Source organism: Leptolyngbya subtilissima AS-A7 (assembly GCF_039962255.1).
GTDB lineage: Bacteria > Cyanobacteriota > Cyanobacteriia > Phormidesmidales > Phormidesmidaceae > Nodosilinea.
In genome coordinates this window covers 166,011-222,432 of the sequence record NZ_JAMPKY010000012.1, presented here as the reverse complement: position 1 = coordinate 222,432, position 56,422 = coordinate 166,011, and the positions used below count along the sequence as shown (strand labels likewise).

The window sequence follows — 56,422 nt, the reverse complement described above, 5'->3', positions numbered from 1 at the left end:
CCTGGCGATTTTTCGAGCTATTGACCAATGGCAGAACGGTGACCTGGACTAAATCTCGGTTTCTAAAACCGGGGAGACATCGGTCTACCGTCCCGCTGCTTAAGATACAAGGGAGAGGGAAAACTGGGCCAAAAAATATTTCACCAACAGCAGCGGCACCCGGGGGCATTTGCGCTCTAACCCGACCTGCTAAAACCAGAAATTGTTAAGCCTATAGGTGCGCACCGCTCGATCGCACCAGCCCAAGAAAACTATGACTGCACCAGTTGGGCAACGGCCCGAGCGATCGCATCGGGTTCGATGGGCTTAGACAGGTGCCGTTGAAAGCCGCTGTCCAACGCTTTTTGGGAGTCTTCTTCGCGCACGTAGGCGGTGAGGGCGATCGCCGGTACCTGCCCCCCTTGTTCGGGCGGCAAGGCGCGAATTTTTCGGAGCAGTTCATAGCCATCCATGCCGGGCATGCCAATGTCGCTGACCAAGACATGGGGTTGAAAGCTAGCTAGATTGCTCAGCACCTCGGCAGCAGACTCAAGACCGATCACCTCTGCCCCATATTCACCCAGCAGGAGCGTCAGCAAGGCCAGCCCGTCGGGGTTATCATCTACGGCGATGACCCGTACGCCAGTCAGATCAATCTGCCCCGGCAAAACAGCCATTTTCCGAGGGCTGGGGCGCTGGTTGAGCAGCGGCAAACTTACGGTAAACGTGGCCCCTTTGCCCTCGCCGGGGCTGTCGGCGCTAATGGTGCCGCCGTGGGCCTCAGCCAGGTAGCGCACGATCGCCAGACCCAAGCCCAGACCACCAAATTGACGGGTAATCGAGGCGTCTGCCTGGCGAAAGGATTCAAAAATATGGGGCAAAAATTCCGGCCGAATCCCCTGGCCGGTGTCGGTGACCTTGAGCTGGGCCCAGTGGTCTACCTGGGCTAGCTGAATGGTGATCTGGCCCCGTTCGGGGGTGAATTTAATCGCATTGGTCAGCAAGTTCCAAATGATCTGCTGAATGCGCGCTCCGTCGCCCTGAATGGGCCCAATCTCAGGCAAATCGGTCTGGATGCGAATAGATTTGGCATCCGCTGCGGCCTGCACGGTTTCGATCGCTGCTTCAACCACAAACGCCGGATCGACCGAGGCAGGTTCGATCTTGAGCTTACCGCGCAAAATTTTGGCAATGTCCAAGAGGTCGTCGATTAGCTGAGTCTGCAACTTGGCGTTGCGCTCAATCGTTTCGAGGGCGCGGGCCGTTTTCTCCGCATCGAGTTTTTTGGTTTGCAGCAGCTTGGCCCAGCCCAAAATTGGGTTGAGGGGTGACCTCAGCTCGTGGGACAAAATTGCCAAAAATTCGTCTTTAATGCGGTTGGCTCGTTCGGCGGCTTCGCGGGCGGCCTGCTCTCGGCAGAGCAGCTGTTCGCGGGCGACTTCGGCCTGCTTTTGCTGAGTGATGTCGAGAATGGTGCCGGTAAAGCGCAGGGGGTTGCCATCGCCATCAAAGTAGGTCTGCCCCTTGGCCCGCACCCACCGTTCTACCCGATCTTGCAGGCCAATCACCCGATATTCCACGTCGTAGTTGCCGCCAGTCTCCTGGGTGAGCGACTCAGCGATCACCTGTCGAATGCGATCGCGATCGTCAGGATGCAACCCTTCGTAAAATCGCTCAGGACTGCTGTCGGCCTCGGGGGGAAGGCCAAATATGGCTTTACAGCCCGTGTCCCAGTTCAGCTGATTGGTGAGTAGGTTCCAGTCCCAAATGCCCATGTTGGCCGACTCGATCGCCATGCGCAGGCAGTCTTCACTCTCCTGTAGGGCGGTGGTGGCCTGCTGACGTTCGGTGGCAATCTGGACTCTTTCACTGATGTCTACAGCGGCGCAGGTGACGCCGATAATGGCGTTTTGGTCATCGTGAATGGGGTCGATGGTTAGGTCGTAGTAGGAGGTTTGCCCGTTGGCAACCACCTTGACCTCTTCGCGCAGGCCGATGCCGGTGGTAATGACCTGGCGCTTGAGGTAGGTCAAGTGGGCCGCTGTCTCCGGCGATGCCAGATCTTCGTCGCGCTGGCCGATTACCTGGTCTTTGTCTAGATCGTGGGTGGGGTTATAAATCCAGGTGTAGCGCAGGTCAAGATCTTGGTTAAACAAGCTAATCGGCGCGCTCTTGAGGGCAACATTGAGCCGTTCGGTGGTCTGTTGCAGGGCTAGCTCGGCCTGCTTGCGATCGGTAATGTCGATGTCAATGCCCGTCATGTTAAGCGGAATGCCCATAGCGCTATAGAAAACCCGCCCCAAGCTCAAGATCCAGCACACCGTGCCATCGGACCTGATGACCCGTAACTCAACATTGTACTCGGCCTGTTTATGAACCGCGTCATGCAGCGCGCGTTCAACCCGAGGTAAATCGTCGGGGTGAACCATAGCCATGACGCTTTCGTAGCAGTCGTCGCGATCGCGATCGAGGTCAAATAGGCGTTTTACGTTGTCAGAAAACTGCACCACATCAAGCTGAATATCCCAGTCCCAGCTGCCCATGCGGGCGGCTGCCATGGCCAGATTTAGGTGTTCCTGGTGGCGCTGTAGGGCAATTTCGGTCTGTTTGAACTCAGTAATGTCTCGCCAGGCGATAATGCCGCCAGTAATTGTGCCCTCCTGGTTGTAAATTGGGCCAGCGTTGCACAGCAGCACCAGCCTTTGCCCAGCCGCGGTTTGCAGTAGCCATTCCTCGTTGGTAATGACCTCACCGTTTTGCACGGCGCGGGTGAGGGGCAGCGCTTCGGGGGTGGCGAGGCTGCCGTCGGTGGAAAAAACCTGCCATGCTTCTGGATGGGCGGCGGCGGGCAGGCCCTCCACTTCTTCTAAGGGGCGCCCAGTCAACTGTTGCCCGTAGCGGCTGACTTGGCGAACGCGCACATCGGGCGCATCGGCGATGGTAATGCCTTCGGGAATGTAGGCCATTAAGGCATCGAGGGTGCGTTGGCTGGCTTCAGCCTCCTGATTTTTTTGCTTTAGGGCAATTTCGACGCGCTTGCGATCGCTAATGTCGGCCAGCGCCCCGGGAAAGATTACGGCATTGCCCTCGCTGTCGTATTCGGCCTGTCCGCGCGCAATTACCCAACGCTCCTCACCTTGGGGATTGCAGATGCGAAACTCGGCGGCGCAGCTGTTGCCAGTGGCGATCGCCTGGTCAATAGCTGCCGCCACCCGTGCCCGGTCGTCGGGGTGAATGATGGTGATAAATTTCTCCAGGCGCACCCCGGCAGCAACGCGCTCGGGGTCAAGGCCAAACAGCTGGGCAAAGCTGCGGTTAGCCACCACCCGATTCTTGCGAATACTCCAGCACCAGGTGTAGACCGACCCGGCAGAGAGAGCCGCTTCCAGTTGAATCAGGACCTTGCGCAGCCGCAGTTCGGCCTGGTTGCGATCGCGCAGGGCCGCCTGCTGCTGGCTGATATCGACCGTGGAACCCACCACGCGCACCACCTGCCCCTGCTCATCGCGCACCAGGCAGCCCCGCTCCCAGACATCGACCCAGCGACCCTCCTCGTGGCGAATCCGGTAGTCTAATTCGTAGAGCTGGCTAGAGCTGGCGAAGAGCTCCACCATGCGGTGGCGCAGTCGTGGCCGATCGTCGGGATGAATGCGGTCTTCCCACCACCGCGATGTGGGTGGGGCCTCAGAGGCAGGCACCCCAACTAGATCGAACAGTTGCTCAGAGCGGTAGACGCGATCGTCCCCGTCTAGACTCACCTTGCTGACGTCAAACACCAGCCCATTCACCGCTTGAACAACGAGCTGAAAGCGCTCCTCTAGGTACTTCTGGTCATCGATGTCGATCATGGTGCCCACCCAGCCCGTGAGCTGTCCGTCGGGGTCGCGCGTGGGCACACCCCGGTTCATCACCCAGCGATAAACACCATCGTGGCGGCGCAGACGGTGCTCAATGGCAAAGGTCTGGCCTGCGATCATCGATTCGGTCCACGTGAGCAGGGTGGGGTCATAGTCGTGGGGTTGGCAGCCACCACCAGCCGACTCCACCGGTTCGGCTGCACTGCGGCCAGTGTACTCATACCAGCGCTGGTTCCAATAGTTGATGCTCCCGGTGCGATCGGCTATCCACACAATCTGCGGCAGGGCGGCGACCAGCTCTGCGTAGGGCGGCTGGGGGGTAGCAATTGTGGTTTCGAGCGAGGCGGTGCTGGGCTGATGGTTTAAGTTTGCTGAGACGCTAGGTTTGGCACTCTCTTCAGACATCGCCGATCGCAGCGCTAAACTTAGCGCCTCGGGAGTGAGCTGATCTCTCACCAAATAGTCGGCGGCTCCAGCCTTAAGAGTTGCCACAGCCGTTTTAAGATCGTTCTCGCCTACAACAACTATGGGCGCAGCTTCTCCCCACGACTGTTGCAGCTGCTTGAGCCGATCTCCGCTATCCCCATCTGAGGGGTAAAGGTCAAGCAAAATGCCATCGACCTGTAGCAGCTGGTCTTGGCTTGTCTGGCCATCACCAGAGGAGCCAACTACCTGGTAGGAGAAAGCTGCCTCGTGCTGCAGCATTTGCCTCAAGCGATCGGCCTGTCCAGGCGAGCTACTGACCAATAGAACTATTCGCTCTGGGGGTGTCATAACAAGACTGATGGTGCAAACCTTGAATTGGCCCCGTTGCAAAGAGCGATCGCCCATTGCAACCGCTAGCTGTTAGACAAGCGCAGCCCCCAAAAAAGCTGTAAACCCCAGAAATAGGGCAAATGGGTGCAAATTGCTGAAAGGATCTTATATTGTCTACTACGACACCAGGAATATGTCTAAGGGAATAAATACTTAGAGCAGTGCTATAGCGGCTGGTGGAGCGGGTCATTGTTGTGCTTGAGCGCCGCCCAGCAGCGGCAGAGCCCATAGCTAAAGCGTCTGCTGCCTCACTTGCTCGCAGTGGCGACTTCATTAATTGCAGCTTCTCTGTCCGAAACTGTGATCACCAGCACGTCGTTATACTGCACCTCAGGCCAAGTTAGGTTGTTAAGTGGCGATAAGCTCAACTCTGCTAAGCTGTGCTCGCTGACGTTAAAGTGCACCTGGTAGCCCAGGCTCTCAAAGCAACCTTTTAATGTCTGCATCAGCAGTGGATCACTTGGAGATGATTGAGCCTGCCAGATGGTTACACATTTCGCCTCTTTGGCCCAGTCTTTGGCAGATAAAAGGCTGTCTGTGCCGCGATAATGACGCATCACTGCGCCGCGGATGCGCTTTTTGCTGACCTTTTCACCTAGGGCGATCGACAACTTTTTCCAAAGCTTATAGCCCACCGATTTCTCAACGTATTCAGGGTTGATTGGGTAAATCTCTTCGTAGGTTTTTCCTTCCCAAGAGCCTAGAAATATGCGGCTTTCTAAATCGTTAAGGCGTCTTCCTTCAGTGTTGTAAAGAGCATCATCGACAAATATGAGCGCAGCCTGAGGTGTAATTTCTTCTAGATCGAGTGTCTTCAATTTATCTTGCATTACGAATGCCTCTTGAACTGCATGAAAAGGAATTCGCTCCTTCTTGGTTAGTAGAAAAGCGACGGAGGCTAGAATTTACGAATTATTCTAGGGCTGGCAAATAAGTTCAAAGCTGATCCAGATCACACTCAAGAGTGATAATACGGGTTTGTGAAATCATAAAAATCACACTCAGCCCCTATGTATTTGGCTAAACTTTATCTAAGCCTGGCAAAAACCCCGTTCGTTGTTGAGAAACTCTGAGTTTTTAAGAGGTTTGCAGCAGTCAGTTGGTTTTTATGACGGTTTCCTAAGGCAAGATTATTGCTGGAAATCTTCGCTCAAGTAATGAGTTTTTATGGTTGATTAAATTGCTTCAAGCAGGAACATTGTGGTTGTGTTCTCTCTCCCTAGGGTGCCAATTTGACTCGGTTAACTATGCATTGAATAAATGGAGGGAAATCATGTCTCAAAACCTTTTTAAGTCTGTAGAAAGCCGGCTTTGGGAAAGCTACAGTACCATGTTTGGCTGTACCGCGCTGAGCTATTGGCAATCTTTTACAACCCTGGCCAACGAGATTATCCCTTACCTGCAAGGCACTGATGCTCCCTATCACAACGCTGATCACACTCTGCAAGTGATGCTGGTGGGGCAGACGATTTTAGCAGGGCGCTATCTGCAACACCACGACCTAACTCCCCAAGACTGGCTCAACGCTATGGTCGCCCTGCTCTGCCATGACATTGGCTATGTAAAAGGTATTTGTCCTGGCGACAACGTGGCGATCAACCGCTTTGTCACCGGGCAGGGAGACGACTGGGTAGCGCTGTCATCTCGCTCAACGGATGCTAGTTTGACCCCCTACCACGTGAGCCGGGGCCAGAGGTTTGTCCGCCATCGGTTGGCAGATCAGTCCCTAGTCGATGTTGATGTCGTCGTAGATTGCATTGAACACACCCGGTTTCCTGTGCCGCCCGAGTCTAAATATCAAACCACCAACGATTTGCCGGGGCTATGCCGAGCCGCTGACCTGCTGGGGCAGCTGAGCGATTCAGATTACCTCAAGAAGCTCTCATCTCTATTTTGCGAATTTGCAGAAACAGGAACGAACACCGTGCTGGGATATGAATCTGTGGCCGACTTGCGGGCTAACTATCCTCACTTTTATTGGTATGTGGTGTATCCATTCATTCAGGCAGCACTGAGGTACTTAGCCGTGACGGCTCAAGGGCGCGAGGTGATTGCTCGCCTCTTTACCAACGTGTATCTGGTGGAGTTAGAGCAGTCGTTGTTGGAGACAGGCTCAGCAGGCTTAAAACCGCAGGCCGCTAGCCAAAAGGTTTTGCCCTTTTGCCTTACCGATAACCTCGGCTATGGCTTGTAGACCTGGGATCATTTTTCGATTAGCTAGCTTGGGCGTTGCAAAATCTGTCCACAGAACCATTCGCTCTGGTAGCAGTTCTGAGACAGTATTGACGACTTGATCAGGGCGATCGCAACTACATGGCTCAAACATGGCTTTGGATTGGAGTAGGTTCCATGGCGCTGGGCGCTGCATTCTTTGGCTTTGGTGCCCATAGCGCTAAGACCGAAGGCTGGAGAAAGCTGTATACCCTCAGCTTCTTTATCTGCTTGATTGCTAGTGCTTTGTATCTAGCTATGGCGCTGGGCCAGGGGCAGCTCATGCTCAACGATCGCCCCACGGTTTGGGTGCGCTACATTACCTGGTCACTATCTACGCCGCTGCTGCTGCTGATCTTTGCCTTTTTAGGCCACACTAGCCTGACGCTGACCGGCAGTTTGCTAGGAACCAACGCCTTTATGATTGCGACCGGGCTGGCGGGAGCCCTCTCCCCTGACCCCATTAACTACATTTGGTATGTCGTTAGTTGTGCAGCGTATTTAGCTGCCGTCTACCTTCTGTTGGTGCCCTTTAGGCACGAGGCCGAGCGCAATCGCCCCCGCACCAAGAAGGTTTTTGGCCAGCTAGTCGCTGTGCATTTAATTCTCTGGACGGCTTACCCAATCGTTTGGATTTTAGCCCCCACTGGTATTGACACCATTGGCCAGGATTTCGAAACCATGTTCTACACAATCTTAGATATCTCGTCTAAGGTTGGCTTTGGTCTGCTCTCGCTCAACACCTATAGCAAAATTGAGCATATTGGCGCTGCTACAAAAGATTTAGAACCCACGGCTTCGCTGCGATAAAGGGCGAGTTTAGTAATTAACTTCCTGCCGATACTTGGGATGGGTATCGGCAGGAAGTTAATTTGGCTGGCTCTAAAGAAATTGCTTCAAAGTAACGGTCGCATATTCAATTCACTGCATTTTTGCGAGGTATGGTTTGCAGAGCTAGGCGCGATCGCAGATCACAATCTTGCTAAGGGATGAGGTTAGCCAAACTGTGATCTGCTCCTAATGACAGTGCTGGGCTTTATGATAGTCACGTTAACATCTCTTTAGAAATGTCGCAGTTGTTATAGATCGGGCGATCGCAGCTAATCATGACAGGTCTTTGCCCTGCGACGGCTGTAATCATTACTTAACCATTATGACCGACCAAAATAACCGCTCTAACCAAGTTGGTAATCCTAAAGAGGCCGAACCAGGCCGTGGGGCTCCTGGCAATCAGTGGGCTGTGCAAACGGCTCAGTCGACTAACGTCAACCCCGCCGATGAAGTGATTCCATCCAATGTCGATGTGGAGAAAAATCGGCAGCAAATAGCAGACTACGCCGCCCAAGAAGAGGGAACTCTACCAACCTCCCATGGCTTCGTCATCGATGAGTCTGGCAGGATTGACAACTTTGCCGTTGAACCCCCCATGTACGTCGAAGAGTAGCGCTCAGTCTTCATAGGTAGCAATGCTACCAAATAGAACTTTTTATTCACTCAAAAGTCACTAAGGAGGCGCTATGCCAATTTCTATTCGAGACGATGTGGTGTTTATCATCCTCAGCAAAGTCAACGAATTTAATCAAGAAAATCAGCAGGGAGACATTGATTTTTCTTCTACCGATTTTACTGGTCTAGGATTGACTGAGTCCGATCTACTGGGACACCTAGATTATCTGAATCAGAGACAGTATATCAAAGCCGAATTTAGCGGCAATGCCTATGCCAATCAAGAAGACGTGCCTAGCGTAGTAGATTCAGACGAGGTAGGATTTCGTGTGGCCAACACTTATGGTGCCGCAGACGGTCCCCTGCCTCACCTGATTGAGTTTAAGCGAGCTACGCTGACTAAAAAGGGTCAGCGCATGCTAGAAGACATGGAGAAAAACCCTCCTAAAGATATGGACAAAGGCCCAGCGGTGCCATTGCTCAACGAGCACTCGCCTTTCTTAGAGAAGGTCAAGATTAAGGGCGGTCTGCCTGATATCTACGACGCTCGCGATATTACCGAGACCGTCTTTCGGGTAATGCGCGACGTAATGACCACCGCTGAAGCCGATCGCATAGCGGACGAGCTGCACAACGATGCACTACCCACTGACGAAAAAGCCTTGCAAATGGAGGTATCTGACCTCTGGAAAGACAGAAACCCCATTGTCGGTTTCTTGAGCCGTATTCGTCCGCCCCTCAAAGGGCCGGCTCCTCTGGGTATTGACTCTAAGCTGTTTTTGACGCGGGTGGATAACGAAGCCGGCGTGCCGAAGACGGTGAATGCGGAGATTGTGGTCTCTGCCGTATTCTCAGCCACTAAAGATGAGCTGTCCCAGGAGCGCATTCAGGCGGTTGCCGAGTGGCTGCCGGAAGGTAAAGTGCGCGAAATTTGGCAAGCGGCCTAGTGCCATGGTCGCAAGGTGTGCGATCGCTCAGCGTGAAGCACCACTTACGGCAAAAGCCCCCCTCAATAGGGCGATGCACTGTGGTTAAGACTAGCTAGCCATAATTAGCCTCCTGACACCGCCAGCGCCCATGCCCCTACTAAGGGGCTTTTTTTTGCCTACAGGTGAAGTCTAAGCAGCCCAAAACGCCAAGGACTCAATTCTATTGAGCATCTTTTTAACTTTTCGCTCTTCTGTTTTCGTTCTTTTGCTATAACTTGTTGCTCAAGCACCGCCCCCTTGCGGCACACACCACCCGCCTTTACCGGCTTCTTGGTCCGTTCGAGCCCATCCTGTAACCGATTTTGTAACCACGCCTCGCAGCGCTAAAGGGCTGGCTATGGTAATGGAGCAAAGCAAAACATTGTTGAGACTATGGCTCCCTTACCTCTTCGAACCAAAACCCTAATCGCGCTGCTGGCCCTCGGTACGATCGCAACTCAAGGCATGGCAGCGGCCTGTATCGACCCCAGTTCGGGGGTCAGCCAATTGCCAGAGCAGAGTGAACCTCGCCCTGCCCAGCCAGAGCCCCGCCCCGCCCTAGAGCCAGAGCCCCGTCCAGGCAACTGGGAAGCAGCGACAGTTGAGGACCTGGTTACCCGAGCGATGAGCCGTCGCATCTTGCGAACCGTCGCTGCCGAGGTCGATCGCCCCATCTCTAGCTTACGCATCGCCGCCGCCGAAACCGCTACTTGGGATGGCTGCATGGGCATTTATGAGCCCGACCAGTTTTGCACCATGATTGCCATTTCGGGTCTACGTCTCGTCGTCACCGATGGCGACCAAAGCTGGGTCTACCACGCCCGCCGAGATGGTCGGGAAATGGTGCAAAACCCTACGGCCATCAGCCGCAACGGTCTCATTCCCGACTTTATTCCCCCTGTGATGTCGGAGCCGGAAGCGGAACCCGAAGCCCACATCTTTCGCTCAGTCGAGTCGGGAAGCTTAACTGGTGCCCAATTTGAAACCGTGCTGCTCACCGACGGCCGACTTCTGCGGAAAGAGAACGGCAAGGTTATGTCAGAACGGCAGCTCTCGGCAGAGCAAGTAACAGCCTTTGAACAGGTTTTAGAAGACCAGCGTTTCCCTAACCTCAATCGCCTGCGATATATCACCGATGCGGCCTTTGCCGATTACCCCACGGTGCAGCTGTCGGCTATGCACTACCAAACCACCTATATTGACCTGGCCATCGACGATGCTCCACCCGCGCTTCAAGCCGTAGTGCAGGCCTGGAGCGAGCTTACAGCCGAGGTTCAGTAAACACCGGAGCTAAATCAGCAATCCTTGAGGGCGTAGCGTGCTGCATCCCCAAGGTTGCTGATGAAACACCGCACGCAACCAGGAGTCAGCGTCAATGCGATCGCTAGCGCTCTATTCCTCAATTCAGTGGGATTAGAGCGCAGGCGATTAACCTAAACATTCGTTTTATGATCGGGTGAGTTGGTCATTGAGTAGATATCTAGGAGCGTGACATGGGAACTTGGTCTGTAGATGCCTTTGGCAATGATGACGCCGCCGATTGGGTCATTGAGCTGACAAAATCTGACGATCTATCGCTGGTCGAAGCGGCTATCAACGGGGTGTTAGCTGAGAGCGATTATCTAGACGCGGCGGATGCGGCGATCGCATTAGCGGCAATTGAGGTGATTGCCCGACTCAACGGTAACTGGGGCGATCGCAATGCCTACACCGAACCGGTTGACGATTGGGTCGCGCAGGTCAATGTGCAGCCAGAGCCTGCACTACTGGCGCAGGCGCGGGCGGCCATTGATCGCATTTTGAGCGAAGACTCGGAGATGTTAGAACTGTGGCAAGATAGCGGCGATTACGAGGATTGGTTAGGGTCGGTAGAAAATCTGCGATCGCGCATTGGTGAATAAACGATTGATTCAGCTGTCGAAGTTGTCCAAAGATCTAGACACTAGCACTGATTATGCAGATATGGGTTGATGCCGACGCTTGCCCTAATGTGATTAAAGAGATCCTGTTTCGGGCTGCCAAACGAGTTGAGATCAAGACTATCCTAGTCGCCAATCAAGAACTACAAATTCCAGGGTCTTCCTACATTGAGTCTGTCCTGGTGCGATCGGGTTTAGATGTAGCAGATAGCTATATCGTGCAGCACCTACAGTCTGGCGATTTGGTGGTCACAGCCGATATTCCTCTAGCTGCTGAAGCTATTGAGAAAGGTGCCTATGCCCTCAATCCTCGAGGTGAATTCTACGATCGCGGCAATATTCGAGAGCGCTTGTCGATGCGAAATTTCCTAAACGAGCTGCGCAACGGTGGGGTAGAAACCGGCGGCCCTCCCCCGTTTAGTCAACGAGATACAGCCGCATTTGCCAATCAGCTCGACCGCTTTTTGACCAAACACAGAAAATAGGCATTGGCTGCCCAATTGCTATTGGTCTTTGTGAACTTCATCTTTTCTCAGTGAGGAACGGCTATGAAACCTGAGCAAAAGCGACTTTTGACGACCATAGCCGTCAGTCTTTTGATGGTTACTAGCGCGGCCTGTACGCCTAACCCCTCAACCCCTGAGAATGATGACCTAGAGTCCAACGCTGAACCGTTGCCCGCTGAGAGCGAGACAGCTGAACTAGAGGCTCAGGCCAACCTACAAACCTTTGATGAGACGGCCAATAGTATTCCGATCACAGCTCGATATCCCGATACCATGGAAGTCACTAGCAGCAGCAGTGATGAAGGACTCGGCGCATTTTTCGATTTCAAACCTCAAAACACTGCCTTAGATGAAGCCCGAGTGCAAGTCTTTTTGCCGGCAGGGGGCTCATCCTTAGATGACCTGATACCGTTTGTTACCGGACCCAATGGTTTACTTGAAATCAACGGTTGGACTCTGCGTGAGGGGCAATCGAATGCAGCACTCAACGCCTATCCCTGGGTTGAACGGGTGTTTGACTTCAGCACTGAGCAGCAGCAGGCCGGTCATGTCTTAGTCGGCGAAGCCGCTGGCCAAGCGGTGCAGGTAATCTTGCTGTACCCGACCGCAATGACAGATGCTTACTGGCCAGCGGCCAAAACCATTCTCGACAGCCTAGCTTTTGAGCCTAGCCTGCTACCCATAGAAGCCTCGTCAGAGGGCGAAGACCCAGCCACTGTGTGCGACCCTACAAAAGAACCGTGCTAGAAAATCGCCATGGACTCGACACTACGATTGCTGAGAAAACAGCATAAAACCCATTAAATCTCGTTTTGACCCAGAATAAAGCGGTTGCTTCAACCACACGAACTTGATGGATCGCCTACATACCAAACGGGATAGTTATTTACCAACGTTCTAGTCTCCGTAAACCTGCAGCCGCCCTCAGCCTACCTTTAGGAGAGACTGTGATGTTCCGGTGCTTCATCTTCCAACCGCTAAAACAGCTGAATTTAGCGTTTTCTGGGCTGCATATTCTTCTCTAAAACACTAGCTTATCTACAAAACTTGACTACATACATATAACTTTACCTAATCAGGGGAGGTGGATATTAAGAGCTTGAAGGGCAGAATTACGTATGAGGGTAATGTAAGGTGCGATACACTTCTCTCCCATTATGCTGTTCTCAATGGTGCAGGCGATCGCCTGTGCTGCTAATGACGCAGGCCATGATCCCTCTATAGCTTTGGTAAGCGCTGATCTTCGATACTATGCTCTACAGAAAGTTTTGTGCTCTCTTCTATCTAGTAGCAAAGCTAATCGCTAACTTAGCCTGTCGAATTGGTGGCATCCCCAGTGTCGATCAGCTAGAGGCTCAGCTACAGGATAAGTGTCATCAGCTTGAAACCATTGATGCTCAGGAAAAAGCGCTTTACCGAGTGATCAGCAAAATTCGGGCGTCCTTAGATGTGGACATGATTTTTCGCACCACCACTAAAGAAACCTGTAAGCTGCTGCGAATTGAACGCATTGCCGTCTATCGTTTTTTTGACGACTGGGGGGGAGAATTTGTTGAAGATTTTGAATTCGCTGAACCAGGCTGGGATTTTGGCAGGCTAGGACAGAATACTGTCTGGAATGATTCATATCTGCAAGAGCATCAGGGAGGTCGATATCGCGCCAATGAGTGCTTAGTAGTTTCTGATATTTATGCCGCAGATCTGTCGCAATGTCATATAGAGGTTTTAGAGCAGTTCCACATTCGTGCCTATGCTACAGCACCTATTTTCATTGGGCAAAAGTTGTGGGGGGTATTAGCTGCTTATCAACATTCGCAACCCTATGAATGGCAACATCAAGAAATTCAGTTTTTGTCTCAAGTTGCGAATCAACTCGGATTTGCGGTAAAACAAGCTGAATTAATGGCGACAACCGAACGCGAGGCCGAAGATTTGCGGCTGCTCAATGAGCAACAAGAGATTTTGTTTAAACTGATTGCCGACATTCGTGAGTCGCTCGATCTGAACACGTTGTTTAGAACGACAGCCCGCGAGGTTCGCAAAGCTCTACACACCGATCGTGTTGCTATTTTTCAATTCGATATCGATTCCCAATACAATTCCGGAGAGTTTGTCGCTGAGAATGTATTGCCAGAATACGATTCGGCGATCGCTCTTAAAGTGAGCGATCACTGCTTTGGTAGTCAGTATGCCGCTAGGTATCAGAAGGGGCAGATACAGGTCGTATCAAATCTCTCCCAGGCCGGACTCAATCAATGCCACGTAGAACTGCTGAAGAGTTTTCAGGTTAAGGCCCAAATTGTTGTGCCCCTTATGAAAGGAGGTGACCTATGGGGATTACTCTGCGTCCATCAATGCGATCGCCCTCGCGCTTGGAACTCAGCTGAAGTTAACTTTATTAAACAGTTAGCGGCTCAGTTTAGCGTTGCCTTACGCCATGCCGATTTACTAGCCCAAGCTGACTCTAAGGCCGAGCAACTAGACCAAGCCCTTCAAGCCCTTAAGCAGGCCAACGAAAAGTTAGAAGAGTTAAGTAATCTTGACTCGTTGACGCAAATTTCGAACCGTCGCTTTTTTGATAAGTTCTTAAGAAGCGAATGGAAACGATTGCTGCGAACTGAGAAACACTTATCTCTCATTTTATTTGATATTGACTACTTCAAAATTTACAACGATTGCTATGGACACCTAGCAGGCGACCAATGCTTGATCGACATCACACGGGCAACTCAACTTGTCCTCAAGCGATCCTCAGACGTTCTAGCTCGCTATGGTGGAGAAGAGTTTGCTGTAGTTTTGCCAGACACAGATCGAGTGGGGGCAGTCAAAATCGCCGAAGAAATTCGAGAAACCGTTAAAAGTCTGCAAATTCCTAATAAGTGCATGCAAATAGATCATCCCTACGTCACGATTAGCCTGGGCATTGCTAGTCAGATTCCAAAGGCTGGTCAATCGGTTCGAGATGTCATCCGTCAAGCTGACCAAGCGTTATACCAAGCAAAGGCGAAAGGGCGCGATACGGTAGTTTGTGCACCTCTCGCTCAATGAATGCGATCGCGATTGTTCCAACACCAGTTGTCCGTTAAAGTGCTAACTTCCCAAATTTAAAGAATTAAATTCCAATATTTAGATTGCTATGAGCTTTGTGATATAAGGCTTTGAAGGGTTTCAATAGCTGTAATTCAGCTCATGATGGCGTTAAAGAATTATTCTTCCTTTGGGCTTCAAATCTGCTCTCAAGCTTAAAGAATTATTTTTCCCTTGCCATGATGGCTCACTTTAGAACAGAAGCGAGCGAATGGGCTTCAACAACAGATACTAAGCCGGTTGGCCGAGGCTGAGGGCATCGACTAGGATTGAGCACTGATACTTGAGTTGGCGATCGCATGCCGCCAGCAGGTCCACAACAGTAGTGTCACTTAAGGTCGCTAACTGGGGCGAGAAAACCCCATAACGCCGCAAAAACTCTAGATAGTAAGCTTGCTGCTGGGCATGAGGGAGGTCAGGGGCGACCTGAATTACGAAATCGTAGTCTTCTATGGTTTTGTTCTTTCCGTTACAGTTACCTTCGGTCAGGTCTACCCGACACTCTTCGTAGACCAAAAAACAGTGAATCTGGGGAATAAAGTCCAAACCATAGGGTTGGAGCAGAGCGTTGATCCCCGTGACGATTTGATCGTTCAGACGGTAGAACCCCAGATTCTTGTGAACTGGCAGGTTATGTTCTTGAGCCAAGCGCGCGATCGCCCCGTGTTTAGTAGTGCAGCTGCCATAGCCTTCCTCAAACAGAATCAGAGAATCTTCGCTGTTGGAGTTGGCGGCGTAGGGCAAATTTTTCGTCCAGCGGCAAGCCTCGTGAAAAGTCTTTAGCTCTTGCTGCAAAAACTTTTCAGCAATCGGGCCGTGGGCTTGGAGTGTTGCGTCAGGTAAGGCTTCGATGGGGTGCATGTTTACGGTCATCCTAGGCTTACGGTATACAACAACCCGGCAAGCACAGAGCCGAGAAAGGCGAAGCCAAGATAGGCCAAGAAAATGGGACGGCGGGCCAGCGCGAAAACGGCAATCATCGCAGGAATACTGGTTGCGCCGCCGGCCAGCAGAAAAGTCATGCCTGCACCTGGGGACATGCCTTGTTGTATGAGTCCGCCCACTAGGGGAAGTGCCGCATAGCCGTTAAGATAAGCCGGAATGCCTACCAAAGCAGCCACAAGAATGGAGAGCAGACCGCCATCACCTGCAATAGTCTGAATCCATCCATCCGGCACGTAAACCAACATGAGGCTCTCGATTAAAAACGCTAGGGCCATCCATTTGCCCAAAAACCAGGCATTGTTACCTGCCCCTTGCCAAAACTTTTGCCGTCGCTCTGGTTGTGTCCAAAACTGCCAGACAAGCGGCTTAGGATTACGAACCCGGCTGCCACCACAGCCGCCATTATTGGCACCTTCTCTTAGGGGATCGGCAAAGGCTGTGGATGACCATCCAGAGCGCATCAGAGCTAGGGTGCCAAACCCGCCTAGTAAGCCAATCAAAACGGTGGCAACGGTTTTTGCGATCGCAAACTGAAGCCCCAGGGTGGCAACTGTCAGCACGAACATAGACGGATCCATGAGCGGCGACGACAGCCAGAATGCCATTACAGCCGCCACGGGCACTCCCATCGACAGTAATGCGGCAATCAACGGAATCACACCGCAGGAACAAAAAGGCGAGAGTGCCCCGAATAGGGTCGCCACGGGAATCATCACCGCAATGCGTCCCTGAAACGCTTTAGAAATCAGATTGTCGGCACCACTAGCCTGAGCGTAGGCGGCGATGCCGACAGATAAAAGCAGAAAGGGGGCGACTTTTAATAGATTGGCAGCGGTAAAAGCTAGGCTGTCAGACGCTTGCGCCGGTACGAAAAGTGCCAGGAGCAAAAGCAACAGGGCGATCGCCAGGGCTGCCCCATCCCATCGCCGCACACTGCGATTCAGTCTTGTCAGTACGTTGGTTGCCATCTGAGGTTAGTCCTCATAGTATTTAGGTTTTTGATAGTTAGGCAAATATCGAAATAAAGGCCAAGGCTTTTGTGGTTTAGTCGCAGCAGTCTAGCGTAGGCATTTCCGCAACGTCGTTGATCTCAACAACGTGATTGCGGGTGCAACACTCCCCAAAAAGAAAAGCCATGAGATCTTTGAGCGCTTCTGACCGTACGCTATACCAAATCCACTGTCGGTCTTTCTCAGGAGTGACGATACCCACTTGCCGTAGCTTGTCCAGGTGATGAGACAAGGTCGGGGCAGAAATGTTCAGTTCCTTCTGAATCTCTCCGGCCGGTAGTCCCTTGGGGTAAGCCGACAGTAGCAGTCTCACAATCCGCAGTCGTGATGGTTGCCCCAAGGCGGCAAAAGCAGCAGCAATATCCTCAATAGATTGTTCAGAAGGGTTGTTCATTTCCATATTTTGACAATATTCAAAATGGCAGTTTATGTCAAGCACTAGCCTGCCGCCTGGCTTTTCCCAATCTGCCATCAACGGTAACGCTAAGGGTCACTCCTTGAGCAGTATGTTGAGAGCCGGAAGTGAATTAAACCAAGTGCTGCCTTAACTTGGCTGAAATCGTATCAATCAGGCCAACAGTTACGATCAGAATGATCATGATGGCGCAAACGTCTTGATATTCAAAGGCGCGAAAGCTTTGGTAAAGAGAAACACCAATTCCGCCAGCGCCAACAATTCCCAATACTGCCGCTGAACGCACATTTGATTCAAAGCGATAAAGTGTGAACGAAGTCCACAGCGGCACCACTTGAGGAATTACGCCAAAGATAATTTCCTGCACCTTGCTTGCCCCCGTGGCGCGGATGCCTTCTACAGGGCCAACCTCGATCGCCTCGATCGCTTCCGAAAAGAGCTTTGCCAAAATACCGGCGGTATGAACAAACAGCGCTAACACCCCGGCAAAGGGTCCTAATCCGACCGCAACAACGAAAATGAGCGCAAAAACGACTTCATTAATCGCTCGCATCGCATCTAAAACCCGTCGCACAGGAAAGACAATCCAGGCTGGACAAATGTTGCTTGAGGCCAAAATTGACAGGGGAACCGCCAGGATGGCAGACAGCAGCGTGCCCCAAATTCCCATCGCCACGGTTTCGAGGGTGTCTTTCAGGTAAAACCGCCAGTTGGAAAAGTCAGGCGGAAAATATCGGGTAATGTATTCCGCCATCGTGCCGCTGCCTTGGAATAGTTCAACAAAGCTCAGGTCACTAAGTCGGCCTGCGTAAACCAATACAGCGATCGCTAAGGCTACGTATCCAACGCGGACTGGGGTAACTCGGGGGCGCTCTTTAGCCAGAAGATCGCGAGCCGCAGGCGAGGCGACAAGTTGATCAGAATGAATAGAAGCCGGAGATTCAGTCATAGGGTAAATAGGTCAGGTGCGATCGCAACTTACAAATCTTCAGGCGCTTTCGTAGACTGAGTAGAGCAGTATCAAGCCCTTTGGTGACTCTATTAGTTGTTGGACGTGCCATCGCTCTCACCCTAGATTGCCTCGCAGTGTCAACCGAGACGCACGCATGCACCTACACCTGGAGGAGAGCGAATCCACAGTCCGCTTTGATAGAGTTGGTGGGTATCCCACCCTACCTATGGCTCTTACAAAGCTTCGAGCTGCTTGTTCAGCTCATCGAGCTGAGACTGCTTCGCTTCAGGACTCAGGTTGGCGTCGTTCTGCACTTCCATCATTTTTTGGCCGAGATCCAGCTCACGGATAGTATTCCAATCTGCATCACCGGCCGGGTCAAAGCCTTGCCAGCCTAGTGGCTCCAGAACAGCAGCATCTTTGTAGTTGTAAAAGAAGTCTTTAACTTGCTCTTTCAAACAATCAGGTAAGTCATTCCGATAAGCCACCGGATCGCTGGGAATCATGGGAGATGTCCAGATAATCTGGATATTCTCAAAGGCTTCTGGATCACCTTGCTCGAGTTTCAGCATGATTTCGCTGTTGTTGGTAGCGACATCGACCTGATTGTTGGCGACCGCCTGGGCCGTTGCTTCATGGCTGCCCGCAAACACCAGTTCTTCAAAGGCTTGATTTGGGTTGATGCCATTCTTGGCAAACACATAAAAGCTGGGAACCACAAAGCCCGAGGTAGAGTTGGGGTCATTAAAGGCAAAAGTTAGATCAGACGCATTTTTGATGACGTACTGATCTCCGTCGCCGGCTTCAACATCGATGTTCTCAAGGATGGGGTTCTCTTTATTCGTAATCAAGTGAGAGTAGTAGCCCTTGGTGCCGTCTGAGTTGACGGTTTGGGCAAACGCTTCAGCATCAGAACGAGCAGCCGCCTCAACGTAAGACTTGCCGCCATACCAGGCGAGCTGAACCTTACCCGCACCCATAGCCTCAATGACGCCAGCGTAGTCAGTGGCGTATAACCCATTGATAGGCCGACCAACCTCTGCCTCCATAGCTGCCAAGAAAGGCTCCCACTGAGCTTTAAGGTTTTCTTGGGATTCAGTAGAGATGATGCCGAAATCAATTTCGGCTAATTCCGGTGCACAAGTTGCACCGGCGGCATCGGTAGCCTCACCGGTGGTATCAGCATTGTCTTGCCCAGTTGTGCTGCAACTTGTAATTAGAGCAGTACCGGCTAAGACCAGAAAAAATCGGGCAGACCAATGGGTTAAAGCAGATGTCATGGCGGCAAATCCTTAGTGCTACAAATGGAACTGCGGAGTGAGTTAACAATGCGCTTGAGAAATTCAGGGCGTGCGTAGGGGTTACCTGTGGGAACTCCTGATCGGCTCTTGCTAAAAAGCTGAGAAAACTTCGGCATGACCACTCAAAACCAGCTCCTCGGCGGCGGCACCGTAAATAGTGTTGAGCTGTTGGTCATCTAAGTTACGAATATGACCATCAAATCGAACGGTGCCATCCCGTAGTGCGATCGCACGCTCGTAATAGCAGCGCACCACCTGCACCTGGTGTAATGAGGTGATGATGGTAATACCCTGCTCCCTGTTCAGATGGGTCAATAGCTCCATCACCTTACGGGCAGACTCAGGGTCAAGGGACGCGATGGGTTCATCGGCCAAAATGATTTTGGCTCCCTGCATCAGACAACGGGCGATCGCCACTCGCTGCTGTTGCCCCCCCGATAGGGACGAAGCCCGCTTATAGGCCTGATTGAGAATGCCAACTCGCTCTAGAGCACTGAGCGCACGCAGTTTTTCCTGCTTGCTAAAGCCCCGAACGAGCGATCGCATCATCGAAACCTGCGATAAGTTGCCAACCAGAACGTTGTCCAGAACCGTTAAACGATTGACCAGATTGAACTGCTGAAAAACAAACCCAATCTGGCTCCGCAATTGACGCGCCTTAGAATGCAGCTTACCGTCAACTTGCAGCGGACTACCAAAGATTTCTATGGTGCCCTGTTCAGCTAGCTGCAGGGCATTCAGGTTGCGCAACAGGGTAGACTTCCCCGAACCAGAAGCCCCTACCAACGCCACCATTTCCCCCATACCAACCTGCAAGTTCACCGCTTGGAGCGCAGGTTGCCCCCTAAAAGACTTAGATAACTGCTGAACCTTAACAGCGGGGGCGGCAAAGGAAGCCTCCAGCGCACTCTCCGTAGCTGATCGCATGGCTATATATTGGCCCAATTGAACATCATGACCCGTCATAGATGGACGTTGATGGCCAAACAATTTATGTAGATGTCTAGACAAAAGCGATCCATAGCGAGCCATGATCATGTTCCTGCAGGCAGTTTAAGGTTCTCCCCACAGTTAATTAAGTTTGCGTAGAAAACCGTTTAAAGTTCTGCGCAGCGTTGCTTAACGCCGGTATGGATATTCTCCCTCAGCCCTAATCCTGTGGTCAGTCAGGAGCCTAAAGCCCTCTAGGTTTGAAGGATTTAGAGGGAGGCAGGTATCCGTTAAGCCTCATTTTCCAGTACCAGTTCCATCCGTTCTCCCCGAAACCTAGTGACACCGTACTCAATCACCACACCAGTTTGATCGACATTGATCGACTCTGACAGCAAAATTGGCCCATTAGCTGGCATTTTTAGCAGTCGTGCATCATTAGCCTGGGCCAGACGAGCCGAGATGCGCGTGCTGCGACGAATGTGGTCGCAGTTATATTCCTTTTGCAGCATCTTAGAAACGGAGCGATAGGTTTCACAATGCTTTATTAATCCTGGAAAATGCTGGCTTGGAAAATAGCTGCTGGAAATACTGATAGGTATATCCTCAATAGAACTCAGGCGCTCAAACAATATGACCGCTGCTCCGACGTCAATCTCCAACCGTTTTGACAGCCTGGCATCGGCATTGAGCTCGACCATGCGCAGCACCTGCCACACGGGGTGTAAGGATTGAGCTTTGAGGGATTCATTGAATCGCACTCGCTTACCGATCGGCACGGCGATTGGGTCAGCCATCACAAAAGTGCCTCGGCCCCGCTCCACGCCAACAATGCCTTCTTGCCGCAAAACCTCTATCGCCCGTCGCAGAGTGTGACGGTTTACTCCAAATCGCTCGCTGAGCTCGGTTTCCGTTGGTAAGCGATCGCCGACTTTGAACACAGATTCTTGAATATTGCGACGCAGCTGACTGGCAATTTGCAAATACAGTGGTAGGGCTTCTTGATGCATGTTGATTGGGTGGGGCTCAAACAGAAGCAGTAAATAAGTATAGTCGTCTCCTAATAGCAGGGGGCTACAGACCCTGATTGCCGACACATCTTTAATTTGGCCCCCAGTGGTGGCAGTGGCGGCGCAAGGGCCGGACTCTAGAGGCCCAGATGTGGTCATAGTATTGATTTTCCGCCTTTTTAGAAGCGAAAAAAGGTTCAAAGCAACAGTTAAACAGGGTAATGGGATTGAGCAACGGACGCTCCTTGTGGGCGACCCCTGGGAGCCAGCGCAGCCTGATGTTGCGATCGCCCACGAGTCACCACTGCATCTCGTGCAGCGATTGGGATAATGCAAGGCTTGCTGAAAAACTGCTCAGTGTCAGGTTAGGCAAGGGATTCAATATGGTGCTGCTTGCTTTTGGTTACCAACAAAGCCTATGCGCGAGCCGCTGCTGATAGGGGTGACCACAAATGGGCTTAGATAAGCCCTCCCGAGTGGCTGCCTGTGCTTTAGAGCAGCATCATAATCTCCTTGGCGGCTCTTTCGTGAAACGTTCCAAAGTTTGTCTGGCGCAGCACTGGACAATTGCCACTCAGCTACGTCGGGGCCTCTTGTGAGTACAGAGGATGGGCAACTTGGCTAGCTGCGCGCAGGCAACTCTTCAACAAAAGAATGCGATTTTCATTCTCTAAAGCATCATAGCTATAGGCAGTGTACTACTCAGTTTTGAAGAAAATTACAGAGCTAGTCCAAATTGCAGCTTCGCCAGTTTAAGGCCTAGCCCACTCCCCATACTACTCAGCTACGCTGCCGCACGATGCTTTTTTACTTACAAGTCTCGCATTGGGGGCATGGTAAGAGCTGGATCAGGGAACGTATTCTGTCAAATTCAAAATCTCACTTGAAACGAATTGTTAAATACTAGTGCGTAAAAAATCGAATATTAGGGTGACACAGGTTGACAGTAGGCACGTAAATGTTAAAGCCATGCCAATTACTCGAAAGCGAAAGTTTTCTTTGGTTTGACTAACACCGTAGGCGTGCAAAATTCTACCAAGCAACAGTCCTATGCCTAAAACATGCATGACTATTGGAAATGTGCCTTGGAGTTCAGCAAATCCAAGTAGGATGAGGCAAAGAGGTACATACTCTGCGAAGTTTGACTGAACACGCATTGCACGAAGCATAATTGGGTTGCTACTGTCACCGAGCGCGATTTTGAGAGAGCGCCTCAAACGTACTACGCGGATACTTAGGATAAAAAAGACTATTCCTAAAAGAGCTGCATATATTGGAACTATATTCATGTTGATCTCTATTGTGTGGTGCAGCTTAAAAGGTGATTACTAGCATCTTAAACTTTCTGTATAAGTAATTAATATACAGAAAGTTTTCGATTAACTCTGTATTAAATAGACGTAGGTTGGGTGAAACCTAACACCTTTAGGTTACAGCAGCTAGTCATACTACGCAGTGATAGACCTAGAAGTTCAACGTTCGGCGGCCGATGACGCCTGTCTGCGCTTGCACGACCGCAAACAATGCTCTGTCTTTGGAGGCAACCCGGCGTCCGACGCGATCGCTCTCACTATGCCCCAGGCATTGCCTCTAACGCTACTCCACAAACCTAAGTCGTTACCCAAAGTCAACATGAAGCCGAGAGGTCGTATTCCCAAAACAACTACCTCTTAACCGCGCCTAAAGCTTCTTCTCCATTGTCCTTGGGTCTTTAAAGCACGTTTGAAGAACTGTCTATGTATCGCACAATAAATAGGCGGCCTTGTTGTTTTGATCTATCTATTCTCGTAACTGTCTCAGCAATTTAACAAAGGTTCAGAGGGCGTTTGAAAAGTCGGTTAAGTAGTAAAAAAGCTCACACAGTCTAGGTTGAGATTATTCAATTCATAATGCAGGCTATTGCAGGAACAAAAGCCCCCGCGCCAAATTCAGCGCAGGGGCCAAAGTCATGGACTTCAAGTGGTCAAGATCACCTACGTCGTGACGGGCTCAGCCGAGTTGAGCATAATCGCCAAGTCGTTAAAGTCGTTGTCAGACGAGTCCTCAAAACTCCAAACACCACCATTGCGCTGAATGCGAGACTCACCGATGGTAGCCAGGTTATTGATGTCACCATCTACTAGCAGCACAGGAGCGTAGTAGGTGCCGCCAGGCAAGGTTAGAGTGACATCGGTCGTTACCAGGTTGTTGACAAACAGCTCAACATTGAGCAGATTGGCGGCAATGGCGGCTTCATAGCCAGCATCCTCAGCTATGAGGCCATTTACTCGCCCCTGGGCATCGGTTGCGTAGAACTTCAGCACGTTATCAAAGGCTGCTTCGCGCGAGGCGGTCATGTTGAGGGCTACCTCCCCGTCAAAGCCGGTCAGGTCAATCAGTTCAGCCACAGGGACTAAAGAATCTGGATTGCGGGGGTCAAAGCTGTCGGCGTCAATATCTAGAGCTGATTCAAAGGCGTTGGCGACCACCGCCCAATCGACAAACTTGAAGTTGGTGCTGTTGTTTTCGAGCTGTTCACCATCTTCAATCACATTTTGCGGATCATTTGCACCGTCTTGCACCACCAGCAACCCGTTGGGGAAAGCGGAGCCCAGAGCGACGTTAGTTACATCCAACCCGTCAGACTCATTGACTTGGTCGATCAGGCCGGTATCGCCGACCGTGAAGCTGCCGAGGTATTCGTTGTTGCCAGCGCGGGAGAAGACCGCAAAGGAGTTGTTGCCCTGGCTAGACGCAATTAGGTAGCCCGTACCCTCGGCCCCGTAGTAAATCGTCAGTCCTTCAAAGTCGGGTTCTAGGAAGTCTGCGTCAATGGATTGCACTAGGGTGAAATTGCTGCCGCCATCGGGTTCGGCGTCAAATTTGAGAATGCCGACCTCGTTTTCCAGCGTGACGTAGAGCTGGCCCAGTTCCTGGTCAACTACCAGACCCTCAGACTGGGAATCGGCTGCATCCCCCGTCGGTACTGGCAAATCAATCATGCGCACCACGCGGGCATCTACGTAGGAGGCATCGGCGGGGCTGACCTGGGGTAGCAGCTCGAGCTGAGCCACCTGGTTGCCGCTGGCCTGGGTGACAAAGGCATAGAGTTTGCCGGTCACAGGGCTGAGGTAGGTGGCTAGCCCGTAGGCCGTAGCCTCGCCGTCATCCACCCCAAAGATCGAGAAAGCCGGGTCGCTGAGGGTAGGTGCCGTGAAGTCATACAGTTCGCCGGTGGTCGCGTCAATGCCGAAGACAGCGAGGGTATCGTTGGCGCGATCGCTCATCACCGCAATATCGGTTGTAAAGGAGCCGGTGGGATTGAAGGCGGGCACCTCAACGCCGTAGAGCAAATCCACGTTGTTGTAGCGGATTTCGCCATAGCCCGCAGGCAGAATAGTCTGCTGAAGTTCCCCTTGCAGATTGAACGTGGCGGCACCGCCATCCTTGAGGGTGACAATCACCCGGCTGTTGTCGGGGTCGGTAGGGTTTACCCAAATCGCTGGGTCGTCGGAGTCGCCTAGCAAAGGGGTGGTGCCGTCTTCATCGTCTACGGTCAGCGGCGTTTCGAGCACCGAAGGCACGGCGGGAATGGTGTCAAAATCAACCGCAAAGGCGAGGAACTGGGTAGATTGGGTATCGCTAAAGTTGTTGTCGCTGGCGATGATCAGCGTTTGCCGACCGTCGGCTAGGGTGGGGCCAAAGGTCAGAGCCTCTAGGTTGTCGGGAGCAATACCCAGGTCGGCTTCGATATCAAGAATCTCGCGCTTAGAAACGGCGGGATCGACTTCAAAGGGGCCAGGAGGAATGACCTCGCCGTCCTCTTCGAGAGCCTCTTCTCGGAACAGGTCAAAGACGCCCTGCACATCTAATTTGCCCTGAGAGCGCACTTCGTACAGCTTGACGGTGTTGCCCTGCCCTTCGGCAAAGGAACGCTCCAGGGCGAGGAAGGAGCCATTGTCATCAATGGCGAGCAGCTCTACCAAGCCATTGTCACTAAAGGCGGTGGCGGGCACCGGCGCGGTGGGAACGGCCTCGACTTCGTAAACGTATTCGGCGATCGCCTCGCCCCTGGCTAAGTCGTACTTCACGATGCGGCTGAGGCTGCCCTCTTCTAGATTGGCCGCAGGCCCATCTTGCGACAGAGCATTCTCTGTTGCGGTGTAGAGATACCGACCGTCGGGGCTGAGGGTGAGGCTTTCAAAGGCCAAATTGGGGCGAATGCCGCTGGCGGGTGTGGGCAAAAACTTTGCATCGATTGGCAATTCAGACAGCTGCTGACCCGCCAACGAGAACTCGTTGATAAAGGGCGCAATACCGTTGTTGACGTTGCCTTCGGAGGCAAGGTAAAGGGTGCCATCGGGCGTAAGTGCGATCGCTTCGGGGTCAAGGCTTTGGGCCGCAAAGGGATTGCCGCTAGCATCGAGCAAGGTGGTGACATCGGTAACGGCAACATCGCTCTCGTCTAGGCTGCCATCGCTGAGGTTAATGTCTAGGGTGTAGAAACGGGCCGGGCTGAGCTGGCTGCGATCGTCTGAGATGGCATAGTAAACGTTGGCTTCGGCATCGTAGGTTAAGCCCGAAAGCCCGCCTACCTGGGTGCCTTCAAACGTCAGGTCAGTGGGTAAGGTAATTTCACCCAAAAACTCTAGATCAGCCACAGTGCGTCGTCCGGTGTCTGTGACGGGCACCTCCACGTCGACGTACACCAAGCGATGGTCAGAGGTGGGAAATTCTGCCAGCGGGAAAAGGGGATCGGTGCTGGGCTGCCAGAAGACCTGAGCGTCAGTAATGGTCAAATTGTTGGATGGCAGCACATAATCGACCCGCAGGTTGCCGGGCGCAACATCAGTCGTTGGATCAGTAGGACTAAAGCCAAAGTCAGCCGTATCGAAAGCGGGATCGCCGATATGCCCTGCATTAGCACCGCCTTGACGGATAGCAGCATCGGGGCCGCCAGCGCTGCTTGGGGTAGCAGAGGTATTTACTAGAGGATCGTCGAGCAGGAGTTGGGCCGCACCGGGGATGCTGTCGCCGTCGAAGGGGTCAGAGTTTTGGTCACCCATGATGACAAACTTGGCTCCAGCAGCCAGGCCCCCTACTATGCCGTCGTCGTCGTAGATATACTCCTCGCCGTTGATGTAGTCGGCCCAGAAGCGAATTTCATCGTAGTTGCGGCGACCGTTGCGGTCCTCAGCCCCATCAAACACGGGCGGAGTGGGGTGGCTAGCCAGCACGTGGATAATTTCGCCGTCAACCTCAATGGGCAGATCGACGTGGTTTTTGGAGGAGAGGCGGAAGGCGGCGAGTTCTTCGGGGGTATACCAGCTAGCCGTATCGCCGTTGCCATCGGCATCATTGGGGTCGGCGGGTAGAAGGGCACCAGGCATGTCAGCCCAGCGAAATTCTTGAAAGGTGCGGATCTGGTCTTCGACGATGGGGTATTTGGAGTAGATCACGAAGGCAAATTGCCCCGGAAAAAAGCCGAAGCCGTAGGCGTCGTCGGGGCCGCCTACTGTGCTGTCGTTGTTGAGGTCGAGGCCAGAGGGTAAGCCAGTGTTGGAGGGAGCGGCGTAGACATAGGGATAGGCAACGGGGTCAACGCCGTTTTGGGAAACCGACAAATAATTTTCCTGAAAAAGGGCGGCGGCGTCCCCAGCTTGATCAAAGTCAAACTCGTTAATTAAAACGACCTCGGGACTGCTGCGCTGAATAATTTCTGCGATCGCCTGAGCCTGAGCATTATCTGGTGTTGATAAATCGGTAATTAACTCTCCCTCGGCGGCGCGGTTGAGGGAGGCATTAAAAGTAGCAAAGCGAATAGCCATAGGTTCTAGTTTTGGGGGACTTTGCAACGAGTTGAGACCTGGCCAGGTAGCAGAATTCCGGCGCAGCAAAGCAAGGGGCAATGCTCACAATCCCGTCACAGAGTGCGATCGCATCCTATCCGGCCTACTTGCCTTGGTGCCATTGCCTCCGTAATTCCTCTAAATTTGGAGATGACCTGACCACACCAACGCTGAGAATATCCCTAAGAAATCAAGAGCAGTTTATGGAAACTTTAATCTTGGCTTCCGAACAGCGCATCTGAAACAATCCACTCAAAACGTGTCTACATAACTTCAGGCCAATAAGTTAGGTGGGCCATCTAGTTGTTCTTCGAATGAGTGGTTATGATCCCTTCTTAAGTTTTCTTTTGCAGACTATTGGCCACAGTTTTGCCGCTCTTGCATGTGGATTCAACAACGCAACCTTAGGCAGCGTTACCGCTTCAAGCATGACAGTTCCGTACCTGCGTTGTTTTGCCTTTCTCCGCCCAGAGCCAACAAAGAGCGATAAACAATGGAATAGGGCTTGCGTTCTATTTGCTCTTGCCCCATAATTTGTCTAGACATCTATACAAATTTAAGTTGCCTTTAATCTTTGGTTAAGTGATGGTAGACACAGCCCAAGCCCAGTCAAGATCGAGCTGGATGTCGGCCTTAGCAAAGGCACCTCTGGCACTTCTGGAAGAGCGGGTCGCCACATTAGGGGCGCTGCCCGAGTATCGCTTTTTGCGATCGCCCGAAATTGGTCTGGCCATGGTGCGTGGACGCACAGAAGGCGCAGGTCAGCCCTTCAACCTGGGGGAAATGACCCTAACCCGCTGTGTTGTTCAACTGTCGCTAGCAGCTGGCGACGAGTCGATTTCGGGATTTGGTTATGTGGCGGGGCGATCGCAGCGTCATGCTGAACTCGCCGCCGTTTGTGACGCGCTGCTGCAATATTCTGACTGGCAAGCCAAGGTTCAAGCCCAGGTGATTGAGCCATTGCAGGGTGCTGCCCATAAAAAGCGGGCGGCTGAAATGGCTGAAGTGGAATCTACCCGCGTCAATTTCTTTACTCTGCTGCGAGGAGAGGCTTAAAGCAGAGCAGCACCCGTCGCTACAAAATCTAAATTTCAAGCACCCATAGTCCCTGCCCTATGCTCACGACCCAACTCCCTGGATTCAAAGACCCTGTCCATGATGCTCAGCAGACCTTTCGAGCGCTGCTAGATGCGCTGGCGCGACCGGGTATCCAGCAAACCACCGCATCTCTGACACCGCCGGAGGGGCTAAACCCTGGCTGCGCTGCGGCTTGCCTAACGCTGCTCGATTTGGAGACGACGGTATGGCTGCAGCCGGGCATTTCAGAATCAGTACGGTCTTGGCTGCTGTTTCACACCGGATGTCGGTTCACGGCTCAGCCTCAAACGGCTGATTTTGCCGTGATTGATCGGATTGAGACAATGCCTAGGTTAGAGGAATTTAACTGGGGTACAGCGGCCTATCCAGAGGCCTCGACCTCTCTGCTAATTCAGCTGCCAGCCCTACAGGGAGCAGAGTCTGCCACCCTCCATGGTCCAGGAATTCTAGACACCGTCACCATTCAAATGCCCCTAGTCGCCGACTTTTGGCAGCAGTGGCAGGCGATGACCACAAACTATCCTCTTGGGCTGGACATCTGGTGTTTTGCCGATCGCCAGGTTCTGGGCCTACCGCGCACGGCCCGGTTCGCTGGTCAGCAGGAGGGGCAGTGATGACTGTGTCGATTCGCTTAGCCACCTCTGAGGATTTGCCAGACGTGCTGCGGTTATATCACCAATCTGGTTTAGATCAGGATTGCGGCTTAAGCTTGGCCGAGGCCGAACAGTGGTTTCAGCGCATACAGCAATACCCTAACTACAGGTTGTGGGTCGCCACCCTCAAAGAGCTAGACGATAGACGGGTTGGTACGTTCGCGCTGCTAGTGATGGATAACCTGGTGCATCACGGTAGTCCCTCCGGGATTGTGGAAGGGGTTGCAGTCGATCCAGAGTTTCAAGGCCAGGGAATTGGCCAGCAGATGATGCAGTTTGCCTTTGTCCAATGTCGAGAGGCCGGTTGCTACAAGCTGAGTTTGTCGACCAATCTAAAGCGGAAGGAAGCCCACGCCTTCTATGAATCATTGGGGTTTCAGAAGCATGGCTACAGTTTTTTAGTTGAGTTGTAGATCGAGCGATAGGTTAAATTCCGGAGAGTCCTATGCCTTATGTTGCCGTCAAAGGTGGAGAACAGGCCATTCAAAACGCCGAAGCCTTGCTTAAGGCCAAACGGCGCGGCGAATTGGCTGTGCCAGAGCTATCGCTAGAGCAAATCAAGCAGCAGATGCAGCTGGCTGTGAATCGGGTGATGGCCGAGGGGAGCCTGTACGATCCAGATTTGGCTGCCCTGGCTATCAAGCAATCTTGGGGTGACTTGGTGGAGGCCGCCTTTTTACTCCGCGCCTACCGAACAACCCTACCCCGCCTCTACTACAGCGAACCGGTCGAGACCGATCGCATGCACATTCAGCGGCGCATTTCGGCGATCTTCAAAGACGCCCCCGGCGGCCAAAAGCTGGGTTCCACCTTTGATTATGTCCATCGGCTGCTCGACTTTAAACTGGCCGCCGAAAATAACCAGTTTTCAGCCCCAACCACCAAACTAGGGGATGCGATCGCCTCCACGACCGAAGCCACCCCCCGAGTGCTCAACACCCTGGCCCAGGAAGGTTTAATCGGCGCAACAAAATCAGACGATCCTGCCTGTACTCAATCCGCTACTTCTTCCGCCCAACTCCCCAACTCCTCAACTACCCAACTCCCCTCACCCCCCTTCGACATTACCCGCCAATCCCTCAGTACCCCCACCAGCCGCGATGCTCGCCTGCAAAACCTGGCTCGCGCCGATGAGGGCTTCCTGCTGTCAATGGCTTACTCTACCCAGCGGGGCTATGGCAAAAACCATCCCTTTGCGGGGGAGATTCGAGTTGGAGAAGTGGAGGTCGTGATCTGTCCCGAAGAACTGGGCTTTGAGGTTGCGATCGCAGACATCTCCGTCACCGAAGTCCAAATGGTGAACCAGTTCAAAGGTAGCAAGCAGATTCCGCCCCAGTTTACCCAGGGCTATGGCCTGACCTTTGGCTACAACGAGCGCAAGGCCATGGCCATGGCCTTAGTAGACCGAGCCTTGCAGGCCAAGGATTTAGGTGAGGCGATCGACGGGCCAGCCCAGAATGAAGAATTTGTCCTATTTCATTCCGATAACATCGAGGCCCAGGGATTTGTCCAGCACCTCAAGCTGCCCCACTACATCGACTTTCAGGCCGAGCTAAACCTGATCCGTCAGCTGCGACGCAATTACGACCAGGCTCAGGCAAAACAGGATGGTGTTGAGCCAACGTCACCCCAAGCTCCAGATTCCCCGGCATCCAGCGGCCATCCTCCATCTCCCCACAACGGGGACTCAACCCAGGTTCCCAACCTTGATCATTTATCTCCTGAGCCCCACTCCCCATCGGAGGTGCCAGCATGAATCTTCTTTTCGTCACTTCATCAACAACTACCAACCGTTGACCCATGCCCCTTTCGCCCCAGTTGCCTAGCCCCGCAAATCTGCCCGAACCTGGCTTTAACTTCGCCTACCTAGACGAACAGACCAAGCGCTCCATCCGTCGCGCCGCCCTCAAGGCGGTGGCTATTCCGGGGCATCAGATTCCCTTTAGCTCCCGTGAAATGCCCATGTCCTACGGCTGGGGAACTGGGGGGATTCAGGTAACTGCCTCAGTAATTGGCCAGACCGACACCCTGAAGGTGATTGATCAGGGCGCTGACGATACTACCAACGCCGTCAATATTCGTCGGTTCTTTCGTAAGGTCTGCGGCATTAACACCACCGAACGAACCGAGGAAGCCACGCTGATTCAAACTCGCCACCGGATTCCTGAAACACCTCTGCGGGAGGGGCAGATCATGGTCTATCAGGTGCCCATGCCAGAGCCGCTGTACTTTATTGAGCCCTCTCGTACCGAAGCCAATAAAATGCACGCGCTGGAAGAATATGGCCCCATGTATGTGCGGCTGTACGAAGATATCACCCGCTTTGGCCACATTGCCATGGCCTACGACTATCCGGTGATGGTGAACGATCGCTACTTGATGAAGCCCAGCCCGATTCCCCGGTTTGATAACCCTAAGCTGCACATGAATCCCGCTATACAGCTATTTGGTGCCGGACGAGAAAAGCGGATCTATGCCCTTCCTCCCTACACCAAGGTGAAAAGCCTTGACTTTGAGGATCACCCCTTCACCGTTGAAACCTGGGATCAACCCTGCGAATTTTGCGGCGCGACGGACACCTATCTAGATGAGGTGGTCACCGATGACCAGGGCAGTCGCCTGTGGATTTGCTCTGATACGGACTACTGCAATCAGCGTCAGCAAAATAATCATTTGTCGGCCCCCACACTAAGTTGAAAAATAACGCAGCCCCATGCAGCCACTATTAACTATCGATAACCTCAGCAAAACCTACAATTCAATTTGTGCCTGCGATCGCATTTCCTTTGATCTTTACCCTGGCCAAGTTCTAGGCATCATTGGCGAATCTGGCTCCGGAAAAAGTACGTTACTAAATGCCATTGCTGGTCATATTTCAGTAGATGCGGGGGAGATTGTTTATTGCGATCGCAGCGGTCAACCCATTAACCTGCGCACTCTGCCGGAAGTTCATCACCGCAAGCTGATGAAAACCGAATGGGGTTTTGTGCAGCAAAATCCCCGCGATGGGCTGCGCATGACCGTCACTGCCGGAGCCAATATCGGTGAGCGTTTGCTCGATGTGGGAGAACGCCACTACGGCAATATTCGCTCCGAGGCCATCGAGTGGCTGAGCCAGGTAGAAATTCCCCACAGCCGCATGGATGACTTGCCAAGTACCTTTTCTGGTGGTATGCAGCAGCGACTTCAGCTCGCCCGCATTCTGGTGACGCAGCCGAGGCTAGTGCTGATGGATGAGCCAACAGGCGGGTTAGACGTTTCCGTGCAAGCCAAACTACTGGATTTGATGCGATCGCTGGTCCGCACGCTCCATCTCAGCGTCATCTTGGTGACCCACGATATCGGTGTGGTCAGGCTTTTAGCCCATCGGCTGATGGTGATGCAAAACGGTCAGGTGGTCGAAACCGGGCTGACCGACCAAGTGCTCGATGACCCCCACCATCCCTACACGCAGCAGTTGGTGAGTGCCACCCTCATGCCCTAGGGAACATGCCGCCTGCCGTTCTGCTGTTATTGACACCCTCGAACTATGACTCAATCGCTATTGTCAAATCATTCCACAGCGCCAGTTTCGCCGCCCACTGGGGCTATGCTCCGGGCTGAGGGGCTTTACAAGAGCTTCGTGCTGCACCATCAAGGAGGAGCTTGTATTCCGGTTTTAGAGGGGGTTTCCCTCACGGTGCAGGCTGGTGAGTGTGTGGCGCTCCAGGGGCCATCGGGCTCAGGCAAATCGACGTTGATGCGATCGCTGTACGCGAACTACCGCATCGATAAGGGCTCGATTTGGGTGAACCATCAGGGCGACTGGGCTGATTTGCCCCAGCTCCCCCCCCACCAGCTGCTAGAGGTGCGGCAGCACACCGTGGGCTACGTCAGCCAATTTCTCAGAGTGATTCCCCGGGTACCGGCGCTAGAAGTGGCCGCAGAACCCCTGATGGATTTGGGTATGGATCCCGAAATCGCCTACGACAAAATTCGGCTGCTCTTCACTCAACTGAACTTGTCAGAGCGACTGTGGCAGCTGTCTCCTACCACGTTTTCCGGCGGCGAAAAGCAGCGGGTGAATATTGCTCGGGCCTTTTCCGTCAACTACCCAATTTTGCTGTTGGATGAGCCGACTTCTGCTTTAGATGCTGCCAATCGTGAGGTCGTTATGCAGCTAATTGAAGACCGTAAAGCCCAGGGCTGTGCCATGGTCGGCATTTTTCACGATGACGAAGTCAGAGAGCGGGTCTGCGATCGCGTTCTCCAATTTTAGAGACCTTAGGCCTGCGATAACGCCCAGTTAATCTTGGTCCGGTATGAGTATAGACGTCTATATGTCTCCAATGCGTATCCCCATGACCGAAGCTATTTTCACCAACTACCGCTTGCAGCTGCCTGATGAAGAGGTTCTCGGTACGCTAATCGTGCGGGATGGAATCATTGCCGAGGTGCAGCCCGGCGTTGTTTCCCAGGGACACAACGGCTACGGCGATTATTTGCTGCCCGGATTAGTAGAACTGCATACGGATAACTTTGAGCAGCGGCTGTCGCCCCGACCCAAGGTGCGTTGGCCGATGGATGTTGCTGCGGTATACCACGATCGAGATTTAGCGGCGGCTGGCATTACCACGGTTTGTGATGCGATCGCGGTGGGTGACATCACGCCGACATCCATGCGCATGACCCAGTTTGGCCCGATGATCAATACAATTCACCAAGGCCAAATTGACGGGCGCTTTGCGGTAGACCATCGCCTCCACCTGCGCTGTGAACTGGGCTACGAGCACGTGCATGAGGTGGCCGCCACCTACGCCGATCATCCGCTACTGTCGCTCATCTCGCTGATGGATCACACCCCTGGTCAGCGGCAGTTTGCCCAGGTCGAGAAGTACAAAGAGTATTACCAGGGCAAACATGGCGTGGGTTCTGATGAAATAGAAGATTTCATTCAAGCCCGCATAGAAGCTCAGCAGCGCCATGCCGATGAGAACCGCCGCAAGCTCGTAGACCTCACCCAGAAGCATCAGATTTGCCTCGCCAGCCATGACGATGCCACCCCTGAGCATGTGCAGGAAGCTTTGCAGGACGGAGCCGAAATTGCCGAGTTCCCCACCACCCTCGATGCCGCTAAAGAAGCTCATCTCCACGGCCTCCAGGTGTTGATGGGCGCGCCAAATCTGATCCTGGGCCAGTCTCACTCTGGCAACGTTTCCGCCATAGAGCTGATCGAGCGAGACTTAGTCGATATCATCTCATCGGACTATGTGCCCCAGAGTTTGCTGCAGGCGATGTTCTTGATCGCCCAGCAGCAGCCGTTATACAAAGCTATGCAGCTATTTACTTCAAACCCCGCCAAAGCCATTGGTCTGGATGGCGATCGCGGCAGCCTCGAAGTTGGCAAACGCGCTGACTTTGTCACCGTTCACCACGACGGCGTTGTGCCCCGCTTTACCTCCGTCCGCCGCCAGGGCCAGCGCATCGCCTAGCAACATCCCATTACTCTTCCCTCCCGCCCTTCTGCCATGAAACATCCTCTCTCGACACCCAAACTGGCTCTACAGGGCGCAACGGTGCTGACGCCAACCGGATGGCTAGACTCGGCAACGGTGCTGATTGAAGATGGAAAATTTGTCGCCGTCGATCAAACGGCCAAACCCAGTGGCTATGTTGCGATCGATGTCACCGGCCTGCACCTCCTGCCTGGCATTGTTGATATCCACGGCGATGCGTTTGAGCGCATGATTTGCCCTCGGCCTGGGGTCAATTTACCGTTGGATATGGCCCTGGTGGAGAACGAGCTGGCTTTGCTGGGAGCCGGGATTACTACATTTTTCTACTCCATCACCGACTCCTTTGAGCCGGGGCTTCGCAGCCGGGAGATGGCGCGGCAGCTGATTAACCAAATTTCGGCACCTGATCATGGCCTGCGGGTCGATAGTCGCATTCACATTCGCCACGAGCAAGCCAATACCGCTGATTATGACGAACTGTGCGGCTGGCTAGAAACTCGCAAAGTCACGCTGCTTTCCCTCAATAACCACCTCCCGCCTACGACCGATGATGAAACTATACGGCGATATACGCAGGGGCTACGTCAACGGCTAAAGCTTTCCGAAGCCGACATTCTGGCCCTAGTTCAGGCTGCCTATCCCCGCCAAGAGGAAGGCCTAGCTCAGTTTGAAGACTTGGTGCAGCGCTGTCATGATTTGGGCATTCCGGTAGCCTCCCACGACGATGAAACGGCAGCCGATGTGGCTAAAAGCCGAGAGCGGGGAGTTGCGATCGCAGAATTCCCGGCCTCTATCCCGCTGGCAGAGGCATCCCGTGCCTACGGAGCCGCTGTCTTGATGGGAGCCCCCAATCTGGTGCGGGGTGGTTCCCATGTCGGCTATATGAGTGTTGCCGCAGCGGCCCAATCTCAAGTTTTAGACTGCCTCTGTTCTGACTACCACTATCCCTCTCTATTCCATGCCCCTTTTCTACTGGCTGAAAAAGAACTGATGCCCTTTGAGCAGGCATGGAAGTGCGTTTCCGAATATCCGGCTAAAGCCGCCAAAATTGGCGACCAAAAAGGCAAAATTGCCCCTGGCTACGATGCCGATTTTCTCTTGCTGACTCCCGATCGCACTTTACCCAGCGCCATTCGGGCTGTCTACATCAATGGTCTGCCGGTTAAACAATCCCTCTAATTTTTCAATCCTATGCCCCATAATCTCGCGACTCTGCTCGATCTCTATCGCCAACGGGGTCAAGCCCAATACGGTGGCGAAGCTGTCAGCCAGTTCGAACACGCCCTCCAGTGTGCCACCTTGGCTGAACAAGCTGAGCAATCTCCTGAGATGATTGCAGCCTGCCTGTTCCACGATCTAGGGCACCTGATCCATCACTTGGGGGATGATCCGGCACTGCGCGGCCTTGACGATCGCCATGAACAGCGAGCGATCCCCGTTTTAGAACAGCTGTTCCCAGCGGCGGTAACCCTGCCAATTCAGCTCCATGTCGCCGCCAAACGCTACCTCTGTGCCGTAGATGAAGCTTACTGGGACTCTTTATCGGTGACTTCCAAACGTAGTCTAGAGCTTCAGGGTGGTGTTTTTTCCCCAGCTGCCGCCACTGCCTTTATTCAGCAGCCCTACGCAGAACAGGCCGTACAACTGCGCCGCTGGGATGATTTGGCGAAAGTGCCTAACCAAGACACCCCAGACTTAGAGCATTTTCTACCTTGCCTACAGCAAGCCTGCCAACCGGCGGATGCGCCATGACACTGATTGCTCAAATTAGCGATTTGCATGTGCAGTCGGCAGGCGCACTGGCCTACGGCGTTGTGGATACTAACTCACTGGTGCAGGCTGCGATCGCCCATCTCAACCAGCTGAACCCCCAGCCTGATTTGGTCGTTGCTACAGGCGATTTAGTCCAGCAGGGCACTGTGGCCGACTATCAACAGTTGAGAGAGCTGCTGGCAAACCTACGCGCTCCAATTTATCTAATGCCTGGAAACCATGATCAGGGGGCAAACCTGCAGCAGGCATTTGCTGATCATCGCTATCTGTCTAGCTCTATGGATCATCTGAGCTATGTCGTAGACGATTATCCAATCCGCCTGATTATGCTAGACAACACCCTGCCTGGGGAAAAGTCGGGCAAACTGGATGCTCAGCGGCTAGCGTGGCTAGAGACCCAACTGATAAGAGCCCCTAAGACCCCCACCTTGCTCTTCATGCATCACCCCCCGTTTATAACCGGCATTCCCTGGATGGATCGACGTAGGTTAGAAGGCCGCGATGCTTTAGCCGCCTTGATTGCCCAACACAGCCAGGTTGAGCGGGTTAGCTGTGGCCACCTGCATCGGGTGATGTATTGTCGCTGGGCTGGCACTATCGCTAGCACCCAGCCCAGTCTGGTTCATCAGGGTTTCCTAGATCTACAGCCCGATGCAGTCAGCCAGTTTGTCATGGAACCCCCGGCCTATCAGCTCCACATGTGGGGAAATGGTAGTTTGGTTTCCCATACGGTATTTGTCGGCAACTTTGATGGCCCTTATCGGTTTTCCGATGGTCAAAAAACAACCGAGCCGACCCATTCAACCAGAACCATCTCCGTTCCCCCTAAGAGGCTATGACCTTACTCCAAAGAAGTGAACATTCCCAAAGAGTCGACAGCGAAGGCGAATGTTCAGAAGATCTAAAAGCCCTTGAACTAAACGAGGCGTGAGCAGCTGACACAACCTACCTCTAGACGATTGGCTGTAGCTGGCGGTCATTCTTGACCTGTTCTCTAAACGGGCGGTGGGATGGTCGATGACAGAGCACATGCGCATTGAGTTGGTGCTGACTACTTTAGAGGTGGCATTAGGGCAACGCTAATTCGCTCTATCCGGGTTGCTGTTTTATTCTGACTGAGGCCCTCAATAGGCCAGTGGAGAGTACCAGGTTACACTTATAGCAGGCTACAATAATGGGGAGTATGACCATCGAGACAGTTGTTAGGATAATACCTTGGCGGAAAAGTTTTTTGCAGTCTCAAAGCCGAGTTAATTCATCCCAAAATCTTTTCGAATTGTGCCCTTACCCACACAGTTCCCGAATGAATAGAGGTCCTTTAAACCGATAGCAGAAAGCGGGTGATCGGACTCGAACCGACGACATTCAGCTTGGGAAGCTGACGTTCTACCACTGAACTACACCCGCAAGGATGCCACTGAGCAAGCAGTGTTGCTAGCGAAATTTCATTATACGATTATTTGCTCAAGGTATATTCCTTTGTCGAAGTTTTTGATCCAGCAGGCGGGCTGGAGCTAAAGGGGAACTGCTAAAACGGCTCAAGAACTTTGCGATCGCTCTATTCATCCAGGCAATGTAGGTAAACAACCCCGGCATCACCAGGGTTAGAGGTGGTAAAGCTCCTAGCGCTGCGAGCGTCGTGGAGCTGCGGGTTTCTCTCGCAGCTCCTAGTTTCAGGGCGACCTGCACCAACCCGGTGAGGGTCGCAATCGAGGTCATTAGTAATGAGGTGTGATCAACCCTGCTCATCGATGAACCAGCTGTGGTCGCCAGAGGGGCAGAAGAATAGAGATTCTGCGCAGTCGCGCCCTTTGGCTAGCGGCTAGATAGGTTACGAAATATTGATTTCTCCGTGATGGCTTAATGCCTCGTAGCCTTGGGATCGCTTGATATATCTAGGGAATTACTTCCTCAACCAGTTTCCAGGGGCCAAGCTCATGATTTTTACTGATTTGAATCACACACCTGAATAGGGAAGGTTTGGTCTAATAGCATAGATATATACTGCGTGAGCTTTGTTCACCCCGTCGTCACTGCTCTCTCACGCCAACGGCTCGACTCTTAACAAGGCAGGTCTTGGGAATGTTTAACGCCACCGAAATCCTTATCAGTGACTTTGTCGACAAGCTGCGGGTGGGCTACCACCGCACCTACGGCGGCCAAAACCCCGACTATGAAGACATCATTGCCTGGGCGGGCAGCATGGCGCTCGAAAACATCGCCAACAGCGACGCGCTTTACCACAACGTTGAGCACACCGTTTTAGTTGCCCTAGTGGGACAAGAGATTTTGCGGGGCAAGCACATTCGCGAAGGCGGCGTCACCTGCAAAGACTGGATGCACTTCATCATTTCCCTCGTCTGCCATGACATTGGCTACGTAAAAGGAGTTTGCCGCAGTGACCAAGACCGCAACCACCTCTACGCCACAGGTCAGGGTGACGAAATGGTCATGCTCCAGCCCGGTGCCTCCGATGCCTCCCTTACCCCCTACCACGTCGATCGGGGCAAGCGATTCATTGAAGAACGCTTTGGCGGTAACCCAGTGATTGAGGCCGACGCCATCAAGCGCAATATTGAGCTGACCCGCTTTCCGGTACCCAAAGAAGAAGATCACCAAGATACCCAACACTTTCCTGGTCTGGTGCGGGCGGCCGACCTAATCGGCCAGCTCAGCGACCCCCGCTATCTAAAGAAAATTGGGGCGCTGTACTACGAGTTTGAGGAAACGGGTCAGAACAAGTACCTGAGCTACGATCATCCCGGCGATCTACGGGCTAACTACCCTAAGTTTTACTGGAATGTGGTGCATCCCTATATCCAGGATGGGCTGCGTTATCTGTCGCTCACCCAAGAAGGTAAGCAAATAATTGCTAACCTCTATTCAAATGTGTTTATGGTGGAGAACGAGCAAACCGTAATCCACACCTGATAACCGTCTATGACCTGGTGGCGCAAGCTTAGAACGAATCGTCTGGCCCAGCTCGGGGCGATCCTACTGATCGCCCTATATGCCGTGGCGTTGGGGGCCGACTTTTTTGCCCCCTACAGTCCCTACGAGTCTCAGCTCAATGGGTCACTGCTGCCACCCACCCAGGTGTACTGGCGCGACGGGGAAACGGGGCGGTTCTTTCCCCATGTTTACCCCACCACCCAAGGGCCAGTAGACATCAACACAGGGGAACGCAAGATTGTCGTCGATCGCACCCAGCCCTCTGCCCTGCGGATTTTTCACCGCAATGATAAGGGACGACTGACCTTGTTTGACACCGCTGGCCCCGCCCGCATTAATCTGCTGGGCACCGATGAGCAGGCCCGTGACCAATTCAGTCGGCTGATCCACGGCAGCCGGGTTAGCCTCAGCGTAGGGCTAATCGGTATCGCCATCTCCTTCCCGTTGGGCATGCTGGTGGGTGGCATGGCCGGGTATTTTGGCGGCGCGGTCGATGCCGTGCTGATGCGCCTGGTGGAGGTGTTGATGACCATCCCCAGCATCTATCTGCTAGTGGCCCTAGCGGCGGTGCTGCCGGCGGGCATCTCCAGCACCCAGCGCTTCTTGCTGATTGTGCTAATTACGTCGCTGGTGGGCTGGGCTGGGCTAGCACGGGTAATTCGCGGCCAGGTGCTGTCGATCAAAGAGCAGGAGTTTGTGCAGGCTAGCCGGGTCATGGGTGGGCGATCGCTCTACATCATCACTCGCCACATTCTGCCCCAAACCGCTACCTACGGCATTATTGCCGCCACCTTGGCGATTCCCGGCTTTATTTTGGCAGAGGCGGTGCTGAGCTTTATTGGCTTAGGTATTCAGCAGCCCGACGCCTCCTGGGGCAATATGCTTACCCTGGCTACCAATGCATCCATTCTCGTTCTCCAGCCCTGGCTGGTGTGGCCTCCAGCCATTCTGATTGTGGTAACGTCTTTGGCATTCAACCTGTTAGGCGATGGTCTCCGCGATGCCCTAGATCCTCGAACGTTGAAGCAGTAATTAGGTTAAGCAGCTACGTCATTAGCGGCTCTGCTGTGAGATTTTTCAGAAGCTATGTCTTGTGCTAGGTGCTGCTTGGCTAGCTCACAACTATGCTGCTGATTGTTGAGGCTGGAGGTGGCTGATGGGACTCATTGAGCTACTGGTCTTATTGGTTGTGGCGGCCATCTGCGGCGGCATTGGCCAATCGCTGGCCGGCTATACAGCCGGGGGCTGCCTAACTTCGATTGTGGTGGGTTTTATCGGGTCGTACTTGGGCGTGTTGATCGCTCGCAATCTGGGCTTGCCGGAGCTGTTTGCTCTGCAAATTGGTGGGCAGTCGTTCCCAATCATTTGGTCGATCATCGGAGCCACTATTTTTACCCTGATTCTGGCGCTGCTGAATCGGCTTTTGGTTGGGCGGCCTAGAATCTAGGGGCAAAGCAACATAGTGGACGGCTAGCCCCTGCATGGTAGTTTGGCAACTGGTCGATTGGGCGATCGCAGCTCTAGCCGCGATCGCCCTGTTTCTAAGCCTCTGGATTGTCGTTCCCGCACCAACCTTCTCCCTGTTGCCCTTAGGCGTGGGGGCTCCAGAGGTCAGCCCATTTCTGTTGCTGGGTCAGGGGATATTGCTGGCGCTGGCTTTGGTGCTGCGGAGGGCGAAAGTAGGCGATCGGGGGCGATCGCGCAATTCTGTGCGGTTCCTAACCTTAGGATTCAGTGCTACCGGCCTGGTGCTAAGTAGCCTGCCGCTGCTGCAACTGCCTGCCACGGTGCAGCAGGCAGAAGCCCAAATGCAAAAGGCATTAGGAGCAAACTACAGCAGCCAAATTCCGGCTCAGGTACGGCCCTTGCTGCGATCGCGCCCCTTCATCCTGAGGGATTTAATTCAGGGGCTGCCAGAGCCTGCCATCGAGTCACAGCGCCAGACCGTCTTAACCCCGGACGGCGCCACTTTGGCATTGGACATTTACCAGTCGCCCCAATCTCCCACTCAGCCGGATCTGCACCCTGCCATCGTCACCATCTACGGCGGCGCTTGGCAACGTGGAGAACCCGCTGCAACGACCCGGTTTAGCGCCTATATGGCGGCCCAGGGCTATACGGTCGTGGCCATCGACTATCGCCACGCACCTGAGTACCGCTTCCCAACCCAGCTTGAGGATGTGCAAACAGCTCTGGAATGGGTGGGCGATCGCGCCCCAGACTATGGCATTGACCTCAACCGCATTGCCCTGGTGGGATGGTCTGCTGGAGCCCATCTGGCCATGCTAGCCGCCTTTGCACCTGACGGACTTCCCGTTCAAGCGGTGGTTAACTACTACGGTCCAGTCAATCTATCGGATGGCTACTACGACCCACCAGTGCCCGACCCCATTGATACCCGCGCCGTCTTAGAAACTTTTTTGGGTGGCTCCCCAAAGCAGTTCCCCGCGCTTTACCAGCAGGCCTCACCGATATTCTCCGTCAAGCCGGGGCTACCGCCAACGCTATTAATCTACGGTCAGCGCGACCATGTGGTGAAACCTAGCTATGGTCGGCAGCTGTACGAAAAACTGCAAGCCAGCGGTAACGTGACGGCGTGGATTGCCCTACCTTGGGCCGAACATTCCTTTGATGCCGTGTTTCGCGGCCCCAGCAACCAAATTGCTCTGTATTACACCGAGCGGTTTTTGGCTTGGGCGCTGCGTCCCAACCCCTAGCCTTTCATCCCCACCCATTTCTTCTGGGGACGTAAGGCAGTAGCCTGAAGGTAGCGGCTTTAAAGGAGAGATGCTCGATGGAGACAATGGCATCGATGCGGCCAATCCGATGGGTTCTAATTAGTGTGCTTTGCCTGTCGCTGCTGGGGTGCGGGCTAGTTAACCCCAAACCGCCTAGGGCTGTGGTTGAAGGAGCGATCGCCCAAAAGCTTTCTCAAACCCAAACCGTTCTTTACCGGCAGTTTTCCTCCGCTCCCACCGACCGTGCTGAGGTGGGTCGCATCCGCATTACCGATCACCACTGGTCTGAGATTGCTGGGCAGCCCACAGTAGAAGTAGCTGGTACCTATCATCTCAGAGGGGGCAACTTAACCAGTGCCCAACGCAGCCAGACCCGAGATTTTGAAGTCTATCTGCAGCGGGGCGCGACCAAAGACCAGTGGCTGCTGCTAGAGCCGGTTCCCAACCAGACTAGCGATGCCCTTCAGTGGCAAACAACCCCGGTCTTAACTGCAGCAGACAACGGGGCAGCTGACCCAAGCTAACTTTAGATAACAACGCTGGTGTCCGCATCAACCGACGCTACTGGCTGGTAAGCTTCTCCAGCAAAGAGTTTGTAGAGTTTCTCAACTTCTGTCAAAGCGTTAAACTCCTGCTCGACCTTAGTTCTAGCTGCAGCGCCTAGACGATTTCGGGTGTCGGCATCCTTCATCAGAAAACTAATGCATTCTGCCAGAGCTTGACGATCGCCCGGCGGTACCACGTAGCCATTTACCCCTAAATGCACTAGTTCACTCACTCCAGCAACCTGGGTAGCAACAACCGCAACGCCCGCCGCCATCGCTTCCATCAACACAACGGGGATGCCCTCAGCAAAGCTGGGCAGCACAAATATGTCAGTGTTCTTGAGATGCTCTCTTACCGCCGACTGAGATTGATAACCTAAGAAGCGCACGTGGTTCTGTAACCCTAAGTCGCTCACCTGCTGCTCCAATAGCAGGCGATCGGCACCGTCACCAACGACAGTTAAAATCACGTCAGGTTCAATGCTGATCAGCTCTGTCAACCCTTCTAGCAAAACCGGCAAACCTTTTTCAGCCGCTAATCTACCCACATAGAGCAGACGTTTGCCTATCCCTTGATGAGTCACCGTTTCAAACAAACTGGGGTCAACCCCGCAGTGCACAATTTTCAGCTTGTCCCACTGATCAGGGCGTGAAAAAATCATGCCTTGGCTACGGCAGAAGTGACTAATACAGGCCACGAATTTAGCGTGCTTAATCTTTTCATCCACCCGCCATCGGTAGGGCTCGAAAAAGATGTGGGGGCCATGCATAGTAAAGCTAAAGGTAAACCCACCCAATTCGGCGGCCAACATCGCTACCGTGCAGCTAGAGCTAGCAATGTGATTATGCAGATGGGTAATATTTTGGGTCGTAATCAGGTGAGCTAGGATGCCTGCCTCTAAAAAGTAAATTACCTGGTAGAGAAAGCCCTTTAGCCCAGGCTGGCTCGTGGCCCAAGCCAGCTTGACGCTGCTGAAGTAGCGGCTCGGATTAGCCAGCAGCAATGTTAGATGGGCCTTGATCAGCAGACCTAGGTTGAACGGTAGTAGGTAACGGGTTTGCGATCGCTCCGCAGCTTGCTCAGGGCCTACAATATTCTCATCTCCGGGGCGGCGTACCGCAAAGGTGAAGACTTCTAATCCCAAGTCTCTAAGCCCTACAACCTCACGCTGAATAAACGTGTCTGTGGCTCTAGGATAGGTACCGGTAAAGTAGGCAATACGCATGGGGCTTCTCGCCATTACTAATGATAAAAATAAAAGAAAAATTAGGGAAGCAACGATTTTAGGGTTCTTTTTAAGACCCTGAGCCTGTCATTGGAACAGGCTTATACTCAATCAGCGTAGCCGGCTTTTTGCGCCAGCGGTTGAGCCAATATCGGCTTTGCCCAAGCACCTGAGGGAGTTTTGAGACCGTACAAAAAAATGCATACAACCGAGCGTTTCTAGCCTCGTCGCCTTGACTGTGGCGATATTTGTAAATCTTCCATCCCAAGACCGGGTAGCCTAGCAGCAGCAAGAGACTTAGCCCGTGCGTAGGCCAGGCTAGGCCAACGGCCAGAGCCGGAACTGTTGCCCCCCACAGCCAGCCGCTTTTGTCTTCCTTGACCATGTATGACTCAGGTGGTTGACCGTACATGGCTTTTCCTTCTGCAACGGCCCAGCCCCCACGAATCGATCGCTTCCACCACTGACCAAAACGAGTCATAGCTGCATCGTGTAGGGTCATATCGGCGTCAATACGCTCTATTCTCCAGCCTTTCCGCCTGAGACGAATACACATCTCCGGCTCTTCCCCGCAGATCATTGTAGGGTTGTAGCCGCCCACCGCTTTAATGGCCTCTACGCGAGCCAGCATGTCGCCGCCACAGGCTCGGGTCTCACCCACGGGTGTGTTCCACTCTATGTCAGCCAAGCGGTTGTAGGGAGAGGCGTCAGGAAAGCGCTCGCGTCGTCGCCCACAGACAATGGCGAGGGTAGTGTTGCTCTCTAGGGCCCCCACAGCTGCCTCTATCCAGTTGGGCAGGAGCTCGCAATCGCCGTCGATAAACTGTACGTAGGTAAGCTGGGAAAAGTGCTCGACTAAGTATTGAAAACCTGTGTTGCGCCCCCGTGCCATGGTGAACGGCACAGACATATCGAGCTCGACAACATGAATACCCATTTCGCGGGCTTTAGCAACGCTGCCATCGGTAGAGCCTGAGTCTACATAGACAATGGGACTGCCCGACGGCACGTTGTCCTGTAGAGACCTGAGACAGCGAACTAGGCGCTCACCTTCATTGCGGCCAATCGTCACAACGCCAATTTGATGCATACCTAACAGGAGAATTAACGACTGAAGCTCACATTAAAAATACAGGCTTATGCATGAAATGCCGAGGTCCATATTAGGAAATTTACCAAGGCTTCATCGAGGCCGATGGTGAAAGCCAAAGCTTGAATTCGCTGCACGAAGGAATGAAATCAATACTTCTGAAGGTATTTACAGTAGAGGGAGGAAAATAAAAAACTCTGTTTGCTTGAGTAGAAGCGTATTTGAAAGAATCTAGTATCGCTTTTCTAAGCAATGCTTCGCTTTCGCATAGCATTTTTAGGGCTGTCTTGCCTTGCGTCTATTTCCTTGAGTCTAATTGTCAGAATCGAGGGTCTTTTGTTATGGAAACGAGTTTTTAGCAGTAGTAAATTCTAAATAGTTGATAGTAATTCACATAAGGTTTTAGTTAAGTATGGCCTTAGTAATTTTTCGAGAAAGTTTAGGTATTGCTATGATGCTCAAACCAAACCCCTAAACTCTAATATTAAAACTAGGGATTGCCTAGATATAGTTTGCCCGAAAAAAATCCTGATCATGTAGGCATTAGCATGTTTTCTCAGCCATACATGACCAGGGGTAATTCAGTTCAAGAATGAGCTGCTTGATATAGTGCTAGTGCTCTACTGCTACGCCCACTGGGCAAGCTACACTGGTGCCTCCCAAGCCACAATAGCCACCCGGATTTTTAGCCAGATACTGCTGGTGGTAGTCCTCGGCGTAGTAATACTCTGGAGCTTCCAAAATCTCAGTAGTAATGGGGCCATAGCCAGCAGCCTCGAGCGCGACCTGATACGCCTGTTTAGAAGCTTCCGCTAGCTGGCGCTGGGCCTCGGAGTACACATAGATGCCTGAGCGGTACTGAGTGCCTGCGTCGTTACCCTGGCGCATGCCCTGGGTGGGGTTGTGACTTTCCCAAAAGGTTTTAAGAACTTGCTCATAGCTGACTACCTTTGGGTCAAATACAACCTGCACCACCTCGTTGTGGCCAGTTAACCCAGAGCACACCTCCTGATAGGTGGGGTTGGGGGTGTAGCCAGCGGCATAGCCAACTGAGGTAGAGTAGACCCCCTCTAGCTGCCAAAACTTGCGCTCGGCACCCCAAAAGCAACCCATGCCAAAGAGAGCTAGCTCCATGCCAGCCGGAAAAGGAGGAGTCAGGCGGTTGCCGTTGACATAGTGCTTTTCGGGTACGGGCATAGCTGTAGCTCGACCTGGCAGCGCCTCGTTAGGAGCGGGCATCTCTGACTTTTTGCCTTTGCCTAAACCAAAGAAAACCATAGGAATTATTGCAGTTTGTGTAGAAGAACTACCTCAACTATAGCGTCAACACCTTGGTGTTTCCTGGGAGAGGGTGCGCCTCTGGGCCATAGGGAGCGGGGTTATGATGAGCGATCGCAGTCCAATCAAAAAGCCTGAAATTAAAAGGACAGGCACCAATAACTTTTGCGGATTAGACAGACCTCTAGTCTTAAAGGTTAGCTTCACCAGCGTCTCTTAGGACTTAGCGATAGTGGCGATCCAACCGCAGCACCGTTTCTAGTAGCACGTTGGCTCCGTTGATGCACTCTTCGGGGGCGGTGTACTCCACCTCAGAGTGGCTGAATCCGCCTGCACTTGGCACAAAAATCATGCCCATGTCGGTAAAGCGACCCATTTCAAGGGCATCGTGTCCAGCCCGGCTAGGCAGCGGCATGTGGCTCAACCCCAAGTTGCTGCTCGCCTTAGCAATAACGGCTTGAATATGGTCAGCCGCTGGACTGGGGGCTACATTGAGCTGGGGCACAATCTCGATTTGAGTGCCAGTGTTTTGAGCAATCAACCGCAATTCTTCTTTCAGATCGTCAATCAGATCGTTGATGACGTACTGATTCAGGTCGCGCACGTCGATACTGCACTGTACTTGCCCCGGCACAATGTTGTCAGCGTTGGGCCACACTTGCAGAGCACCCACCGTGGCCACCTGCTGGGCGGGAGGGCGCTTGCCCAAACGGTTTACTACCAGAACTACCTGAGCTGCTGCTACTAGAGCATCCTGACGCTGATCCATGGGGGTGGTACCAGCGTGGTTGGGCCGCCCAGTGATGTGGATTTGGTAGCGCTGCATACCCACTATGCCCTGCACCACGCCAATTTGTTTGTGAGCTGTTTCTAACACTCCTCCCTGCTCAACATGAAGTTCGACAAAGGCACAGATATCATCACGAGTGCGCTGAGAGAGAGAAAGCTGATCCCAATTTCCTCCGGCGGCGTTGACGCACTCATCAATGGGGCGACCATCTTTGCGGTGGTAGTCGGCAGCCTCGAGCGAGGCGGTGCCGGCCATGGCACGCCCGCCAACCATAGTGTCTTCTTCGTCGGCAAACACAATCACCTCAAAGGGGTGATCGAGGGTGATGTTGTTTTCTTGAAGGGCGCGGGCTACTTCAATACCCGCTAGTACACCCAGGTTGCCGTCAAATTTGCCGCCACAGGGCACTGTGTCGATATGGGAGCCAGTGGCGATCGCTGGGGCGTTGGTGCGACCATTGCGGCGACCAATCAGGTTACCAGCGGTGTCAATACAGGTACTTAAACCTGCTTCTACCATCCATCGTCGTACCAGCTCGCGGCCTTGAATATCTTCTGAGCTAAAGGCCAGCCGACAAATGCCGCCGTTGCTGAGCTGCCCAATTTGGGCTAGATCGTCAATGCTTTGATTGAGTCGTTTGCCGTTGATGCTAAGGGTTTGTAAACGAGTCATAGGTATTCAGTCAAAAGGAGTTCAGTGAAGAGATGAAACGTTTGACTCCAGAAAACGTTACAGACCATCATATAACCGCGACGCCTCTGTATACAGTCCATTGTATACAGAGGCCTGGCAGAGTTCTGTTTAGAGAGAACTTTCTGCGAAACGATAGCTAGAAAGGTCCAATGAAGCTGCAACAGCAACGCTAAGATTTAGCTCGGCGACTTGCCGCGTTGGAATAGGTGAACCGCTAAGCAATCGGATCTTTGAGCTGGGGCATATCAGCCCTTAAGAGCTTGGTTCGGCTAACCCTAGCTTGCCCCTAAACAGGCCAGGGTTAGCAGGTATTTAGAACTGTCGCAAAAACCGCAGGTCGCTGGTGTAGAGGCGGCGAATGTCGTCGATTTGGTGCTGAACCATGGCTAGGCGCTCTACCCCTAGCCCTGCCGCGAAGCCGCTGTAAACCTCAGGGTCATAACCGACGGATTTCAGCACGTTGGGATCAATCATGCCGCAGCCTAGCACCTCTAGCCACTTGCCCTGCCACTCTACATCTACCTCGGCAGAGGGCTCAGTGAACGGGAAAAAGCTGGGCCGAAACCGTACGGGAATCTCGCCGTAGAGCGCCTCTAGAAACACCTTGATGGTGCCTCGCAGGTCAGTGAAGGTAATGTCTGTATCCACTGCAAAGAACTCGATCTGGTGAAACACGGCGGCGTGGGTGGCATCTACCGTGTCGCGGCGATAGCAGCGCCCAATGGCAACGGCCCGCAGGGGCGGCTCATTGGCCTGCATGTAGCGAATTTGGGTGTTGGATGTGTGGGTGCGCATCAGATGGCCGTTGGGCAGGTACAGCGTGTCCTGCATATCGCGGGCCGGGTGGTCAGGCAGAAAGTTAAGGGCTTCAAAGTTATAGTAGTCAGTCTCAATTTCGGGGCCATCGGCGACGGTATAGCCCAAACCCACAAAAATATCGACGATGCGATCGATGATGCTGTTGATGGGGTGAATGCGGCCCTGGGGCTGAAAGATGCCAGGCATAGTGACATCTAAGGTTTCGGTGGCCAGCTGAGCCTCAATGCGAGCGGCTTCTAAGGCACTTTTGCCCTGATCGAGCTGGGTTTGAATGAGTTCTTTGACTTCGTTGGCCAACGCACCAATGCGGGGACGCTCTTCGGCGGAGAGTTTGCCCATGCCCCCCAGCACTTTAGAGAGTTGGCCCTTTTTGCCCAGGTAGCCAATGCGCAGCTGCTCTAGTTCATCTAGGGTGGCGGCGGCGGCGATCGCGCTCCTAGCCGCCTCCTTCATGGCCATTAGGTCGGTTTCGAGCGAGGTGGGTGCGGCGGTCATTCTGCGTGTATGGTGCAACAACAATATAGGGAGGCTAGCCCGACCAGCTCTGGGCAATACCTTGGCGCTCTAGGCTAGCTTTGGGCTTTGATTATTTTAGTGTGGCGGGGGAACAGTCATGAACATTCTCATCAGCAACGACGACGGTATTTTTGCCCTAGGGATGCGCACCTTAGCCTCTACCCTAGCGGCGGCGGGTCACCGGGTTACCGTGGTGTGCCCCGATCGCGAGCGTTCCGCTACCGGCCATGGGCTCACGATGCACAAGCCAATTCGCGCCGAGATGATCGAGTCGGTATTCAAGGATGACATTGAAGCTTGGAGTTGCTCTGGCACCCCCGCTGACTGCGTCAAGCTGGCCTTGGGGGCACTGATGGCAACGCCTCCAGAGGTCGTGGTCTCGGGCATTAACCACGGCGCTAACCTGGGCACCGACGTGGTCTATTCCGGCACAGTGTCGGCGGCGATGGAAGGAGTAATGGAAGGCATTCCGGCGATCGCAGTCAGTCTGACCAGCTTTACCCAGGGCAGCTTCGTCCCCGCTGCCGACTTTATTCGCGATCTGCTGAGCGATCGCGATCGTTTCCCCCTAGAGCGCCCCATGCTGCTCAACGTCAACGTGCCGGCGGTGACGGCAGCGGAGATCAAAGGGGCCAAGATTACTCGCCAGGGCATTCGCCGCTATTTCGACCAGTTTGAAAAACGCCTCGATCCTCGGGGCAAAACCTACTACTGGCTAGCGGGGGAAGCCGTCGAAGACATCGAGGATCCCTTACCTAACCAAGGCTGGCCTCCCGAATTGACTCAGGCCATGACGGGTATTCCGACCGATGTGCAAGCGATTCGCGATCGCTATATCTCGGTTACGCCGCTGCAATATAACCTGACTGCCGTAGGCGATCTGTTAGATTTAGCCCAGGGTGAGCGGCCTCTGCTGCCAGAGCAAGTAGAGTAAAATATAGTTCACAACGAAATCTCACGGCGCTTCGGGGCAGACTAAGGCCAAGGCATCGAGTCAAGCTCTGACGCCTTCTAGGTAGGGTGGGTGCTCCACACTGATCATTTTGATTAGAGTTCATTACTATTGAAGAAATATCATGGTTGTGCTCTACCCCAAGGCGTACTTGTATTTCTAGCCTAATGTTCCATGCTTTCCCATCCCGAGAGATTCATGGCTGAGCTTACTGAGCAGTTTTTAGTCCGGTTTTGGGGCGTACGTGGGAGCATTGCTTGCCCAGGGCCGTCTACGGTGCGCTACGGCGGTAACACCTCCTGTGTCGAGATGTTGGTCGGGGGACATCGCCTAATCTTTGACGGGGGTACCGGTCTGAGAGAGCTGGGCCTGTCATTGCTGGCTGAAATGCCCGTTGAGGCCAACATGTTCTTTACCCACTCCCACTGGGACCATATCCAAGGCTTTCCCTTCTTTGTCCCGGCCTTTGTGCGGGGCAACCGGTTTAATATCTACGGTGCGATCGCTCCCAACGGCTCCACTATTGAGCAGCGCCTCAACGACCAGATGCTGCACCCCAACTTTCCGGTGCCGCTCCAGGTGATGGGGGCCGATCTCAAATTTTGCGACATCGAAGTGGGTGAAACCCTGCATATGGGCGACATCACCATCGAAAACGCCCTGCTCAATCACCCCGGCGAAGCGGTGGGCTACCGAGTGACCTGGCAGAATCAGGTGGCAGCCTACATCACCGATACCGAGCACTATCCAGATCGTCTGGATGACAACGCTGTGTGGCTGGCTCGCAATGCCGACGTCATGATCTACGACGCTACCTATACCGACGACGAGTACAACGATCCCAAATCGAGCAAAGTAAGTTGGGGTCACTCCACTTGGCAGGAGGCCGTGAAGGTCGCCAAGGCGGCTGGGGTCAAGACCTTAGTCATCTTCCACCACGACCCCGCCCACGACGACGACTTTATGGATCAAATAGCCGCTAAAACCAAGGCCGCCTTCCCTGGCGCTGTGGTGGCCAAAGAAGGCATGGTGCTTGATCTGACTGCCGCCCGCGCTACTCTGCCGTCGAAAGCCATTGGCACGAAGGCCCTAGGGAATTACCCCTCAGCCCTGGAAGCGATGCACCTCGAACCTGATCCGAGCTGAATTGCTTCTCAACTCGGTTGAGCCCAACAGACTGTGTAAAAATGTAAAGCGTGTGGATCACGTCTTCGCTTACAACAGCTATTACTCCAACGGCGATCGCCCTGGGGAACTTTGATGGTGTCCATTTGGGGCATCAGGCCGTCATTCGCTCAGTGGTGCCCTTAGGGGCCCAGGGACAGGGCGAGCCTCATGTCAACCCGCAGCTGACTCAAGTGCCGCTGCGAGGGTTGAGTCAGCGCCAGAGGGCTCAGAGTAGCTTTCCAACCCCAACCTCTCAGCCGGCAGCTACCCCTATTCCTACCGTGATGACGTTTTTCCCGCATCCGCAGGAGTTCTTTTCGGGGCAGGCTCGTTCGTTGCTGACGCCTTTACCTGAAAAAGCTGCTCAGATCAGCCGATTGGGCATTGGTCAACTGGTGCTCTTGCCCTTTGATCAATCCTTAGCTAACCTGTCGCCCGAAGACTTTGTGGGAACGCTGCTAGTTAAGCATTTGCGGGTGCAGCACATCAGCGTGGGCAAAGACTTTTGCTTCGGTAAGAAACGTCAGGGCACTGTAGACGACCTGAAGGCTTTAGCTGCCCGCTATGGGGTTCAGGTGCACATTGCTCCCGTTGTCGATTTGGGTGCCGATCGCATTAGCAGCTCTCGCATTCGCCAGGCTTTAGAAAAAACCGATCTTGATACGGTCAAGGCGCTGCTGGGGCGGCCCTACAGTTTGGTTGGTCGGGTGGTAAAGGGGCAGCAGCTGGGGCGGACTATTGGGTTTCCTACCGCAAATCTGCACCTGCCCGCCGAGAAGTTTTTGCCTCAAACGGGGGTCTACAGCGTGTGGGTGCATGGAGCAACTCAGACCCCTTATCCCCTCGTACCGGCGGTGATGAACCTGGGCACCCGCCCTACGGTAAAAGGCGCTGCACTCACCGTTGAAATACACCTGCTCAATTGGGAGGGCAACCTCTACGACAAAACCTTGGAGGTATATCTACATAGTTTTCTGCGGCCCGAGCAAAAATTTGGCAGCCTTGATGATCTCAAGACCCAAATCCAGCATGACTGCCAACAGGCGCTAGGCGAACTGGCGCGACAGCCGCTAGGCAGTTCGGGGGCGATCGGGGCATCATAGGCCTAAACACAATTAAGCCATGTCTAGGGGCAAGGGTTTTTCTATGGATAAACCGCAGTTGCCAGCCGGATTTGGTATAGCAGGGGTCACCAGCATGCGCGAGCGGATTGAAACGCTAGTCCAAAATTTAGACAAAACCATCGTTGGCAAATCAAACTCCATTCGGCTAGTGCTAGTGGCGCTGTTCTCAGGGGGGCATGCTCTGCTGGAGGATGTGCCGGGGGTTGGCAAGACTCTGCTGGCTAAATCGCTGGCTCGTTGTATTGATGGTCGATTTCAGCGCATTCAGTGCACTCCCGACCTTTTGCCCACTGACGTGACCGGCACCAACATCTGGAATCCCAACAGCGGCGAGTTTCAGTTCCTGCCGGGGCCAGTGTTTGCCAACATTCTGCTAGCTGACGAAATCAACCGAGCCACCCCGCGCACCCAGTCGGCGCTACTAGAGGTGATGGAAGAGCACCAGGTGACCCTAGACGGCTTGTCCCGTCCAGTGCCCGCCCCGTTTTTTGTGATTGCAACCCAAAATCCGGTGGAATACCAGGGTACATTCCCGCTTCCCGAAGCCCAGATGGACCGGTTTGCGCTTTCCTTTAGCCTCGGCTACCCTACCGAGGGTGAAGAACTGAGCATGCTCCAGCGCCTTGGGGGTGGGGTCTCTCCCCACGACATCCAACCTTGCATCACCCTAGATGAGGTTATGGCTCTGCGGGCAGAATGTGCCCGGGTCACGGTTGAGGAGTCGTTGCAGCACTACATCCTCGACCTCGTACGGGCCACCCGCACCCACAGCGATATCACCCTCGGTGTCAGCCCACGGGGCTCGGTGGCGTTTTACAAAGCGATTCAGGCTCTGGCTTACCTAGAAGGGCGCAGCTATGCTATCCCTGACGATGCTAAGCAACTGGCCCCCCATGTGTTAGCCCATCGTCTGATCCCGGCCGGCCACCATCGGCCTCAGCGGCTGGTGGCTGACCTACTCGAAACTACTCCAATTCCTTAAAATTGCGCTTATCCAAGGCAACATGCAGCTTTTGCATTAGCAGGGTGGACAAATTCCCCTGGAGAGAATGGTAGTTTTTATGGCCAAACAGCCCATAATAGGGGCGGTGAACTGAAGGATCGCAATTTCCTATGCCAAGAACGCCCAGTGAGTACATCATTCACATGCTGTTGGATGGCGGCCACCATGAAGAGGTACGCTTCTCTTCCATTCAAGATTTTCAAAAGTGGTACAGCGGCGAATTGATGCCCAAGGCCACCTCCGATGAGTTCATCACAGTGCCTCTACCCAAGGTCAATCCTGGCGAATACATGGTCATTCGTCCGTCCCGCGTCAGTGCGATTCGGGTGGAGCCAGTGTTTAGCTCTAGCGTTGAGCGGTATTAATGGTTGGTTGGGTTAGGGTAAGTATAAATACTCGGTTGCTAACAGCAGGTGTGGCAACAGTAGCCTGTCTGGTTGGGCAAAGCAGCGGACTGTTCGCGCTGGCAGCTGAAAGGGGTGAAGCTCAGGATCTCTTCGTTTCAGATCTTCCCGCTGATGCTCAGCCCTCAGCAGCTCTGCCCCTGACGCCATTGGTGAGGGATGGGGAGAGCCGTCTATGGGCAGACCTTGTTCTGCCTGCTGACCGCCAAGCGTTGATACAGGCAGTTAACCATAGCCTTACCTACTTAGCTACACCGAAGGCGGCAGCAGATTATCAGGCTTATCCGGTACCGGGCATTACGCGCGATCGCGTGTGGCGCAGTCTGCAACGTCTGCGGCAGTTAGTCGCTACCAGTCCCAGTAATCAGGCTTTTCAGACCGCTCTAAGGCAGGAATTTGTTGTCTATGAATCGGTTGGAGTCGATGGCAGGGGCACCGTTGCCTACACGGGCTACTTTGAGCCGCAGTATCGAGCTAGCGCGGTTCCTACTGCTGAATACCGTTATCCCCTCTACCGTCGCCCTCCTACCCTAGATACTTGGCCTCAGCCTCACCCAACCCGCCTAGAGCTGGAGGGCATGGATGGCTTAGCAGGTGGGCAAGGTGCCCTCGCTGGTTTAGAACTGGTGTGGTTGGCCAATCGCTTAGAGGCGTTTCTAGTACAGGTGCAGGGTTCGGCCAAGCTGCAACTCACCGATGGTCAGGTGATGTCGGTGGGCTATGCGGGTCGTACTGAATATCCCTACACCAGCATTGGCCGTGCCCTGGTCGACGACGGCAAAATCGACCCAAATGATCTGTCACTGCCCAATCTGCTGGCCTACTTCGAAGCTCATCCCGAAGACCTGAACCACTATTTACCTCAAAATGAACGGTTCATATTCTTTCGTGAAGGCAGCGATGGGCCACCTTCGGGTAGCTTAAGTGTGCCGGTGACCGCTGGCTATTCGATCGCCACCGATAAATCACTGATGCCACCAGGGGCGATCGCGGCTATTCAGCTGTCGTTACCTCAACAAACACCTCAGGGCGACTGGGTTAGCCAACCCACTACCCGCTTAGTACTCGACCAAGATACAGGCGGCGCCATTCAAGGTCCTGGACGAGTCGATTTGTATGTAGGATCGGGCAGCCAAGCTGGGGAGCTAGCTGGACGTATCAACACATCAGGGCGCCTGTATTACCTGCTGCTACGTCCCTAAAGGGCGGTGCCTCTAGCGCTGTTCCCTCAAGTTGCCACAGTCCGGGTGTTACCCTATAGGCCTATGGATACTTCCTTTGCCCTCACCCTACAGATTGTACTCACGGTGCTGGCCGGAGTTACTGCGCAGGTCATCGGGGAGATAGCCAGGGTTCCCAGCATTATTTTTTTGCTGCTCTTTGGTATTGGCTTGGGTCCGGATGGCCTTGGGTTACTCCATCCCCAAGACTTAGGCATTGGGCTAGAGGTAATTGTGGCCCTCAGTGTGGCGCTCATTCTCTTTGAGGGAGGATTAAGCCTAGAGTTGAGTGAACTAGGTCAGGTGTCGAACAGTCTGCGCAACCTGGTTACTATTGGCATCTTTGTCACGCTGATTGGCGGCGGTATGGCAGCCCACTGGCTGGGGGAGTTTCCCTGGTCGCTGGCATTTCTTTACGCTTCGCTGATCGTGGTGACTGGCCCTACCGTAATTGGGCCTCTGCTGCGCCAGGTGGCGGTCGATCGCAAGGTGGCAACCCTGTTAGAGGGTGAAGGCGTGCTGATTGATCCCATTGGGGCCATCCTGGCGGTGGTGGTGCTCGATATTATTCTCAATGGAGATGCCGACCCCACTACGGTCGTCAGCGGCTTGATTTTGCGGTTGAGCATTGGCACGCTGATTGGTGTCGTCGGCGGTGGCCTGATTGGTCTTTTGTTGAAGCAGGCCAGTTTTTTAGGGGAAGATCTGCGCAACCTCGTTGTGCTGGCAGGACTGTGGGGGCTGTTCGGGCTAGCCCAGAGCATTCGTAGCGAGGCGGGGCTGATGGCTGCCGTAGTAGCGGGCATGATGGTGCGCTGGCTGTCGGTGCCCGACGAGCGGTTGCTGCGTCGGTTTAAGGGGCAGCTGACAGTGCTGGCGGTGTCGGTACTGTTTATTTTGCTGGCAGCAGACCTGTCAATTGCCAGTGTGTTTGCCCTAGGCCGAGGAGCGGTCTTAACGGTGCTGGTGCTGATGGTGCTGGTGCGCCCGGCGAACATTTGGCTGTGTACCCAGTCCAGCGATTTAAACTGGCGCCAAAAGCTATTTTTGGGCTGGGTTGCCCCTCGCGGCATTGTGTCGGCCTCGGTGGCCTCTCTATTTGCTATTTTGCTGACTGAGCGGGGGATTAGCGGAGGAGAGGCGATCAAGGCCCTGGTGTTTCTCACCATTATTATGACGGTGATGATGCAGGGGCTCACGGCGCGATTTGTGGCTAGTTGGCTGGGCATTACCAAGGCTGCTGCGGTGGGGGCCGTAATTGTTGGGTGCAACCCCCTCAGTTTGCTGATAGCTCGTTTAATTAGGGAATACGGCGACCCGGTAGTCATGATTGACACCAATGATGCCGCCTGCGATGCCGCCGAGAAGGAAGGCATCGAGCTTTTGATTAGCAGCGCCCTCGATCGCGACGTCTTGGAGCGGGCGGGTCTAGATAAAGCCGGCACCTTCTTAGCTATGACCAAAAATGGCGAAGTCAATGCTGTGGTAGCGCAGCGGGCGCTGGAGGAGTTTCAGCCTGCACGGGTGGTAGCGGTGGTGCCCCAGGAGAAGAGCGGGGGCGAGCTGCCCAATAAGGGACAGCTGAAGGGGGCACAGACGCCGCGCCTCTCCCTAAAGCAGTGGAATACCTACCTCAACGACGGGGAGGTGCGCCTGGGTGAGACCTGGCTGCGGCAGGAGAATAGCGAGCTGCAGCAGGCGCACCT

Annotated in this window: 48 protein-coding genes and 1 tRNA gene (1 of these 49 running past the window's edge); 32 read left to right on the top strand and 17 right to left on the bottom strand. The window is 53.5% G+C overall.

What is annotated here, in order from left to right; translation table 11 throughout:
- Positions 1-251 precede the first annotated feature (251 nt).
- Both NC979_RS23610 and NC979_RS23605 read right to left on the bottom strand, forming a co-directional pair.
- Entirely contained in the window at positions 252-4,610 is a 4,359-nt protein-coding gene (locus NC979_RS23610) for a PAS domain-containing protein (RefSeq protein ID WP_190520060.1), read from the bottom strand.
- A 290-nt stretch (positions 4,611-4,900) separates the two neighbouring features.
- Complete coding sequence (locus tag NC979_RS23605; protein WP_190520059.1) at positions 4,901-5,482, bottom strand: helix-turn-helix domain-containing protein; 582 nt, start codon at positions 5,480-5,482, stop codon at positions 4,901-4,903.
- A gap of 443 nt (positions 5,483-5,925) precedes the next feature.
- On the opposite strand from NC979_RS23605, the gene NC979_RS23600 reads away from it, so the two are divergent.
- The 9 genes from NC979_RS23600 (at position 5,926) to NC979_RS23560 (ending at position 14,750) form a co-directional block, all read left to right on the top strand.
- Positions 5,926-6,846, top strand: coding sequence for an HD domain-containing protein (locus tag NC979_RS23600; RefSeq protein ID WP_190520057.1), 921 nt, complete (start codon positions 5,926-5,928; stop codon positions 6,844-6,846).
- 119 nt (positions 6,847-6,965) lie between these two features.
- Positions 6,966-7,673 carry a bacteriorhodopsin gene (locus tag NC979_RS23595; RefSeq protein ID WP_190520055.1) on the top strand — a complete coding sequence of 236 codons (708 nt, stop codon included), beginning with the start codon at positions 6,966-6,968 and terminating at the stop codon, positions 7,671-7,673.
- 343 nt (positions 7,674-8,016) lie between these two features.
- Entirely contained in the window at positions 8,017-8,307 is a 291-nt protein-coding gene (locus NC979_RS23590; protein ID WP_190520053.1) for a hypothetical protein, read from the top strand.
- Between the two features lie 73 nt (positions 8,308-8,380).
- Complete coding sequence (locus NC979_RS23585) at positions 8,381-9,256, top strand: DUF2267 domain-containing protein (RefSeq protein ID WP_190520051.1); 876 nt, start codon at positions 8,381-8,383, stop codon at positions 9,254-9,256.
- 414 nt (positions 9,257-9,670) lie between these two features.
- Positions 9,671-10,558, top strand: coding sequence for a DUF8738 domain-containing protein (locus NC979_RS23580; protein ID WP_190520049.1), 888 nt, complete (start codon positions 9,671-9,673; stop codon positions 10,556-10,558).
- A gap of 212 nt (positions 10,559-10,770) precedes the next feature.
- Complete coding sequence (locus NC979_RS23575; RefSeq protein WP_190520047.1) at positions 10,771-11,178, top strand: DUF4259 domain-containing protein; 408 nt, start codon at positions 10,771-10,773, stop codon at positions 11,176-11,178.
- A gap of 53 nt (positions 11,179-11,231) precedes the next feature.
- On the top strand, positions 11,232-11,681 hold the full coding sequence (locus tag NC979_RS23570; RefSeq protein WP_190520045.1) for a YaiI/YqxD family protein: 450 nt from the start codon (positions 11,232-11,234) through the stop codon (positions 11,679-11,681).
- Between the two features lie 63 nt (positions 11,682-11,744).
- Positions 11,745-12,449 (top strand): hypothetical protein, encoded by a 705-nt coding sequence (locus NC979_RS23565; RefSeq protein WP_190520043.1) that lies wholly within the window; start codon positions 11,745-11,747, stop codon positions 12,447-12,449.
- A gap of 504 nt (positions 12,450-12,953) precedes the next feature.
- The gene (locus NC979_RS23560) at positions 12,954-14,750 is read left to right on the top strand and encodes a sensor domain-containing diguanylate cyclase (protein ID WP_190520041.1); all 1,797 of its coding nucleotides are present in this window, start codon (positions 12,954-12,956) and stop codon (positions 14,748-14,750) included.
- 270 nt (positions 14,751-15,020) lie between these two features.
- Here the strand turns inward: NC979_RS23560 and NC979_RS23555 are convergent, their stop codons facing one another.
- The 9 genes from NC979_RS23555 to NC979_RS23515 all read right to left on the bottom strand — a co-directional run bounded on the left by NC979_RS23555 (position 15,021) and on the right by NC979_RS23515 (position 27,159).
- Positions 15,021-15,662, bottom strand: coding sequence for a hypothetical protein (locus tag NC979_RS23555; RefSeq protein WP_242024046.1), 642 nt, complete (start codon positions 15,660-15,662; stop codon positions 15,021-15,023).
- Entirely contained in the window at positions 15,659-16,702 is a 1,044-nt protein-coding gene (locus tag NC979_RS23550) for a permease (protein ID WP_190520038.1), read from the bottom strand. Before NC979_RS23550 ends, NC979_RS23555 begins: the two co-directional genes overlap by 4 nt.
- A gap of 76 nt (positions 16,703-16,778) precedes the next feature.
- Complete coding sequence (locus NC979_RS23545; RefSeq protein WP_242024045.1) at positions 16,779-17,216, bottom strand: ArsR/SmtB family transcription factor; 438 nt, start codon at positions 17,214-17,216, stop codon at positions 16,779-16,781.
- Between the two features lie 55 nt (positions 17,217-17,271).
- Positions 17,272-18,108 (bottom strand): phosphonate ABC transporter, permease protein PhnE, encoded by an 837-nt coding sequence (gene phnE / locus NC979_RS23540; RefSeq protein WP_190520036.1) that lies wholly within the window; start codon positions 18,106-18,108, stop codon positions 17,272-17,274.
- 236 nt (positions 18,109-18,344) lie between these two features.
- A complete protein-coding gene (gene phnD / locus NC979_RS23535) occupies positions 18,345-19,391 on the bottom strand; it encodes a phosphonate ABC transporter substrate-binding protein (RefSeq protein ID WP_190520034.1) in 1,047 nt (348 codons plus the stop codon).
- A 111-nt stretch (positions 19,392-19,502) separates the two neighbouring features.
- Entirely contained in the window at positions 19,503-20,339 is an 837-nt protein-coding gene (gene phnC, locus NC979_RS23530; protein WP_190520032.1) for a phosphonate ABC transporter ATP-binding protein, read from the bottom strand.
- Between the two features lie 293 nt (positions 20,340-20,632).
- Complete coding sequence (gene phnF, locus NC979_RS23525; RefSeq protein WP_242024044.1) at positions 20,633-21,511, bottom strand: phosphonate metabolism transcriptional regulator PhnF; 879 nt, start codon at positions 21,509-21,511, stop codon at positions 20,633-20,635.
- A gap of 737 nt (positions 21,512-22,248) precedes the next feature.
- Complete coding sequence (locus tag NC979_RS23520) at positions 22,249-22,641, bottom strand: MAPEG family protein (RefSeq protein ID WP_190520031.1); 393 nt, start codon at positions 22,639-22,641, stop codon at positions 22,249-22,251.
- Between the two features lie 684 nt (positions 22,642-23,325).
- Positions 23,326-27,159: a phytase gene (locus NC979_RS23515; protein WP_190520029.1), complete on the bottom strand. Its 3,834-nt coding sequence runs from the start codon at positions 27,157-27,159 to the stop codon at positions 23,326-23,328.
- 606 nt (positions 27,160-27,765) lie between these two features.
- Here NC979_RS23515 and phnG point away from each other — a divergent pair.
- From phnG to NC979_RS23460, 11 genes are all read left to right on the top strand, one after another.
- Positions 27,766-28,236, top strand: coding sequence for a phosphonate C-P lyase system protein PhnG (gene phnG, locus NC979_RS23510; RefSeq protein ID WP_190520027.1), 471 nt, complete (start codon positions 27,766-27,768; stop codon positions 28,234-28,236).
- A 59-nt stretch (positions 28,237-28,295) separates the two neighbouring features.
- Positions 28,296-28,892 carry a phosphonate C-P lyase system protein PhnH gene (gene phnH, locus NC979_RS23505; RefSeq protein ID WP_190520024.1) on the top strand — a complete coding sequence of 199 codons (597 nt, stop codon included), beginning with the start codon at positions 28,296-28,298 and terminating at the stop codon, positions 28,890-28,892.
- Positions 28,892-29,344 carry a GNAT family N-acetyltransferase gene (locus NC979_RS23500; RefSeq protein ID WP_190520022.1) on the top strand — a complete coding sequence of 151 codons (453 nt, stop codon included), beginning with the start codon at positions 28,892-28,894 and terminating at the stop codon, positions 29,342-29,344. The genes phnH and NC979_RS23500 overlap by 1 nt, the downstream gene beginning before the upstream one ends.
- Before the next feature lie 32 nt (positions 29,345-29,376).
- A complete protein-coding gene (locus NC979_RS23495; protein ID WP_190520020.1) occupies positions 29,377-30,687 on the top strand; it encodes a carbon-phosphorus lyase complex subunit in 1,311 nt (436 codons plus the stop codon).
- Between the two features lie 44 nt (positions 30,688-30,731).
- Positions 30,732-31,628, top strand: coding sequence for an alpha-D-ribose 1-methylphosphonate 5-phosphate C-P-lyase PhnJ (locus tag NC979_RS23490; RefSeq protein ID WP_190520018.1), 897 nt, complete (start codon positions 30,732-30,734; stop codon positions 31,626-31,628).
- A gap of 16 nt (positions 31,629-31,644) precedes the next feature.
- The gene (phnK, locus tag NC979_RS23485; RefSeq protein WP_190520016.1) at positions 31,645-32,415 is read left to right on the top strand and encodes a phosphonate C-P lyase system protein PhnK; all 771 of its coding nucleotides are present in this window, start codon (positions 31,645-31,647) and stop codon (positions 32,413-32,415) included.
- Between the two features lie 45 nt (positions 32,416-32,460).
- Positions 32,461-33,189, top strand: a complete 729-nt coding sequence (gene phnL, locus NC979_RS23480) for a phosphonate C-P lyase system protein PhnL (RefSeq protein ID WP_190520014.1) — start codon at positions 32,461-32,463, stop codon at positions 33,187-33,189.
- Positions 33,190-33,271: 82 nt separating this feature from the next.
- On the top strand, positions 33,272-34,402 hold the full coding sequence (locus tag NC979_RS23475) for an alpha-D-ribose 1-methylphosphonate 5-triphosphate diphosphatase (RefSeq protein WP_190520013.1): 1,131 nt from the start codon (positions 33,272-33,274) through the stop codon (positions 34,400-34,402).
- A 36-nt stretch (positions 34,403-34,438) separates the two neighbouring features.
- Complete coding sequence (locus NC979_RS23470; protein WP_190520011.1) at positions 34,439-35,605, top strand: alpha-D-ribose 1-methylphosphonate 5-triphosphate diphosphatase; 1,167 nt, start codon at positions 34,439-34,441, stop codon at positions 35,603-35,605.
- Positions 35,606-35,617: 12 nt separating this feature from the next.
- On the top strand, positions 35,618-36,178 hold the full coding sequence (locus NC979_RS23465; protein WP_190520009.1) for a phosphonate degradation HD-domain oxygenase: 561 nt from the start codon (positions 35,618-35,620) through the stop codon (positions 36,176-36,178).
- Entirely contained in the window at positions 36,175-37,038 is an 864-nt protein-coding gene (locus NC979_RS23460) for a phosphodiesterase (RefSeq protein WP_190520006.1), read from the top strand. Before NC979_RS23465 ends, NC979_RS23460 begins: the two co-directional genes overlap by 4 nt.
- Before the next feature lie 496 nt (positions 37,039-37,534).
- Here NC979_RS23460 and NC979_RS23455 read toward each other — a convergent pair.
- Positions 37,535-37,606, bottom strand: a tRNA-Gly gene (locus tag NC979_RS23455).
- Positions 37,607-38,281: 675 nt separating this feature from the next.
- On the opposite strand from NC979_RS23455, the gene NC979_RS23450 reads away from it, so the two are divergent.
- From NC979_RS23450 to NC979_RS23430, 5 genes are all read left to right on the top strand, one after another.
- Entirely contained in the window at positions 38,282-39,130 is an 849-nt protein-coding gene (locus tag NC979_RS23450) for an Npun_R2479 family HD domain-containing metalloprotein (protein ID WP_073607346.1), read from the top strand.
- Positions 39,131-39,139: 9 nt separating this feature from the next.
- Positions 39,140-40,183, top strand: coding sequence for an ABC transporter permease (locus tag NC979_RS23445; protein WP_190520004.1), 1,044 nt, complete (start codon positions 39,140-39,142; stop codon positions 40,181-40,183).
- Between the two features lie 124 nt (positions 40,184-40,307).
- Entirely contained in the window at positions 40,308-40,598 is a 291-nt protein-coding gene (locus NC979_RS23440) for a hypothetical protein (protein WP_190520002.1), read from the top strand.
- Positions 40,599-40,632: 34 nt separating this feature from the next.
- On the top strand, positions 40,633-41,868 hold the full coding sequence (locus tag NC979_RS23435) for an alpha/beta hydrolase (protein WP_190520000.1): 1,236 nt from the start codon (positions 40,633-40,635) through the stop codon (positions 41,866-41,868).
- A gap of 77 nt (positions 41,869-41,945) precedes the next feature.
- Positions 41,946-42,413 carry a hypothetical protein gene (locus NC979_RS23430; protein WP_190519998.1) on the top strand — a complete coding sequence of 156 codons (468 nt, stop codon included), beginning with the start codon at positions 41,946-41,948 and terminating at the stop codon, positions 42,411-42,413.
- A 2-nt stretch (positions 42,414-42,415) separates the two neighbouring features.
- Here the strand turns inward: NC979_RS23430 and NC979_RS23425 are convergent, their stop codons facing one another.
- From NC979_RS23425 to pheS, 5 genes are all read right to left on the bottom strand, one after another.
- Entirely contained in the window at positions 42,416-43,660 is a 1,245-nt protein-coding gene (locus NC979_RS23425) for a glycosyltransferase (protein ID WP_190519996.1), read from the bottom strand.
- 70 nt (positions 43,661-43,730) lie between these two features.
- Complete coding sequence (locus NC979_RS23420) at positions 43,731-44,750, bottom strand: glycosyltransferase family 2 protein (protein WP_190519994.1); 1,020 nt, start codon at positions 44,748-44,750, stop codon at positions 43,731-43,733.
- Positions 44,751-45,362: 612 nt separating this feature from the next.
- Positions 45,363-46,028: a peptide-methionine (S)-S-oxide reductase MsrA gene (gene msrA, locus NC979_RS23415; RefSeq protein ID WP_190519992.1), complete on the bottom strand. Its 666-nt coding sequence runs from the start codon at positions 46,026-46,028 to the stop codon at positions 45,363-45,365.
- 223 nt (positions 46,029-46,251) lie between these two features.
- Complete coding sequence (locus tag NC979_RS23410; protein WP_190519990.1) at positions 46,252-47,490, bottom strand: Zn-dependent hydrolase; 1,239 nt, start codon at positions 47,488-47,490, stop codon at positions 46,252-46,254.
- A gap of 333 nt (positions 47,491-47,823) precedes the next feature.
- On the bottom strand, positions 47,824-48,825 hold the full coding sequence (pheS, locus tag NC979_RS23405; RefSeq protein ID WP_190519988.1) for a phenylalanine--tRNA ligase subunit alpha: 1,002 nt from the start codon (positions 48,823-48,825) through the stop codon (positions 47,824-47,826).
- 118 nt (positions 48,826-48,943) lie between these two features.
- Here pheS and surE point away from each other — a divergent pair, with 118 nt between their 5' ends.
- From surE to NC979_RS23370, 7 genes are all read left to right on the top strand, one after another.
- Positions 48,944-49,780: a 5'/3'-nucleotidase SurE gene (surE, locus tag NC979_RS23400; RefSeq protein WP_190519986.1), complete on the top strand. Its 837-nt coding sequence runs from the start codon at positions 48,944-48,946 to the stop codon at positions 49,778-49,780.
- Between the two features lie 216 nt (positions 49,781-49,996).
- A complete protein-coding gene (locus NC979_RS23395; RefSeq protein ID WP_190519984.1) occupies positions 49,997-50,944 on the top strand; it encodes an MBL fold metallo-hydrolase in 948 nt (315 codons plus the stop codon).
- A gap of 50 nt (positions 50,945-50,994) precedes the next feature.
- Positions 50,995-52,068, top strand: coding sequence for a bifunctional riboflavin kinase/FAD synthetase (locus NC979_RS23390; protein WP_190519982.1), 1,074 nt, complete (start codon positions 50,995-50,997; stop codon positions 52,066-52,068).
- Between the two features lie 43 nt (positions 52,069-52,111).
- Positions 52,112-53,071, top strand: coding sequence for an AAA family ATPase (locus tag NC979_RS23385; RefSeq protein ID WP_431191113.1), 960 nt, complete (start codon positions 52,112-52,114; stop codon positions 53,069-53,071).
- A 131-nt stretch (positions 53,072-53,202) separates the two neighbouring features.
- Positions 53,203-53,457: a hypothetical protein gene (locus NC979_RS23380; RefSeq protein ID WP_073607332.1), complete on the top strand. Its 255-nt coding sequence runs from the start codon at positions 53,203-53,205 to the stop codon at positions 53,455-53,457.
- Between the two features lie 50 nt (positions 53,458-53,507).
- Positions 53,508-54,698 (top strand): murein transglycosylase A, encoded by a 1,191-nt coding sequence (mltA, locus tag NC979_RS23375; RefSeq protein ID WP_347403942.1) that lies wholly within the window; start codon positions 53,508-53,510, stop codon positions 54,696-54,698.
- A gap of 63 nt (positions 54,699-54,761) precedes the next feature.
- Positions 54,762-56,422 carry the 5' portion of a cation:proton antiporter gene (locus NC979_RS23370; RefSeq protein WP_190519980.1) on the top strand. The gene runs 298 nt beyond the window's last position, so the window shows 1,661 of its 1,959 coding nt (coding positions 1-1,661); the start codon lies at positions 54,762-54,764; its stop codon lies beyond the right edge, outside the window.

Bases quoted from the DNA above. Each gene is read 5' to 3' on its own strand.
- NC979_RS23425 (WP_190519996.1), bottom strand. From the start codon at position 43,660: ATGCGTATTGCCTACTTTACCGGTACCTATCCTAGAGCCACAGACACG.
- NC979_RS23515 (WP_190520029.1), bottom strand. From the start codon at position 27,159: ATGGCTATTCGCTTTGCTACTTTTAATGCCTCCCTCAACCGCGCCGCC.
- NC979_RS23450 (WP_073607346.1), top strand. From the start codon at position 38,282: ATGTTTAACGCCACCGAAATCCTTATCAGTGACTTTGTCGACAAGCTG.
- NC979_RS23380 (WP_073607332.1), top strand. From the start codon at position 53,203: ATGCCAAGAACGCCCAGTGAGTACATCATTCACATGCTGTTGGATGGC.
- phnE (WP_190520036.1), bottom strand. From the start codon at position 18,108: ATGACTGAATCTCCGGCTTCTATTCATTCTGATCAACTTGTCGCCTCG.
- NC979_RS23605 (WP_190520059.1), bottom strand. From the start codon at position 5,482: ATGCAAGATAAATTGAAGACACTCGATCTAGAAGAAATTACACCTCAG.
- NC979_RS23600 (WP_190520057.1), top strand. From the start codon at position 5,926: ATGTCTCAAAACCTTTTTAAGTCTGTAGAAAGCCGGCTTTGGGAAAGC.
- NC979_RS23595 (WP_190520055.1), top strand. From the start codon at position 6,966: ATGGCTCAAACATGGCTTTGGATTGGAGTAGGTTCCATGGCGCTGGGC.
- NC979_RS23555 (WP_242024046.1), bottom strand. From the start codon at position 15,662: ATGACCGTAAACATGCACCCCATCGAAGCCTTACCTGACGCAACACTC.
- phnL (WP_190520014.1), top strand. From the start codon at position 32,461: ATGACTCAATCGCTATTGTCAAATCATTCCACAGCGCCAGTTTCGCCG.
- NC979_RS23465 (WP_190520009.1), top strand. From the start codon at position 35,618: ATGCCCCATAATCTCGCGACTCTGCTCGATCTCTATCGCCAACGGGGT.
- phnH (WP_190520024.1), top strand. From the start codon at position 28,296: ATGCTCACGACCCAACTCCCTGGATTCAAAGACCCTGTCCATGATGCT.
- NC979_RS23410 (WP_190519990.1), bottom strand. From the start codon at position 47,490: ATGACTCGTTTACAAACCCTTAGCATCAACGGCAAACGACTCAATCAA.
- NC979_RS23520 (WP_190520031.1), bottom strand. From the start codon at position 22,641: ATGAATATAGTTCCAATATATGCAGCTCTTTTAGGAATAGTCTTTTTT.
- phnF (WP_242024044.1), bottom strand. From the start codon at position 21,511: ATGACCACATCTGGGCCTCTAGAGTCCGGCCCTTGCGCCGCCACTGCC.
- NC979_RS23440 (WP_190520002.1), top strand. From the start codon at position 40,308: ATGGGACTCATTGAGCTACTGGTCTTATTGGTTGTGGCGGCCATCTGC.
- NC979_RS23565 (WP_190520043.1), top strand. From the start codon at position 11,745: ATGAAACCTGAGCAAAAGCGACTTTTGACGACCATAGCCGTCAGTCTT.
- NC979_RS23420 (WP_190519994.1), bottom strand. From the start codon at position 44,750: ATGCATCAAATTGGCGTTGTGACGATTGGCCGCAATGAAGGTGAGCGC.
- NC979_RS23395 (WP_190519984.1), top strand. From the start codon at position 49,997: ATGGCTGAGCTTACTGAGCAGTTTTTAGTCCGGTTTTGGGGCGTACGT.
- NC979_RS23590 (WP_190520053.1), top strand. From the start codon at position 8,017: ATGACCGACCAAAATAACCGCTCTAACCAAGTTGGTAATCCTAAAGAG.
- NC979_RS23560 (WP_190520041.1), top strand. From the start codon at position 12,954: ATGCTCTACAGAAAGTTTTGTGCTCTCTTCTATCTAGTAGCAAAGCTA.
- NC979_RS23495 (WP_190520020.1), top strand. From the start codon at position 29,377: ATGCCTTATGTTGCCGTCAAAGGTGGAGAACAGGCCATTCAAAACGCC.
- NC979_RS23430 (WP_190519998.1), top strand. From the start codon at position 41,946: ATGGAGACAATGGCATCGATGCGGCCAATCCGATGGGTTCTAATTAGT.
- NC979_RS23575 (WP_190520047.1), top strand. From the start codon at position 10,771: ATGGGAACTTGGTCTGTAGATGCCTTTGGCAATGATGACGCCGCCGAT.
- phnD (WP_190520034.1), bottom strand. From the start codon at position 19,391: ATGACATCTGCTTTAACCCATTGGTCTGCCCGATTTTTTCTGGTCTTA.
- NC979_RS23490 (WP_190520018.1), top strand. From the start codon at position 30,732: ATGCCCCTTTCGCCCCAGTTGCCTAGCCCCGCAAATCTGCCCGAACCT.
- NC979_RS23610 (WP_190520060.1), bottom strand. From the start codon at position 4,610: ATGACACCCCCAGAGCGAATAGTTCTATTGGTCAGTAGCTCGCCTGGA.
- surE (WP_190519986.1), top strand. From the start codon at position 48,944: ATGAACATTCTCATCAGCAACGACGACGGTATTTTTGCCCTAGGGATG.
- NC979_RS23475 (WP_190520013.1), top strand. From the start codon at position 33,272: ATGACCGAAGCTATTTTCACCAACTACCGCTTGCAGCTGCCTGATGAA.
- NC979_RS23385 (WP_431191113.1), top strand. From the start codon at position 52,112: ATGGATAAACCGCAGTTGCCAGCCGGATTTGGTATAGCAGGGGTCACC.
- phnC (WP_190520032.1), bottom strand. From the start codon at position 20,339: ATGCGATCAGCTACGGAGAGTGCGCTGGAGGCTTCCTTTGCCGCCCCC.
- NC979_RS23570 (WP_190520045.1), top strand. From the start codon at position 11,232: ATGCAGATATGGGTTGATGCCGACGCTTGCCCTAATGTGATTAAAGAG.
- pheS (WP_190519988.1), bottom strand. From the start codon at position 48,825: ATGACCGCCGCACCCACCTCGCTCGAAACCGACCTAATGGCCATGAAG.
- NC979_RS23470 (WP_190520011.1), top strand. From the start codon at position 34,439: ATGAAACATCCTCTCTCGACACCCAAACTGGCTCTACAGGGCGCAACG.
- phnK (WP_190520016.1), top strand. From the start codon at position 31,645: ATGCAGCCACTATTAACTATCGATAACCTCAGCAAAACCTACAATTCA.
- NC979_RS23460 (WP_190520006.1), top strand. From the start codon at position 36,175: ATGACACTGATTGCTCAAATTAGCGATTTGCATGTGCAGTCGGCAGGC.
- NC979_RS23445 (WP_190520004.1), top strand. From the start codon at position 39,140: ATGACCTGGTGGCGCAAGCTTAGAACGAATCGTCTGGCCCAGCTCGGG.
- NC979_RS23545 (WP_242024045.1), bottom strand. From the start codon at position 17,216: ATGGCAGATTGGGAAAAGCCAGGCGGCAGGCTAGTGCTTGACATAAAC.
- NC979_RS23580 (WP_190520049.1), top strand. From the start codon at position 9,671: ATGGCTCCCTTACCTCTTCGAACCAAAACCCTAATCGCGCTGCTGGCC.
- NC979_RS23435 (WP_190520000.1), top strand. From the start codon at position 40,633: ATGGTAGTTTGGCAACTGGTCGATTGGGCGATCGCAGCTCTAGCCGCG.
- NC979_RS23585 (WP_190520051.1), top strand. From the start codon at position 8,381: ATGCCAATTTCTATTCGAGACGATGTGGTGTTTATCATCCTCAGCAAA.
- msrA (WP_190519992.1), bottom strand. From the start codon at position 46,028: ATGGTTTTCTTTGGTTTAGGCAAAGGCAAAAAGTCAGAGATGCCCGCT.
- NC979_RS23550 (WP_190520038.1), bottom strand. From the start codon at position 16,702: ATGGCAACCAACGTACTGACAAGACTGAATCGCAGTGTGCGGCGATGG.
- phnG (WP_190520027.1), top strand. From the start codon at position 27,766: ATGGTAGACACAGCCCAAGCCCAGTCAAGATCGAGCTGGATGTCGGCC.
- NC979_RS23500 (WP_190520022.1), top strand. From the start codon at position 28,892: ATGACTGTGTCGATTCGCTTAGCCACCTCTGAGGATTTGCCAGACGTG.